Origin of the sequence: Kocuria sp. CPCC 205231 (genome assembly GCF_040980965.1) — a bacterium.
GTDB classification, from domain to species: Bacteria; Actinomycetota; Actinomycetes; order Actinomycetales; family Micrococcaceae; genus Kocuria; species Kocuria rosea.
On sequence record NZ_JAVKPP010000003.1, the window covers coordinates 111274 to 167848 of the forward strand.

General features: G+C 72.4%; 54 protein-coding genes and 3 tRNA genes (2 of these 57 running past the window's edge). 14 read left to right on the top strand and 43 right to left on the bottom strand.

Annotated features, from left to right (window positions below):
- The 5 genes in view from rplB to rpsJ are tightly spaced (at most 30 nt apart) and all read right to left on the bottom strand, a layout consistent with a single transcriptional unit that may run on beyond the window.
- On the bottom strand, positions 1-485 hold the 5' portion of the coding sequence (gene rplB, locus RF640_RS03800; RefSeq protein ID WP_368826664.1) for a 50S ribosomal protein L2. It extends 355 nt beyond the left edge of the window; 485 of the gene's 840 nt are visible here — the first part of the coding sequence; the start codon lies at positions 483-485; its stop codon lies off the left edge, out of view.
- Positions 486-515: 30 nt separating this feature from the next.
- Positions 516-821, bottom strand: coding sequence for a 50S ribosomal protein L23 (gene rplW / locus RF640_RS03805; protein ID WP_017833298.1), 306 nt, complete (start codon positions 819-821; stop codon positions 516-518).
- Positions 818-1441, bottom strand: a complete 624-nt coding sequence (rplD, locus tag RF640_RS03810) for a 50S ribosomal protein L4 (protein ID WP_017833297.1) — start codon at positions 1439-1441, stop codon at positions 818-820. The genes rplW and rplD overlap by 4 nt, the downstream gene beginning before the upstream one ends.
- Before the next feature lie 7 nt (positions 1442-1448).
- Positions 1449-2105: a 50S ribosomal protein L3 gene (rplC, locus tag RF640_RS03815; RefSeq protein ID WP_017833296.1), complete on the bottom strand. Its 657-nt coding sequence runs from the start codon at positions 2103-2105 to the stop codon at positions 1449-1451.
- A gap of 16 nt (positions 2106-2121) precedes the next feature.
- The gene (rpsJ, locus tag RF640_RS03820; RefSeq protein WP_003803825.1) at positions 2122-2430 is read right to left on the bottom strand and encodes a 30S ribosomal protein S10; all 309 of its coding nucleotides are present in this window, start codon (positions 2428-2430) and stop codon (positions 2122-2124) included.
- A 491-nt stretch (positions 2431-2921) separates the two neighbouring features.
- Here rpsJ and RF640_RS03825 point away from each other — a divergent pair, with 491 nt between their 5' ends.
- Positions 2922-3305, top strand: coding sequence for a VOC family protein (locus RF640_RS03825; protein WP_017833295.1), 384 nt, complete (start codon positions 2922-2924; stop codon positions 3303-3305).
- 87 nt (positions 3306-3392) lie between these two features.
- On the opposite strand, the gene tuf is transcribed toward RF640_RS03825, so the two are convergent.
- The 26 genes from tuf to RF640_RS03955 all read right to left on the bottom strand — a co-directional run bounded on the left by tuf (position 3393) and on the right by RF640_RS03955 (position 34387).
- Positions 3393-4583: an elongation factor Tu gene (gene tuf / locus RF640_RS03830; RefSeq protein ID WP_017833294.1), complete on the bottom strand. Its 1191-nt coding sequence runs from the start codon at positions 4581-4583 to the stop codon at positions 3393-3395.
- A gap of 159 nt (positions 4584-4742) precedes the next feature.
- The gene (gene fusA, locus RF640_RS03835) at positions 4743-6857 is read right to left on the bottom strand and encodes an elongation factor G (RefSeq protein WP_031282946.1); all 2115 of its coding nucleotides are present in this window, start codon (positions 6855-6857) and stop codon (positions 4743-4745) included.
- A 69-nt stretch (positions 6858-6926) separates the two neighbouring features.
- On the bottom strand, positions 6927-7397 hold the full coding sequence (rpsG, locus tag RF640_RS03840; RefSeq protein ID WP_017833292.1) for a 30S ribosomal protein S7: 471 nt from the start codon (positions 7395-7397) through the stop codon (positions 6927-6929).
- The gene (gene rpsL, locus RF640_RS03845) at positions 7397-7771 is read right to left on the bottom strand and encodes a 30S ribosomal protein S12 (RefSeq protein ID WP_017833291.1); all 375 of its coding nucleotides are present in this window, start codon (positions 7769-7771) and stop codon (positions 7397-7399) included. The genes rpsG and rpsL overlap by 1 nt, the downstream gene beginning before the upstream one ends.
- Before the next feature lie 313 nt (positions 7772-8084).
- Positions 8085-8897 carry an IclR family transcriptional regulator gene (locus RF640_RS03850; protein ID WP_035924877.1) on the bottom strand — a complete coding sequence of 271 codons (813 nt, stop codon included), beginning with the start codon at positions 8895-8897 and terminating at the stop codon, positions 8085-8087.
- A gap of 76 nt (positions 8898-8973) precedes the next feature.
- Complete coding sequence (locus RF640_RS03855; protein WP_095650585.1) at positions 8974-9651, bottom strand: 3-oxoacid CoA-transferase subunit B; 678 nt, start codon at positions 9649-9651, stop codon at positions 8974-8976.
- 1 nt (position 9652) lies between these two features.
- Complete coding sequence (locus tag RF640_RS03860) at positions 9653-10345, bottom strand: 3-oxoacid CoA-transferase subunit A (protein ID WP_017833288.1); 693 nt, start codon at positions 10343-10345, stop codon at positions 9653-9655.
- A gap of 50 nt (positions 10346-10395) precedes the next feature.
- Entirely contained in the window at positions 10396-11589 is a 1194-nt protein-coding gene (locus RF640_RS03865; RefSeq protein ID WP_017833287.1) for a thiolase family protein, read from the bottom strand.
- A 71-nt stretch (positions 11590-11660) separates the two neighbouring features.
- Positions 11661-12086, bottom strand: coding sequence for a 4-carboxymuconolactone decarboxylase (gene pcaC / locus RF640_RS03870; protein WP_035924888.1), 426 nt, complete (start codon positions 12084-12086; stop codon positions 11661-11663).
- Positions 12083-12916: an alpha/beta fold hydrolase gene (locus tag RF640_RS03875; protein WP_368826669.1), complete on the bottom strand. Its 834-nt coding sequence runs from the start codon at positions 12914-12916 to the stop codon at positions 12083-12085. Before RF640_RS03875 ends, pcaC begins: the two co-directional genes overlap by 4 nt.
- Positions 12913-14358, bottom strand: a complete 1446-nt coding sequence (locus RF640_RS03880) for a lyase family protein (protein WP_368826671.1) — start codon at positions 14356-14358, stop codon at positions 12913-12915. Before RF640_RS03880 ends, RF640_RS03875 begins: the two co-directional genes overlap by 4 nt.
- A 91-nt stretch (positions 14359-14449) precedes the next feature.
- The gene (gene pcaG / locus RF640_RS03885; protein WP_095650586.1) at positions 14450-15034 is read right to left on the bottom strand and encodes a protocatechuate 3,4-dioxygenase subunit alpha; all 585 of its coding nucleotides are present in this window, start codon (positions 15032-15034) and stop codon (positions 14450-14452) included.
- Complete coding sequence (pcaH, locus tag RF640_RS03890) at positions 15027-15749, bottom strand: protocatechuate 3,4-dioxygenase subunit beta (RefSeq protein WP_109222055.1); 723 nt, start codon at positions 15747-15749, stop codon at positions 15027-15029. Before pcaH ends, pcaG begins: the two co-directional genes overlap by 8 nt.
- 257 nt (positions 15750-16006) lie before the next feature.
- Positions 16007-17206 (bottom strand): 4-hydroxybenzoate 3-monooxygenase, encoded by a 1200-nt coding sequence (locus tag RF640_RS03895; protein WP_368826673.1) that lies wholly within the window; start codon positions 17204-17206, stop codon positions 16007-16009.
- A 135-nt stretch (positions 17207-17341) separates the two neighbouring features.
- Positions 17342-18106, bottom strand: coding sequence for an IclR family transcriptional regulator (locus tag RF640_RS03900; RefSeq protein ID WP_017833280.1), 765 nt, complete (start codon positions 18104-18106; stop codon positions 17342-17344).
- A 149-nt stretch (positions 18107-18255) separates the two neighbouring features.
- Positions 18256-22140, bottom strand: a complete 3885-nt coding sequence (locus RF640_RS03905; protein ID WP_031282944.1) for a DNA-directed RNA polymerase subunit beta' — start codon at positions 22138-22140, stop codon at positions 18256-18258.
- 61 nt (positions 22141-22201) lie between these two features.
- Positions 22202-25711, bottom strand: a complete 3510-nt coding sequence (gene rpoB, locus RF640_RS03910) for a DNA-directed RNA polymerase subunit beta (protein WP_017833278.1) — start codon at positions 25709-25711, stop codon at positions 22202-22204.
- A gap of 276 nt (positions 25712-25987) precedes the next feature.
- Positions 25988-28822 (bottom strand): aminomethyl-transferring glycine dehydrogenase, encoded by a 2835-nt coding sequence (gene gcvP, locus RF640_RS03915; protein ID WP_368826676.1) that lies wholly within the window; start codon positions 28820-28822, stop codon positions 25988-25990.
- Between the two features lie 198 nt (positions 28823-29020).
- The gene (rplL, locus tag RF640_RS03920; RefSeq protein WP_017833276.1) at positions 29021-29404 is read right to left on the bottom strand and encodes a 50S ribosomal protein L7/L12; all 384 of its coding nucleotides are present in this window, start codon (positions 29402-29404) and stop codon (positions 29021-29023) included.
- 98 nt (positions 29405-29502) lie between these two features.
- A complete protein-coding gene (gene rplJ / locus RF640_RS03925; RefSeq protein WP_058872511.1) occupies positions 29503-30027 on the bottom strand; it encodes a 50S ribosomal protein L10 in 525 nt (174 codons plus the stop codon).
- 299 nt (positions 30028-30326) lie between these two features.
- On the bottom strand, positions 30327-31478 hold the full coding sequence (locus RF640_RS03930; RefSeq protein ID WP_035924897.1) for a GNAT family N-acetyltransferase: 1152 nt from the start codon (positions 31476-31478) through the stop codon (positions 30327-30329).
- Positions 31479-31623: 145 nt separating this feature from the next.
- The gene (gene rplA / locus RF640_RS03935; protein WP_017833273.1) at positions 31624-32331 is read right to left on the bottom strand and encodes a 50S ribosomal protein L1; all 708 of its coding nucleotides are present in this window, start codon (positions 32329-32331) and stop codon (positions 31624-31626) included.
- 89 nt (positions 32332-32420) lie between these two features.
- Positions 32421-32852, bottom strand: coding sequence for a 50S ribosomal protein L11 (rplK, locus tag RF640_RS03940; protein ID WP_017833272.1), 432 nt, complete (start codon positions 32850-32852; stop codon positions 32421-32423).
- Positions 32853-32998: 146 nt separating this feature from the next.
- The gene (nusG, locus tag RF640_RS03945; protein ID WP_017833271.1) at positions 32999-33847 is read right to left on the bottom strand and encodes a transcription termination/antitermination protein NusG; all 849 of its coding nucleotides are present in this window, start codon (positions 33845-33847) and stop codon (positions 32999-33001) included.
- A gap of 84 nt (positions 33848-33931) precedes the next feature.
- The gene (gene secE, locus RF640_RS03950; protein WP_017833270.1) at positions 33932-34204 is read right to left on the bottom strand and encodes a preprotein translocase subunit SecE; all 273 of its coding nucleotides are present in this window, start codon (positions 34202-34204) and stop codon (positions 33932-33934) included.
- A gap of 110 nt (positions 34205-34314) precedes the next feature.
- Positions 34315-34387 (bottom strand) — tRNA-Trp (locus RF640_RS03955).
- A 283-nt stretch (positions 34388-34670) separates the two neighbouring features.
- On the opposite strand from RF640_RS03955, the gene RF640_RS03960 reads away from it, so the two are divergent.
- Together RF640_RS03960 and RF640_RS03965 are read left to right on the top strand one after the other, a co-directional pair.
- Positions 34671-35876: a pyridoxal phosphate-dependent aminotransferase gene (locus tag RF640_RS03960; RefSeq protein WP_144836158.1), complete on the top strand. Its 1206-nt coding sequence runs from the start codon at positions 34671-34673 to the stop codon at positions 35874-35876.
- Positions 35873-36220 (top strand): hypothetical protein, encoded by a 348-nt coding sequence (locus tag RF640_RS03965; protein ID WP_017834232.1) that lies wholly within the window; start codon positions 35873-35875, stop codon positions 36218-36220. Before RF640_RS03960 ends, RF640_RS03965 begins: the two co-directional genes overlap by 4 nt.
- Positions 36221-36304: 84 nt before the next feature.
- On the opposite strand, the gene ppk2 is transcribed toward RF640_RS03965, so the two are convergent.
- The gene (gene ppk2, locus RF640_RS03970; protein ID WP_035924909.1) at positions 36305-37216 is read right to left on the bottom strand and encodes a polyphosphate kinase 2; all 912 of its coding nucleotides are present in this window, start codon (positions 37214-37216) and stop codon (positions 36305-36307) included.
- Between the two features lie 189 nt (positions 37217-37405).
- Here ppk2 and RF640_RS03975 point away from each other — a divergent pair, with 189 nt between their 5' ends.
- Positions 37406-38437 carry a 6-phosphofructokinase gene (locus RF640_RS03975; RefSeq protein ID WP_017834233.1) on the top strand — a complete coding sequence of 344 codons (1032 nt, stop codon included), beginning with the start codon at positions 37406-37408 and terminating at the stop codon, positions 38435-38437.
- 95 nt (positions 38438-38532) lie between these two features.
- On the opposite strand, the gene RF640_RS03980 is transcribed toward RF640_RS03975, so the two are convergent.
- From RF640_RS03980 to RF640_RS03990, 3 genes are all read right to left on the bottom strand, one after another.
- Positions 38533-39630: a folate-binding protein YgfZ gene (locus RF640_RS03980; protein ID WP_109222006.1), complete on the bottom strand. Its 1098-nt coding sequence runs from the start codon at positions 39628-39630 to the stop codon at positions 38533-38535.
- Entirely contained in the window at positions 39627-40226 is a 600-nt protein-coding gene (locus RF640_RS03985) for an FABP family protein (protein WP_017834235.1), read from the bottom strand. Before RF640_RS03985 ends, RF640_RS03980 begins: the two co-directional genes overlap by 4 nt.
- 116 nt (positions 40227-40342) lie before the next feature.
- Positions 40343-40948, bottom strand: coding sequence for a hypothetical protein (locus tag RF640_RS03990; RefSeq protein WP_031283389.1), 606 nt, complete (start codon positions 40946-40948; stop codon positions 40343-40345).
- Positions 40949-41190: 242 nt separating this feature from the next.
- On the opposite strand from RF640_RS03990, the gene RF640_RS03995 reads away from it, so the two are divergent.
- The 9 genes from RF640_RS03995 (at position 41191) to RF640_RS04035 (ending at position 49857) form a co-directional block, all read left to right on the top strand.
- A complete protein-coding gene (locus RF640_RS03995) occupies positions 41191-41874 on the top strand; it encodes a response regulator transcription factor (RefSeq protein ID WP_017834238.1) in 684 nt (227 codons plus the stop codon).
- 51 nt (positions 41875-41925) lie between these two features.
- On the top strand, positions 41926-42858 hold the full coding sequence (mshD, locus tag RF640_RS04000) for a mycothiol synthase (RefSeq protein ID WP_017834239.1): 933 nt from the start codon (positions 41926-41928) through the stop codon (positions 42856-42858).
- 61 nt (positions 42859-42919) lie between these two features.
- Positions 42920-45199 carry an RNA degradosome polyphosphate kinase gene (locus RF640_RS04005; RefSeq protein ID WP_109222005.1) on the top strand — a complete coding sequence of 760 codons (2280 nt, stop codon included), beginning with the start codon at positions 42920-42922 and terminating at the stop codon, positions 45197-45199.
- A 108-nt stretch (positions 45200-45307) separates the two neighbouring features.
- On the top strand, positions 45308-46333 hold the full coding sequence (locus RF640_RS04010; protein ID WP_017834241.1) for an NUDIX hydrolase: 1026 nt from the start codon (positions 45308-45310) through the stop codon (positions 46331-46333).
- Positions 46334-46462: 129 nt separating this feature from the next.
- The gene (locus tag RF640_RS04015) at positions 46463-47305 is read left to right on the top strand and encodes a thymidylate synthase (protein ID WP_017834242.1); all 843 of its coding nucleotides are present in this window, start codon (positions 46463-46465) and stop codon (positions 47303-47305) included.
- Positions 47302-47901, top strand: a complete 600-nt coding sequence (locus RF640_RS04020; RefSeq protein WP_368826683.1) for a dihydrofolate reductase — start codon at positions 47302-47304, stop codon at positions 47899-47901. The genes RF640_RS04015 and RF640_RS04020 overlap by 4 nt, the downstream gene beginning before the upstream one ends.
- Before the next feature lie 26 nt (positions 47902-47927).
- Positions 47928-48320, top strand: a complete 393-nt coding sequence (locus RF640_RS04025) for a GNAT family N-acetyltransferase (RefSeq protein WP_017834244.1) — start codon at positions 47928-47930, stop codon at positions 48318-48320.
- Between the two features lie 10 nt (positions 48321-48330).
- Positions 48331-49473, top strand: coding sequence for an aspartate-semialdehyde dehydrogenase (gene asd, locus RF640_RS04030; protein ID WP_031283394.1), 1143 nt, complete (start codon positions 48331-48333; stop codon positions 49471-49473).
- A gap of 3 nt (positions 49474-49476) precedes the next feature.
- A complete protein-coding gene (locus RF640_RS04035) occupies positions 49477-49857 on the top strand; it encodes a GntR family transcriptional regulator (RefSeq protein WP_017834246.1) in 381 nt (126 codons plus the stop codon).
- Between the two features lie 95 nt (positions 49858-49952).
- Here RF640_RS04035 and RF640_RS04040 read toward each other — a convergent pair whose 3' ends face one another.
- Genes RF640_RS04040 through RF640_RS04055 form a run of 4 tightly spaced genes read right to left on the bottom strand, consistent with a single transcriptional unit; the run spans position 49953 to position 52449 of the window.
- Positions 49953-50348 (bottom strand): TIGR02611 family protein, encoded by a 396-nt coding sequence (locus RF640_RS04040; RefSeq protein ID WP_035924921.1) that lies wholly within the window; start codon positions 50346-50348, stop codon positions 49953-49955.
- A 10-nt stretch (positions 50349-50358) separates the two neighbouring features.
- Positions 50359-51474, bottom strand: a complete 1116-nt coding sequence (locus RF640_RS04045; RefSeq protein WP_017834248.1) for a UDP-N-acetylmuramate dehydrogenase — start codon at positions 51472-51474, stop codon at positions 50359-50361.
- Between the two features lie 43 nt (positions 51475-51517).
- The gene (locus RF640_RS04050; protein WP_031283397.1) at positions 51518-51997 is read right to left on the bottom strand and encodes a MaoC family dehydratase; all 480 of its coding nucleotides are present in this window, start codon (positions 51995-51997) and stop codon (positions 51518-51520) included.
- A 2-nt stretch (positions 51998-51999) separates the two neighbouring features.
- Entirely contained in the window at positions 52000-52449 is a 450-nt protein-coding gene (locus RF640_RS04055) for a MaoC family dehydratase N-terminal domain-containing protein (protein ID WP_035924924.1), read from the bottom strand.
- Between the two features lie 110 nt (positions 52450-52559).
- On the opposite strand from RF640_RS04055, the gene RF640_RS04060 reads away from it, so the two are divergent.
- Positions 52560-53705, top strand: coding sequence for a calcium/sodium antiporter (locus RF640_RS04060; RefSeq protein ID WP_017834251.1), 1146 nt, complete (start codon positions 52560-52562; stop codon positions 53703-53705).
- Between the two features lie 116 nt (positions 53706-53821).
- Here RF640_RS04060 and RF640_RS04065 read toward each other — a convergent pair.
- The 4 genes from RF640_RS04065 to RF640_RS04080 form a co-directional block, all read right to left on the bottom strand.
- Positions 53822-53895, bottom strand: a tRNA-Met gene (locus RF640_RS04065).
- A gap of 61 nt (positions 53896-53956) precedes the next feature.
- Positions 53957-54028 (bottom strand) — tRNA-Thr (locus RF640_RS04070).
- A gap of 182 nt (positions 54029-54210) precedes the next feature.
- Positions 54211-54651 carry a hypothetical protein gene (locus tag RF640_RS04075; protein WP_368826688.1) on the bottom strand — a complete coding sequence of 147 codons (441 nt, stop codon included), beginning with the start codon at positions 54649-54651 and terminating at the stop codon, positions 54211-54213.
- Positions 54652-54705: 54 nt separating this feature from the next.
- A protein-coding gene (locus tag RF640_RS04080) for a phosphotransferase (protein WP_368826690.1) crosses the window boundary here: on the bottom strand, positions 54706-56575 show its 3' portion. The gene runs 668 nt beyond the window's last position; the window shows 1870 of its 2538 coding nt (coding positions 669-2538); its start codon lies off the right edge, out of view; its stop codon occupies positions 54706-54708.

Consider the following 56575-nt stretch of genomic DNA (forward strand, 5'->3'; position numbering starts at 1 on the left):
GACGCGCCGGCGGAGCGGGCGAGCTTGGCGCCGCCGCCCGGACGGAGCTCGACGGCGTGGATCACGGTGCCGACGGGGATGTTGCGCAGCGGCAGGTTGTTGCCGGGCTTGATGTCGGCGCCGAGGCCCGACTCGACGACGTCGCCCTGGGACAGCTTGTTCGGCGCGATGATGTAGCGCTTGGAGCCGTCCACGAAGTGCAGCAGCGCGATGCGCGCCGTGCGGTTCGGGTCGTACTCGATGTGCGCGACCTTGGCGTCGACGCCGTCCTTGTCGTGGCGACGGAAGTCGATGACGCGGTACTGGCGCTTGTGCCCGCCACCCTTGTGCCGGGTGGTGATGCGGCCGGTGTTGTTCCGCCCGCCCTTCTTGGGCAGCGGCCGGACCAGCGACTTCTCGGGGGTCGTGCGCGTGATTTCTGCGAAGTCGGCAACGGAGGAGCCGCGACGGCCCGGGGTTGTCGGCTTGTGCTTACGGATAGCCATGTGTCAGTTCCTCGTTAAAGTGGTCTCCGCTCAGGCGAGCGGACCGCCGAAGATGTCGATGGTGCCTTCCTTGAGGGTCACAACGGCACGCTTGGTGCCCTTGCGCTGACCCCAGCCGAAGCGCGTGCGCTTCCGCTTCCCGGCACGGTTGATGGTGTTCACGGACTCGACCTTGACGCCGAAGATCTGCTCGACGGCGTACTTGATCTGGGTCTTGTTCGAGTCGGGCGCCACGAAGAACGTGTAGCGGCCCTCGTCGATGAGCCCGTAGGACTTCTCGGAGACGACCGGCGCGATGATGACGTCCCGGGGGTCCTTGATGGTGGTCGCGCTCACTTGGCGTCCTCCTGCTTCTTCTTGCTGGCGGCCGCCACGAAGGACTCGAACGCGTCCTTGGTGAAGACCACGTCGTCGGAGACCAGCACGTCGTACGTGTTGAGCTGGTCCGCGTAGAGGGTGTGCACGTCGTCGAGGTTGCGCACCGACAGCGCGGCCACGTCGTCCGAGCGGTGCAGGACGACCAGCAGGTTCTTGCGGTCGGAGAGCCCGCGCAGCGTCGCCTGGGCGGCCTTCGTGTTGGGGACGGTGCCCTCGACGAGTGCCTCCACGACGTGGATGCGGTTGTTGCGCGCCCGGTCCGAGAGGGCTCCGCGCAGGGCGGCGGCCTTCATCTTCTTGGGGGTGCGCTGGCTGTAGTCGCGCGGGGTCGGGCCGTGCACCACGCCGCCGCCGGTCATGTGCGGAGCGCGGATCGAGCCCTGGCGCGCGCGGCCGGTGCCCTTCTGCTTGAAGGGCTTGCGGCCGGCGCCGGAGACCTCGGCGCGGTTCTTGGTCTTGTGCGTGCCCTGGCGGGCCGCGGCCAGCTGAGCGACGACGACCTGGTGCAGCAGGGGCACGTTGGTCTGGACGTCGAAGATCTCGGCGGGCAGGTCGACGTTGACGGTCTGAGTTGCCATGGTCTGATCAGGCTCCCTTCACTGCGGTGCGGACGAGGACGACCGAACCCTTGGGGCCCGGCAGGGCGCCCTTGATGAGCAGCAGGGAGTTCTCGGCGTCCACGGCGTGAACGGTGAGGTTCTGCGTCGTGTGACGGACGGCGCCCATGCGGCCCGCCATGCGCATGCCCTTGAACACGCGAGCGGGGTAGGACGCGCCGCCGATGGATCCCGGCTTGCGGTGGTTCTTGTGGGCACCGTGGGAGGCGCCGACGCCGGAGAAGCCGTGACGCTTCATCACACCGGCCGTGCCCTTGCCCTTGGTCTTGCCGATCACGTCGACCTTCTGGCCGGCCTCGAAGAGCTCGACGGAGAGCTCCTGGCCCAGCTCGTAGGTGTCGGCGTCGGCCGTGCGCAGCTCCACGACGTGGCGGCGCGGCGTGACGCCGGCCTTCTCGAAGTGGCCGGCCAGCGGCTGGGTGACCTTGCGGGGGTCGATCGCACCGAACCCGATCTGGACGGCCGAGTAGCCGTCACGGTCCTGGTTGCGCAGCTGGGTCACGACGTTGGAGTCCGCCTTGACGACGGTCACCGGCACGAACTTCCCGTTCTCGTCCCAGACCTGGGTCATGCCGAGCTTCGTGCCCAGCAGGCCCTTCACCTGGCGTTCGAAAGTGGTAGTCATTGGGATGCGATCCTCTTTACAGCTTGATTTCGATGTTCACGTCAGCCGGCAGGTCGAGGCGCATGAGCGAGTCGACGGCCTTCGGCGTGGGGTCGATGATGTCGATCAGCCGCTTGTGCGTGCGCATCTCGAAGTGCTCACGGCTGTCCTTGTACTTGTGCGGCGAGCGGATGACGCAGTACACGTTCTTCTCCGTGGGCAGCGGCACGGGGCCGACCACCGTGGCGCCTGCGCGCGTCACCGTCTCAACGATCTTCCGGGCCGAGACGTCGATGACCTCGTGGTCATAAGACTTCAGCCGGATGCGGATTTTCTGTCCCGCCATGGCGTCGTGACTCTCTTTCTTGAACGATCTTCCCTGTGACGGAGCCGAGGGCTCCTTGTGCATGACGCCACCTGGTGGGCGCCCCTCCACGCAGACTGAATCCGGAAGGATCCGGGTTCCTCACCCTGCTGGAGCTCCGACCCCCGAACTCGGGCGTGTCGTCCCGTGCTGGCACGGGGGCACACCGATTCCGTTTCTCGGGGCGGGCTGTATGTGGTCCGTGCGTGGCAGCTTCCAGGAGCTGCTGACCCCGGTTCTGCTTCGGAACCCGATGGTGTCCTGGGGTCTGCCGGTTCGAACCGTTGGGAGCACGCGTCGGCGCTTGAACAACGTCCTCCATCCTGCCAGAGATGGCAGACCGGTGCAAACGCACGGCCGGGGGCAGGCCGTGCGCAACCGTGCCGGAACCGTGAGCCGACCGCGACCGGCGCCGGCACCCGCGGTCGTATCCTGGCCTCGTCCGCACCCCGACGTCCCAGGAGATGGGTCCCATGCTGTCCACCGCGAGACTGGTCGCGATCGTCCCCGTCCGGGAGCTCGACCGCGCCCGCCGGTTCTACCAGGAGACGCTGGGGCTCTCCCCCGCCCACGCCCCCGAGCCGGACAGCGTCCTGTTCAGCGAGGACGGGCACACCGGCCTGCAGCTGCTGCTGCGCCCGGACGCGCCGGCGTCCGGGCTGACGCAGGTCAGCTTCGAGGTCCCCGACGTCGAGGCCGCGGTCCGGGAGCTCGAGGGCCGGGGCGTGCGCTTCGAGGACTACGACCTGCCCGGCCTGCGCACCGTCGACCACGTCCTCACCGCCGACGGGATGCGCGCGGCGTGGTTCACCGACTCCGAGGGCAACGTCCTGTGCCTGCACCAGCTCACCGGCTGAACCCCGTCGTGGTTGCCCCGGAACGCACGGAACCCCCCGCCGCTGCAGGAGCGACGGGGGGTTCTGCGCAGATCGGCAGTCCGGGGACTACTTGATGATCTTGGTGACGCGGCCGGAGCCCACGGTGCGGCCACCCTCACGGATGGCGAAGCCGAGGCCCTCCTCCATGGCGATCGGCTGGATCAGCGCGACCGTCATCTCGGTGTTGTCGCCGGGCATGACCATCTCGGTGCCCTCGGGCAGCGTGATGACGCCGGTGACGTCGGTGGTCCGGAAGTAGAACTGCGGACGGTAGTTCGAGTAGAACGGGTTGTGACGCCCGCCCTCCTCCTTGGAGAGGATGTAGACGTTGGCCTCGAAGTCGGTGTGCGGGGTGATGGAACCCGGCTTGCACACGACCTGGCCGCGCTCGACGTCGTCACGCTTGAGACCGCGCAGCAGCAGGCCGCAGTTCTCGCCCGCCATGGCCTCGTCCATCTGCTTGTGGAACATCTCGATGCCGGTGACCGTGGTCTTCTGGACCGGACGGATGCCGACGATCTCGACCTCGGAGTTGATCGGCAGCGTGCCGCGCTCGGCACGGCCGGTCACCACGGTGCCGCGACCGGTGATGGTGAAAACGTCCTCGATGGGCATGAGGAACGGCTTGTCCATCTCACGGATGGGGTCGGGCACGTTCTCGTCGACGGCCTCCATGAGCTCCTCGACCTTGGCGACCCACTCGGGGTCGCCCTCGAGGGCCTTCAGCGCCGAGACGCGGACGACCGGCGCGTTGTCGCCGTCGAAGCCCTGGTCGGAGAGGAGCTCGCGCACCTCCATCTCGACGAGGTCCAGCAGCTCCTCGTCGTCGACCATGTCGGACTTGTTCAGGGCCACCAGCAGGTAGGGCACGCCCACCTGGCGGGCGAGCAGCACGTGCTCGCGGGTCTGGGCCATGGGGCCGTCCGTGGCGGCGACCACGAGGATGGCGCCGTCCATCTGCGCCGCACCGGTGATCATGTTCTTGACGTAGTCCGCGTGACCCGGGGCGTCGACGTGCGCGTAGTGGCGCTTCTCCGTCTGGTACTCGATGTGCGCGATGTTGATGGTGATGCCGCGCTGCTTCTCCTCCGGAGCGGAGTCGATGGCACCGAAGTCGCGCTGCTCGTTCAGGTCCGGGTACTTGTCGGCCAGGACCTTGGAGATGGCAGCCGTGAGCGTCGTCTTGCCGTGGTCGACGTGGCCGATGGTGCCGATGTTGACGTGCGGCTTGGTGCGCTCGAACTTGGCCTTCGCCATGGTTGTTCCTCCTAGAACATTTGTCGAAACTTGCTCAGCACTACCCCACCGCGTGTTTCCGGGGGGAGCTTGAGGCGCTCAGCAGTACTGAAACCTCTGCAAGTCTACTTTGGCTGTGCGTGATTGATGAAATTCCCGGCCGGGGCCGAGGGGTGGTGCCTACTCGCCGCGGTTCTTCTGGACGATCTCCTCGGCGACGGCCTTGGGGACCTCCGAGTAGCTGTCGAACCGCATCGAGTACACGGCGCGGCCCTGGGTCTTGGACCGGAGGTCGCCGATGTAGCCGAACATCTCGGACAGCGGGACGAGGGCGTTGACCAGCTTGATGCCGCTCACGTCCTCCATCGACTGGATCTGGCCGCGGCGGGAGTTCAGGTCGCCGATGACCTCGCCCATGTACTCCTCGGGGGTGCGCACCTCGACCGCCATGAGCGGCTCGAGGAGGACGGGCTGCGCCTTGCGGGCACCCTCCTTGAACACCATCGAGCCGGCGATCTTGAACGCCATCTCGGAGGAGTCGACGTCGTGGTAGGCGCCGTCGAGCAGGGTGGCCTTGACGCCCACGACCGGGTACCCGGCGAGGACGCCGAGACGCATGGCGTCCTGGATGCCGGCGTCCACGGAAGGGATGTACTCGCGCGGGACGCGGCCGCCGGTGACCTTGTTGTCGAACTCGTAGAGCTCCTCGGCGTCCAGCGGGATCGGCTCGAACGCCATCTGCACCTTGGCGAACTGGCCGGAGCCGCCGGTCTGCTTCTTGTGCGTGTAGTCGATCTTCTCGACGGCCTTCTTGATCGTCTCGCGGTAGGCCACCTGCGGCTTGCCGACGTTCGCCTCGACCTTGAACTCGCGCTTCATGCGGTCCACCAGGATGTCCAGGTGGAGCTCGCCCATGCCGCCGATCTCGGTCTGGCCGGTCTCCTCGTTGAGGGACACGGTGAACGTGGGGTCCTCGGCGGAGAGCTTCTGGATCGCGATGGAGAGCTTCTCCTGGTCGCCCTTGGTCTTCGGCTCGATGGCCACCGAGATGACCGGGGCCGGGAAGGACATGGACTCGAGCACGATCGGCTTCTGCAGGTCGCACAGGGTGTCGCCCGTGGTGGTGTCCTTGAGCCCGATCGCGGCGTAGATGTGCCCGGCCTGGACGGTGTCGACCGGGTTCTCCTTGTTGGAGTGCATCTGGAACAGCTTGCCGATGCGCTCCTTCTTGCCCTTGGTGGAGTTGAGCACCTGGTCGCCGTTGGACGCCTTGCCGGAGTACACGCGGATGTAGGTCAGCTGCCCGTAGAACGGGTGGTTGGCCACCTTGAAGGCGAGCGCGGAGAACGGCGCGGTCGAGTCGACCGGGCGGGAGAGGATCTCCTCCTCGTTGTTCAGCGCGTGGCCCTCGACGTTCGGGACGTCCAGCGGGGACGGCAGGAAGTCGATGACGGCGTCGAGCATCGGCTGCACGCCGCGGTTCTTGAACGCGGAGCCGCACAGCACGGGGTACGCCTGCGAGGTGATGGTGAGCTTCCGGATGCCGGCCTTGAGCTCCTCGAGGGTGAGCTCCTCGCCGCCCAGGTACTTCTCCATGAGCTCGTCGTCGGCCTCGGCGACGGACTCCACCAGCTGGTTGCGGTACTCCTCGGCCCGCTCCTGCAGGTCGGCGGGGATCTCCTCGATCTCGTACTTGGCGCCGAGGGAGACGTCGCCCTTGGAGTCGCCCGGCCAGACGAAGGCCTTCATGGTGAGCAGGTCGACCACGCCGGTGAACTCGGACTCGGAGCCGATCGGCAGCTGCATGACCAGCGGCTTCGCGCCGAGGCGGTTGATGATGGTGTCGACGGTGAAGTAGAAGTCGGCGCCCAGCTTGTCCATCTTGTTGACGAAGCAGATGCGGGGGACGTCGTACTTGTCGGCCTGGCGCCAGACCGTCTCCGACTGGGGCTCGACGCCCTCCTTGCCGTCGAAGACCGCCACGGCGCCGTCGAGCACGCGCAGGGAGCGCTCGACCTCGACCGTGAAGTCCACGTGGCCCGGGGTGTCGATGATGTTGATCTGGTTGTCGTGCCAGTAGCAGGTCGTCGCGGCGGACGTGATCGTGATGCCGCGCTCCTGCTCCTGCGCCATCCAGTCCATGGTGGAGGCACCATCGTGGGTCTCGCCGATCTTGTGGGAGATACCGGTGTAGAACAGGATGCGTTCGGTGGTGGTGGTCTTCCCGGCATCGATGTGCGCCATGATGCCGATGTTGCGGACCTTCTTGAGGTCGGTAAGCACGTCAAGTGCCACGGTGGTTCCCTTTCGGAGATGGTGCCGGCGGCCTGTCGGCCCGGGTGGGGCCGACAGGCCTGGAAGATTCTACCAGCGGTAGTGGGCGAAGGCCTTGTTGGACTCCGCCATCTTGTGGGTGTCCTCCCGGCGCTTCACGGCGGCACCGAGACCGTTGGACGCGTCCAGGATCTCGTTCTGCAGACGCTCGGTCATGGTGTTCTCACGGCGGATCTTCGAGTAGCCGACGAGCCAGCGCAGGGACAGCGCCTGGGCGCGGCCCGGCTTGACCTCGACGGGCACCTGGTAGGTGGCGCCGCCGACGCGGCGGGACTTCACCTCGAGGGCCGGCTTGACGTTCTCCAGGGCCTTCTTGAGGGTGGCGACGGGGTCGGCACCGGACTTGGCGCGGACACCCTCGAGGGCACCGTAGACGATGCGCTCGGCGGTGGACTTCTTGCCGTCCTGGAGGACCTTGTTGATCAGCTGCGTGACGACCGGGGAGCTGTAGACCGGGTCGACGACGAGCGGGCGCTTGGGAGCGGGACCCTTACGAGGCATTACTTCTTCTCCTTCTTGGCGCCGTAACGGGAACGGGCCTGCTGGCGGCCCTTGACACCCTGGGTGTCGAGCGCGCCGCGGACGATCTTGTAGCGGACACCGGGGAGGTCCTTCACGCGACCGCCGCGGACGAGCACGATGGAGTGCTCCTGCAGGTTGTGGCCCTCACCGGGGATGTAGGCCGTGACCTCCACGCCGCCGTTGAGCTTCACGCGGGCGACCTTGCGCAGCGCGGAGTTCGGCTTCTTGGGGGTGGTGGTGTAGACGCGGGTGCACACGCCGCGCTTCATGGGGCTGCCCTTGAGTGCGGGCGCCTTGGTCTTGACGACCTTCGGGGTCCGGCCCTTGCGGACCAGCTGCTGGATTGTAGGCACAGTGTCTCCTGATCGGACGGGACGCGTCAGCGGCCCGCTGGGTGTTCGGCTCCCCCGCGACCGGCCGGGGCCGGGAGCGGGTGCGGCGCCTGTCGTGGGCCCGGCGGGCGGGCACCACGGTCGCCGCGCCGAAGGTAGCTGGGCAGACGAAAAGGATGGCATTTCGGTACACAACGCGTACCGGAGGACCGAGTCCGTTCTGCCATGATTTCTTCGGCCTCCAGGGGCGCGGGCGCCGAGGGATGACCGTTCAATTCCTCGACAGCCTATCAGACCCCGGCCGGGGCGGGGAAGCGGGGCCGGGCCGGCCCGCTCAGCGCCCGGTCGCGGCGAGGTCGGCGGAGATCCTCCGGGCGCACTCGAGCAGGGGCGGCACGACGTCGTCCACGGGGTCACCGGCGCTGGCGCCGGGCATCCCCACGCGCATGGAGACGTTCACGGCCGCGACCACGCGCCCGGTGCCGTCGGTGACGGGGGCGGCGACCGAGCGCAGCCCGACCTCGAGCTCCTGGTCGACGAGCGCCCAGCCCTGGGCGCGGACCCGGCGCAGGTCGGCCTCGAGGGCCGCGCGGTCGGTGAGGGTGTGCTCGGTCAGGCGCTCGATCCGCGCCGTGCGGAAGTACTCGTCGAGCTCCTCCGGGTCCAGCCCGGCCAGCAGCACCCGGCCCATGGACGTGGCGTGGGCGGGGAACCGGGTGCCCACGGCGATCGCCACGGTCATGATCCGGTGCGTGGAGACGCGGGCGACGTAGACGATGTCGGCGCCGTCCAGCACCGAGGCGGACGTGGACTCCTCGACCTGCGCCGAGAGGGTCTCGAGGTGCGGGGCGGCCAGGGCGGGCAGCGGCTGCGAGGAGAGGTAGGAGTAGCCGAGCTGGAGGACCACGGGGGTGAGCTCGAAGAGCCGCCCGTCGGTCCGGACGTAGCCCAGCTCCTCGAGCGTGAGCAGGAACCGGCGCGCGGTGGCGCGGGTCAGCCCGGTGCGCCGGGCCACGTCGCTGAGGGTCATCCGGGGGTGCCGGGCGTCGAAGGCCGTGATCACGCCGAGCCCGCGCGCCAGGGACTGCACGAACTGTCCGGGGGTGCCCCGCTCCCCCGCCGGGACGGTCGGGTCCTGCTCGGTCATCGGTGGCCTCCTGCGGGCCTCGTCCGGGGTGCGGCGGCCGGTGCCGGCCCGCCGCGCCCCGTGAGCGGTGCTGGGCTCAGCGGGCGGGCCGCAGCGGGACGTCGACGATCTGCTGGAGCTCCTCGAAGCTCGTGCCGAAGGTCTCGCGCACCGTCACGCCGTCCTCCTCGAGGAGGAACACGGCCTGGTCGGTGTAGATCCGGGAGACGCAGCCGACGCCGGTGAGCGGCATGGTGCACTGCTCCACGAGCTTGGACCGGCCCTTCTTGGTCAGCAGGGACATCATCACGAAGGTCATCTTCGCACCCGTGGCCAGGTCCATGGCCCCGCCCACGGCGGGGATCGCGTCCGGGCTGCCGGTGTGCCAGTTGGCGAGGTTGCCCGTCCGGTCCACCTGGAAGGCGCCGAGCACGCAGTAGTCCAGGTGCCCGCCGCGCATCATGGCGAAGGAGTCCGCGTGGTGGAAGTAGGAGCAGCCCGGCGTCTCGACCACGGGGATCTTGCCGGCGTTGATGAGGTCGGCGTCGACCTCGTCGCCGTGGGCCTCGGGGCCCATGCCGAGCATCCCGTTCTCGGTGTGCAGGGTGACGTCGTCCTCGGCGCTCAGGTAGTTGGAGACCAGGGTGGGCTGGCCGATGCCGAGGTTGACGTAGGAGCCGGCGGGGATGTCGCGGGCCACCACGCGGGCCAGCTCCTCCGGGGCGAGGGGCGTCTCGGAGGTCCTGGGCACGGTGTCCACGGTGTTCTCGCTCATCTCAGATGTCCTCTCGGGGGTCGGTCTGGGCGGGTGCGTCGATCCGCACGACGGTGTCCACGTAGATGCCGGGGGTCACGACGGCCTCGGGGTCCAGCCCGCCGCGCTCCACGAGCTCCGCGACCTGCACGATGGAGGTGGCGGCGGCGGCGGCCATGATCGGGCCGAAGTTGCGGGCCGTCTTGCGGTAGACGAGGTTGCCGGCCCGGTCGGCGACGTGCGCCTTGGTCAGCGAGAAGTCGGCCTTGATGGGGTGCTCGAGCACGTAGTGGCGGCCGTCGATCTCACGGACCTCCTTGCCCTCCGCGAGCAGGGTGCCGTAGCCGGTGGGGGTGAAGAACCCCCCGATGCCGGCGCCGGCGGCGCGGATCCGCTCGGCGAGGTTGCCCTGGGGGACGACCTCGAGCTCGATCTGCCCGGCGCGGTACTTCTCGTCGAAGTGCCAGGAGTCGGACTGGCGCGGGAAGGAGCAGATGATCCTCCGCACGCGGCCGAGCTGGATCAGCCGGGCCAGGCCCACGTCGCCGTTGCCGGCGTTGTTGTTCACGACCGTCAGGTCGGTGGCCCCGTGCTCGATGAGCGCGTCGATCAGCTCGACGGGCTGGCCGGCCACGCCGAAGCCGCCGATCATGACGACGGCGCCGTCGTGGATCGGGGCCACGGCCTGCGCGCAGCTCTCTGCGATGTTCAGCATGCGTTGTGCCTTCCTTCGGTGGTCTTCTCCGCCCGGGTCCCGCGCGGGTCTCAGGCGTTCTGGTTCTCGAGCACGACGGCGAGGCCCTGGCCCACGCCGATGCAGATGGCCGCCACGCCCCAGCGGGCCCCGGAGGCCTGCAGGGACTTCGCGAGCGTGCCGAGGATGCGGGTGCCCGACGCCCCGAGGGGGTGGCCGATGGCGATGGCGCCGCCGTGCCGGTTGACGATCGCGGGGTCGATCCCCCACGCATCGACGCAGGCGAGGGACTGGGCCGCGAAGGCCTCGTTGAGCTCGACGGCGGCGACGTCCTCCCACGTGATCCCGGCGCGGCGCAGCGCCAGGTTCGCGGCCTCGACCGGGGCGAAGCCGAAGAACTGCGGCTCGTTGGCCGCGGCGGCCCGCCCGGCGATGCGGGCGAGGGGCTGCAGGCCGGTCAGCTCGGCGGCCTTCTCGGAGCCCAGCAGCGCCGCGGAGGCGCCGTCGTTGAGGGGCGAGGCGTTGCCGGCGGTGACGGTGCCGCCCTGGTCCGCGGGGCGGAAGACGGTCTTGAGCCCGCCCAGCTTCTCGACCGTCGAGGACGCACGGACGGACTCGTCCCGGGTCAGCTCGGTGCCGGGGACCGGGACGGTGAGGTCGTCGTAGAAGCCCTCGTCCCACGCCTGCTGGGTGAGCTGGTGGGAGCGGAACGCGAACTCGTCCATCCGCTCGCGGGTGATGCCGTGGCGCTCGGCGAGCTGCTCGGTGGCCTCGCCCAGGGACACGGTCCACTCCGGGTTCATCGCCGGGTTCACGAGGCGCCAGCCCAGCGTGGTGGAGGCGAGGGTCAGGTCGCCGGCCGGGTAGGGCTTCTCCGTCTTCGGGAGCACCCAGGGGGCCCGGCTCATGGACTCGACGCCGCCGACGAGCATCAGGTCGGCCTCGCCCGCGTTGATCTGCCGGGACGCGATGATCGCGGCGTCCAGGGACGACCCGCACAGGCGGTTGACGGTGGTGCCGGGGAGCTCGACGGGCAGGCCGGCCAGCAGCGTGCCCATGCGGGCGACGTTGCGGTTCTCCTCGCCGGCGCCGTTGGCGTTGCCGAGGATCACCTCGTCGATCGCGGCGGGGTCCAGCGCGGACGCGCGCCGGACCTGCTCGCCGATCACCAGGGCGGCCAGGTCGTCGGGGCGCACGCCCGCCAGGGCGCCGCCGAAGCGGCCGAAGGGGGTCCGCACGGCGTCGTAGATGTAGGCCTCGGTCATGGTGTTCCTCACTTGCGTCGTTGCACGTCGGTCACGGGGTGCCGGAATGGGGTGGTCGGAGGGCCGGCAGGTCAGGGGGCCGGGGGCGCCGCGGAGTCCTCGGCGTCGAGGGCGTCGAGGACCTGCTTGGCGTGCTTGAAGGCGTTGTTGGCGGAGGGCACGGAGAGGTAGATCGCCGACTGGAGCAGGATCTCCTTGATCTCGTCCCGCTCCAGGCCGTTGCGCAGGGCGGCGCGCACGTGCATCTCGAACTCCTCCCAGTGCCCGGCGGCGATCAGCGCGGTCAGGGTCACGGCGCTGCGCATCCGCCGGTCCAGTCCCGGCCGGGTCCAGATCTCGCCCCACGCGTAGCGGGAGATGAAGTCCTGGAACTCGGCGGTGAAGGCGTCCTTGCCGGCCTCGGCGCGGTCCACGTGGGCGTCGGAGAGCACCTCGCGGCGCACGGCCATGCCGTCCGCGTGGGCCTCCTGCTCGGTGCGCCGGGGGTTGCCGCTCATGCTCGTGCTCCTTCGTGGTGGGGTGGGTGGGCGCCGATGTGCTCCTCCAGCAGGCGTGCCACGTCCTGCGGGGCCTCGGCGGGCACGAGGTGGCCCGCGCCCTCGACGACCACGAGGCGGCCGCCGGTCGCCCCGGCCAGCTCCGCCACGGCGTCGGGCGGCGTGGCGGCGTCCTGCGCGCCGACCACGGCGAGCACGGGGACGTCGACGGCGCCGAGGCGCCCGGTCGCGTCGAAGCCCGCGAGGGCCTCGCAGGCCCGGGCGTAGGAGAACCGGTCCGCGTCCTGGAGGGCGTGCAGCAGCCCGGTGGTCGTGACCGCGTCCCGCTCGATGAAGCCCGGGGCGAACCACCGCTGCGCGGAGCCGACGATCTGGGTGGGGGTGCCGGCGGCGGCCACGAGCCGGGCGCGCTCGGACCACGCGGCGGGCTCCCCCACCCGGGCGGCGGTGCCCACCAGCACGGCCGCCGCCGGCCGGTGCGGCGCGTCGAGCAGCAGGTGGAGGCCGACGCAGCCGCCGAGGGAGGTGCCCGCGTAGTAGAACGGACCTCCGGTTTCGAGGCCGGCGGCCTCCTGGTACCGGTCCACGGCGTCGAGCACGCCCCGGGCCAGCTCGGCGGTGCCGAACGGCTCGTCGGCGGGCGCGGAGCCGCCGTGGCCGGGGAGGTCCCAGCCGACCACGCGCAGGTCGGCCTCCAGCAGGTGCGCCGCGGCGGACCACAGCGAGGCGGCGGAGGTGCCGAGCCCCGGGCCCAGCACCAGCAGGGGCGCCCGCGGCGACGGGGCCCGGCGGGTCGAGAACTCGACGAGGGTGAGGACGGGGACGGTCATGCGGATGCTCCTGGGCTGGTCCGGGTGCTGGACGGACGGTCGTTCGCGGACCGGCGGTGCTGCGCGAGCACGCGGTCGATCAGCAGGTCGTTGGCCCCGAGGTACCCGGCGGGGTCGAGCAGCCCGGCCACGACGTCCCGGTCCACGGGGGTGCCGTCGGCCAGGGCGGTGCCGGCGGCGAGGCCCACGAGGGCGTCGAGCATGCCCGGTCCGTCGGTCGCGTGCTCGCGCACGACCTCCTGCACGCGCTGCCGCCCCGTGGCGCCGTCGGCGGCGGGCGGCAGCAGGGGCGCGAGCTCCGCGCTGATCCGCTCGGCGAGCACGGCGGGACCCGACGCGTCCAGGTTGGCCCGCATCCGGGCGCTCTGCACGGTGAGCCCGGCCGTGAGCTCGGCCGCGTGCGACGACGCCGCGACGGCGAGCCGGGCGAGCTCCCGCAGTGCCGGCCACTCCGTGTGCCAGGCGCCGTCGGGGCGCTCGTCGACGAACTGGGCGGCGGCGACGTGGAGCTGGGCCACGAGCTGCGGCGCCGTCAGGGCGGTGCGCTTGAGCAGCACGGACAGCACCGGGTTCTGCTTCTGCGGCATCGCCGAGGACACGCCGCGCCCTTCGACGGCCGGTTCCCGCAGCTCGCCGAGCTCGGGGCGGGAGAGCAGCAGGACGTCGTTGGCGATCCGGCCGAGGGCCGCGCAGACCGCCGCGAAGGTCTCGCCGGTGCGCAGCACCGGTCGCCTGGTGGCGTGCCACACGTGCGGCGGCAGGCTCAGGCCGAGCTCGTCGGCCCAGCGGCGGGCGAGCTCGAGGGCCTGCTCGGCGGCGTCGGGGGCGCCCGGGAAGAGCGCGAGGCTGCCGGCGAGGGTGCCGGCGGCGCCGCCGCAGGACACCGGGAGCCGGGCGAGCCCGGCGAGGTCCGCCTCGAGGTCCTGCAGCCCGGCCAGCCAGCCGGCGGCCTTGAGCCCGAAGGTGGTCGGCAGCGCGTGCTGGGTCAGGGTGCGGGCGGCCTGGACGGTGCCGCGGTGGACGTCCGCCAGCCGGGCCAGGGCGTCGGCCGTCTCGGACAGTCGCTCAGCGAGGGGGACGGCGGCGCGCCGGGCCAGCAGCATCATGGCGGTGTCCATGACGTCCTGGCTGGTCAGGCCGCGGTGCACGAAGCGCACGGCGCCGGGGTCGAGCTGCCCCAGCCGGCGCCGGTAGTCGGCGAGGAGCGGGATGACGGGGTTGCCGCCGCCCTCGGCGCGCCGGGCGATGTCCCCGGCGTCGTAGTCGGCGGCGCGGGCGGCCGCACGCGCGGACGCCGCGGCGGCGCGCGGGGCGAGCCCGGCGTCCGCCTGCGCGGCGACCCAGGCGGCCTCGACGTCGAGCAGCGCCTGGAGCACCGCGGTGTCGTCCGTGTGCGCGTCACCCCGGTGGGCTCCGGGGCGGAGCAGCCCGGCGTCGGTCATGCGCGTCCTCCTTCGGTGGTCGTCGGGTCGTCCGTGGCGGGGTGGTGCCGTGCGGGGGCCCCCGGGCGGCCGGGGCCCGCGCACGGAACGGTCACACCTGGAGGTTCGGGTAGGTGAGGAAGACGGTCTCGCCCTCGCCCTGGAGCCGAAGGTCGAAGCGCAGGGAGCCGTCGGCCTCCCGCTCGGCGACCAGGGTGCGGCGGCGGTCCTCGGGCAGGGAGCGCAGCAGCGGGTCGTTCGCGAGGGCCTCGGTGTCCTCCGGCAGGTAGATGCGGGTGAACAGCCGGTTCGTCACGCCCCGGGCGAAGACGGTCAGCGTGATGAACGGCGCCTTGCCGGGCTCGGTCGGCCCCGGGTCAACGGTGGTGAAGGTGTAGTGACCCTCGTTGTCGACGGACGCGCGGCCGAAGCCGGTGAAGGTGTAGCCGTCGCGCACGAGCGAGCCGGTCGCGGTGGGGACGTCGCCGTTGCCGTCGGCCTGCCAGATCTCGAGCATGGCGTCCGGCACGAGGTCGCCGTGGCCGTCGGTCACCGTGCCGTGCAGGCGCACCGCCTGCGGGTGCCCGAGCGGGACGAGCAGCTCGCCCTTGTCGTAGGGCAGCGCGTAGCCGAAGAACGGCCCGATGGTCTGGCCGGGGGTGGCCGGGAGTGCGGGGGTCGCGGGGGTCTCAGACATTGGAGTCGCCTTCCGTCCAGGTGCGGTTCGAGCCGCTGAGCACGATGTCCCAGGTGTAGCCGAGCAGCCACTCGTGCTCGGACGCCTCGTGGTCGTAGTCGGCCACGAGCCGGCGGCGGGCCTCGGGGTCCACGATCGACTGGAAGATCGGGTCCAGCGCGAACAGCGGGTCCGAGGGGAAGTACATCTGGGTGATCATCCGCTGGGTGAAGTCCGTGCCGAACAGGGAGAAGTGCACGTGCGCGGGCCGCCAGGCGTTGTGGTGGTTCTTCCAGGGGTACGGCCCGGGCTTGATGGTGACGAACTCGTAGGATCCGTCGTCGCCGGTCAGGCAGCGCCCCACGCCGGTGAAGTTCGGGTCGATGGGAGCCGGGTGCTGGTCCCGCTTGTGGATGTACCGCCCGGCCGCGTTGGCCTGCCAGATCTCCACGAGCTGGCGGCGCACGGGCCGGCCGTCGCCGTCGAGGACCCGGCCGCGGATCTTGATCCGCTCGCCGATGGGCTCCCCGCCCGACTGGATGGTCAGGTCCGACTCGAGCCGGTGCACGTCCCGCTCGCCGAAGGCGGGCGCGTGCAGCTCGATGGTCTCCGGGTCCGCGTGGTGCAGGTCCTTGGTGGGGTGCCGCAGGATCGAGCTGCGGTAGGGCGCGTAGTCCAGCCGCGGCTGCGTCTCGGTGCGGCCGGACGCGCTGTAGTCGGCGCTGATGCCGGCCATCTCGCGGTCGAGGTCGGCCTGCGTGTCCGCCGCGTCGTCGGGGCCCTTCGGGGTGAGGTGCACGAAGGACTCCTCCGGCCCCTGGTCCTGGTCGGTCATGGTTCAGCTCCTTTGTTGCGAGGTGGCTGCCGCACCGGCGGGCGTGGTGCCCGCGGCGAACTCTCCGAGGCTAGCGCATTCGGTGCAGCATTCGCACATGTGTTCACTGTGCGGACTTATTGTGGGGTCACAGTGGGGAGGTCCGGCGGGGCCGGGGGTCAGCGGTCGTCGGGCCAGCCGGTGTAGGACTCCGCGAAGTAGGCGGCGCCGCGCTCGGAGCCGGTGATCGCCTTGAACTCGCCGCGCCGGCGCTTCTGGTTGAAGGGGTTCTCCCCCGGCTGGGTGTGCATGAGGTGGGTGGCCCAGTAGGAGAAGTTCTGCGCCTTCCACACCCGCTCCAGCGCCGTGGCCGAGTACCCGGCCAGCCCGGTGCCGTCGCCCGTGCGGAAGAACTCGACGATCGCCGGGGCGAGCACGCGGACGTCGCAGAACGCGAGGTTCAGGCCCTTGGCGCCGGTCGGGGGGACGGTGTGGCCGGCGTCGCCGACGAGGAACAGGTTGCCGTGGCGCAGGGGCTCGCAGACGTAGGAGCGGAACTTCAGCACGGTCTTGTCGAAGATGGGGCCCTCCTGGAGCCGGAGCCCGTCGGGGCCCTCGACCCGGCGCTGGAGCTCGGCCCAGATCCGCTCGTCGCCCCAGTCGTCGACGTCCTCCTCCGGGTCGCACTGGAAGTACATCCGCTGGACGGTCCCGCTGCGCTGGGAGATGAGGGCGAAGCCGTGCTCGGAGTTCGAGTAGATGAGCTCCGGGGCGCTCGGCGGGGCCTCGGCGAGGATGCCGAACCAGGCGAAGGGGTACTCGATGAAGTTGTCGGTGCGCTCCTGCTCCGGGATGGCGCGGCGGCAGATGCTCTGCGAGCCGTCGGCGCCCACGAGGATCTCGCAGCGGACCTCGAAGTCCTCGCCCGCGGCGTCGGTGAAGCGGATGCCCGGCCGGTCGGTGGTCAGGTCGACCACCTCGGTTTCCGTGACGGACCAGCGGACGTCGCCGCCGTCGCGCTCCCGGGCGTCGGCCAGGTCCAGGAACACCTCGTTCTGCGGGTAGAGCCACACGGACTCGCCGACGAGCTCCTTGAAGTCGATCCGGTGGCTCTCCCCCTCGAAGCGCAGCACGGTGCCCTCGTGCTCGTGGCCCTCCGTGAGCACCCGCCCGTCGACGCAGGAGTCGGTCAGCATCCGCACCGTGGGCGCCTCGAGGATGCCCGCCCGGTGGGTGGCGTGGATGGTGTCTTTGTCGCGCTTCTCGACCACGATGCTGTCGATGCCGGCGCGGCCGAGCAGGTGGGCCAGCATCAGCCCGGCGGGGCCGCCGCCCACGATGCCGACCTGCGTGCTGAGAACGGTGCGCTGTGCGCTCATGAGTGCTCCTGGTGATACGACGGGAATCGTGTCCAGTGTCTCAGCGGCCTGTGGGCGGCACCACAGTCGTCCCGTTGAACGGGATGCTGGAGGCGACGGGCGCGGTGTGCCCGGGAGCCGGTGCCGCGGCCCGTCTCAGCGGGGGGCGTCCCGCAGGGTCCGGCGGATGCCGTGCGCCGCGGTGTGCAGCGCCTGGACGATCGCCCCGGCCCGCGCGGCCGGGTCGCCCGCCGGGGTGATGACGCCCAGGCCCGCCACCACCTGGTCGCCGCGCCCCCGCACGGGGACGGCGATCCCCGCCGTGCCGGCCTCGAGATAGCCGGTCTGCAGGGCGTGGCCCGCGCCGCGGATCCGCTCGAGCTCCGCGGCCAGCACCGCGGGCTCGGTCGGCGAGAGCTCGGTGAACGCGGTGAGGGGCCCCTGCAGGTACTCCTCCTGGTAGTCCTGGGGGGCGTGCGCCAGCAGCACGAGGCCCGTGGCCGACAGGTGCAGGGGCAGCCGGCCGGCCACCTCCGACCGGACGGGCACCGCCCGGGGGTGGGAGAGCCGCTCCACGAGCAGCACCTCGCGGCCCTCCACGATGCCGAGCTGCACGTGCTGGCGCAGCACCGCGTGGATGTCGCCCATGAAGGGGCGGGCGGCGCGCGCCAGGCCGAGCTCGCGCGAGGAGCGGTTGACCAGCTCCCACAGCCGGGTGCCGACCACGTAGTGCCCGCCCTCCACCCGCTCGAGCCAGCCCTGGCGGGCCATGTCCCGGGCGAGCCGGTGCGCGGTGGCGGTGGGCAGCCCGGTGAGGGCCGCGATCCGGCCCCCGGTCAGCCGCGAGTCCTCCGCCGTGAACGCCGCGAGGATCCGGTCCGCCCGCTCGAGCACGGACTCCCCGGTGGGTGAGTTCGCCATGGTGACTCCTGGGGCTCCTTCCTGGTCCGCGGCCCGGCCCCGTGACCGGCCGCGGGACGGGGGCAGCCCCGCCCCGGAAGACGCTACTTCCGGAACGGGGCTGCCGTGGTGACCACGAGGGTGATCACGTCCTGCGCGGGACGCCGACCTCAGTTGGAGCCGAAGTCGTAGTCCTCCAGCGGGATCGCCTGGAACTCGGCGGGCGAGGAGTTCTCCTCCGCGTAGCTGAAGTCCGAGAATGAGCCCGGCTCCGTGAACAGCGAGGCCTTCGCCTCGTCCGTCGGCTCCACGTCGATGTTGTTGTACCGCGCGAGCCCGGTGCCGGCCGGGATCAGCTTGCCGATGATCACGTTCTCCTTGAGGCCCACCAGCGGGTCGGACTTGCCCTCCATGGCCGCCTGCGTGAGCACGCGGGTGGTCTCCTGGAAGGACGCGGCCGACAGCCACGAGTCGGTGGCCAGCGAGGCCTTGGTGATGCCCATCAGCTCCGGGCGGCCGGCGGCCGGCCGGCTGCTCTCGGCCACGGCCTTGCGGTTGGCCTCCAGGAAGCGCACGTTCTCGACGAGCTCGCCCGGCAGCAGGTCCGTCTCGCCCGACTCGATGATCGTCACGCGGCGCAGCATCTGCCGCACGATGACCTCGACGTGCTTGTCGTGGATGCCCACGCCCTGGGAGCGGTACACGCGCTGCACCTCGTCCACGAGGTGCTTCTGCGCCTGCCGCGGACCGCGGATGCGCAGCACCTCCTTGGGGTCGACGGCGCCCGAGACCAGCTGCTGGCCGACCTCGACGTGGTCGCCCTCGGTCACGAGCAGCTTGGCGCGGCGCAGCACCGGGTACCCGATCGCCTCGTCCCCGTTGTCCGGGGTCACGACGAGCTTCAGGGCCTTCTCGGTGTCCTCGATGCTGACCCGCCCGGCGACCTCCGAGATCGGCGCGACGCCCTTGGGCGTACGGGCCTCGAAGAGCTCCTGGATACGGGGCAGACCCTGGGTGATGTCGCCGTCCGAGGACGCCACACCACCGGTGTGGAAGGTGCGCATCGTGAGCTGCGTGCCCGGCTCGCCGATGGACTGCGCGGCGATGATGCCGACGGCCTCGCCGATGTCCACCAGCTGGTTGGACGCCAGCGAGCGGCCGTAGCAGGCCGCGCAGACGCCCACCGCGGACTCGCAGGTCAGCACGGAGCGCACGCGCACCGTGTCGGCCCCGCCCGCGAAGAGGGCGCTGATGAGCCCGTCGGAGAGGTCCGTGCCGGCCTCGGCCAGGATCTCGCCGTTGGCGTCCACGACGTCCACCGCGAGCACCCGGCCGTGCACCGTGTTCTCGATGTCCTCGTGCAGCACGCGGGACCCGCTCTCCTGCACGTCGGCGAGCGGCAGGTTCAGGCCGCGCTCCGTCATGCAGTCCGCCTCCCGCACGATGACGTCCTGGGAGACGTCGACGAGACGACGGGTCAGGTAGCCCGAGTTCGCCGTGCGCAGCGCGGTGTCGGCCAGGCCCTTGCGGGCACCGTGGGTCGCGATGAAGTACTCCAGCACCGACAGGCCCTCGCGGTACGAGGACTTGATCGGGCGGGGCATGATCTCGCCCTTGGGGTTGGACACGAGCCCGCGGATGCCGGCGATCTGGCGGACCTGCATCCAGTTGCCTCGGGCGCCGGAGGACACCATGCGGTTGATGGTGTTCAGCGGCGACAGGTTCGCCTGCATGGCCTGGGCGACCTCGTCCGTGGCCTTGGTCCAGATGTCGATGAGCTCCGAGCGGCGCTCGTCGTCGTCGATCAGACCACGGTCGTACTGGCCCTGGATCTTCGCGGCCTGCGCCTCGTAGCCCTCCATGATGGCGGGCTTCTCCGGCGGGGTCGCGATGTCCGAGATCGCCACGGTCACGCCCGAGCGGGCCGCCCAGTGGAACCCGGCGTCCTTGAGCTCGTCCAGCGTGTGCGCCACGGTGACCATCGGGTACCGCTCCGCGAGATCGTTGACCAGCGCGGACAGGTGCTTCTTGTCCGCGACGGCCTCGTCCCAGGGGTAGTCCTCGGGCAGCGTCTCGTTGAACAGCACGCGGCCCAGCGTGGTCTGCACCAGCACCGGCTGACCCGGCTCCCAGCCCTCGGGGGCCTCCCAGCCCTCGAACGGCACGAAGTCGTCCAGCTCGATCCGGCACAGCGCGTTGAGGTGCAGCCGGCCGGCGTCGTGGGCCATGATCGCCTCGGCCACGGAGGAGAACGAGCGGCCCTCCCCCTCCTCGCCCTCGCGGACGGTGGTGAGGTGGTACAGCCCGATGATCATGTCCTGCGAGGGCAGGGCGATCGGCTTGCCGTCCGAGGGCTTCAGGATGTTGTTCGAGGACAGCATCAGGATGCGCGCCTCGGCCTGGGCCTCCGGGGACAGGGGCAGGTGCACGGCCATCTGGTCGCCGTCGAAGTCGGCGTTGAACGCGCCGCACACGAGCGGGTGGAGCTGGATGGCCTTGCCCTCGACGAGCTGCGGCTCGAACGCCTGGATGCCCAGACGGTGCAGGGTGGGGGCACGGTTGAGCAGCACGGGGTGCTCGGTGATGACCTCCTCGAGCACGTCCCACACCTGGGGGCGGTAGCGCTCGACCATGCGCTTGGCCGACTTGATGTTCTGCGCGTGGTTGAGGTCCACCAGCCGCTTCATCACGAACGGCTTGAACAGCTCCAGCGCCATCTGCTTCGGCAGACCGCACTGGTGCAGCTTCAGCTGCGGGCCGACCACGATGACCGAGCGGCCGGAGTAGTCGACGCGCTTGCCGAGCAGGTTCTGCCGGAACCGGCCCTGCTTGCCCTTGAGCATGTCGGACAGCGACTTCAGCGCACGGTTGCCCGGCCCGGTGACCGGGCGGCCGCGGCGGCCGTTGTCGAACAGCGAGTCCACGGCCTCCTGCAGCATCCGCTTCTCGTTGTTGACGATGATCTCCGGGGCGCCCAGGTCCAGCAGGCGCTTGAGCCGGTTGTTGCGGTTGATCACGCGCCGGTAGAGGTCGTTGAGGTCCGACGTGGCGAAGCGGCCGCCGTCGAGCTGGACCATCGGGCGCAGCTCCGGCGGGATCACCGGGACGGCGTCCAGGACCATGCCCAGCGGCGAGTTGTCCGTGGTCAGGAACGCGTTGACGACCTTGAGCCGCTTCAGGGCGCGGGTCTTGCGCTGGCCCTTGCCGGTGGCGATGGTCTCCCGCAGGGACTCGGCCTCCGCCTCGAGATCGAAGGTCTCGAGGCGCTTCTTGATCGCCTCGGCGCCCATCGAGCCCTCGAAGTACATGCCGTAGCGGTCCACCATGACGCGGTAGAGCGCCTCGTCTCCCTCGAGGTCGTTGACCTTGAGGTTCTTGAAGCGGTCCCAGACCTGCTCGAGGCGGTCGATCTCCAGGTTGGCGCGCTTGCGCACGTTGGCCATCTGGCGGTCGGCGGAGTCGCGGAGCTTGCGCTTCTCCGCGGCCTTGCCGCCCTCCTCCTCGACCCGGCCGAGCTCGGTCTCGAGGTCGCGGGCGATCGCGGCGATGTCGGAGTCGCGGGTGGACTCCATCTGCGCCTTCTCCCGGTCCACGGCGGCCTGCAGGTTCGGCAGGTCGTCGTGGCGGGCGTCCTCGTCCACCGACGTGATCATGTACGCCGCGAAGTAGATGACCTTCTCCAGGTCCTTCGGGGCGAGGTCCAGCAGGTAGCCGAGCCGCGAGGGCACGCCCTTGAAGTACCAGATGTGGGTCACGGGAGCGGCGAGCTCGATGTGGCCCATGCGCTCACGGCGCACCTTGGCGCGGGTGACCTCCACGCCGCAGCGCTCGCAGATGATGCCCTTGTAGCGCACGCGCTTGTACTTGCCGCAGTAGCACTCCCAGTCCCGGGTGGGACCGAAGATCTTCTCGCAGAACAGGCCGTCCTTCTCGGGCTTGAGCGTGCGGTAGTTGATGGTCTCCGGCTTCTTGACCTCGCCGTAGGACCAGGTCCGGATGTCCTCCGCGGTCGCAAGACCGATCCGCATGAGGCCTAGTGAAGATTCGTTGGACATGAGGGTCCTTTATCTCTTTCTCTGGAAAAGTTGACGTCTCGTCGGGGTGGACCGAGCGGGATCAGACCTCTTCGACCGAGCTGGGCTCGGAGTGCGAGAGATCGATGCCCAGTTCCTCGGCCGCCCGGAAGACCTCGTCATCCGAATCGCGCATCTCGATGGTGTTGCCGTCCGCCGAGAGCACCTCGACGTTCAGGCACAGCGACTGCATCTCCTTGATGAGGACCTTGAAGGACTCGGGGACACCCGGCTCGGGGATGTTCTCGCCCTTCACGATGGCCTCGTAGACCTTCACGCGCCCGTGCACGTCGTCGGACTTGACCGTCAGCAGCTCCTGCAGCGTGTAGGCGGCGCCGTACGCCTCGAGCGCCCAGACCTCCATCTCGCCGAAGCGCTGGCCGCCGAACTGCGCCTTACCGCCCAGCGGCTGCTGGGTGATCATGGAGTACGGGCCGGTGGAGCGCGCGTGGATCTTGTCGTCCACGAGGTGGTGCAGCTTCAGGATGTACTGGTAGCCGACCGACACCGGGTCCGGGAACGGCTCGCCGGAGCGGCCGTCGAACAGCCGGGCCTTGCCGGACCGGTCGATCAGCCGCACGCCGTCGCGCGTCGGGTTGGTGTGGTCGAGGAGGTCGAAGATCTCCTCCTCGCGCGCGCCGTCGAACACCGGGGTGGCCACGTTCGTGGGGCCGGACTGCTTCGGGAAGTTCGGCAGCCGGTCGAGCCACTCGGGGTCGCCCTCGATGTTCCAGCCCTGCTTCGCGAGCCAGCCGGTGTGCACCTCGAGGACCTGCCCCAGGTTCATGCGGCCGGGCACGCCCAGCGGGTTGAGGATGATGTCCACGGGGGTCCCGTCCTCGAGGAACGGCATGTCCTCCAGGGGCAGGATCTTCGAGATGACGCCCTTGTTGCCGTGGCGGCCGGCGAGCTTGTCGCCGTCCGTGATCTTGCGCTTCTGCGCCACGTACACCCGGACCACCTGGTTGACGCCCGCGGGCAGGTCGTCGTCCTCGTCGTCGCGGTCGAAGACGCGCACGCCGATGACGGTGCCGGACTCGCCGTGGGGCACCTTCAGGGACGTGTCGCGCACCTCGCGGGACTTCTCGCCGAAGATCGCCCGCAGCAGGCGCTCCTCCGGGGTCAGCTCGGTCTCGCCCTTCGGGGTGACCTTGCCCACGAGGATGTCGCCGGCCTGGACCTCCGCGCCGATGTGGATGATGCCGCGCTCGTCGAGGGCGGACAGCACCTCCTCGGACACGTTCGGGATGTCCCGGGTGATCTCCTCGGCGCCCAGCTTCGTGTCGCGGGCGTCGATCTCGTGCTCCTCGATGTGGATCGAGGTGAGCACGTCCTCCGAGACCATGCGCTGGGAGAGGATGATCGCGTCCTCGTAGTTGAGGCCCTCCCAGGACATGTAGGCGACCAGCAGGTTCTTGCCCAGGGCCAGCTCGCCCTGGTCCGTGGAGGGGCCGTCGGCGATGACCGAGCGCTCCTCGACGCGATCGCCCTCGGAGACGATGACGCGCTGGTTGTAGGTGTTGCCCGGGTTGGAGCGCGTGAACTTGTTGATCGGGTAGACCGTGGTCGTCCCGTCGTCGTTGAGCACGCGCACGAGGTTCGCCGAGACCTCCTCGACCACGCCGGCCTTGCGGGCCAGCACGGAGTCCCCGGCGTCCAGGGCCGCGTAGCGCTCCATGCCGGTGCCCACGAGCGGGGCCTCGGACTCGAGCAGCGGCACGGCCTGGCGCTGCATGTTGGCGCCCATGAGCGCGCGGTTGGCGTCGTCGTGCTCCAGGTACGGGATGAGCGCGGTCGCCACGGACACCATCTGGCGCGGGGAGACGTCCATGAACTGCACGGCGGTCGGGTCGACCAGCACGGCCTCGCCCGAGCCGTCGGCGGCGCGCGCGAGGACGGCGTCCTCGGCGAACCGGTTGTCCGGGCCCAGCGGGGCGTTGGCCTGGGCGATCGTCACGCCGCGCTCGTCGTCGGCGGTGAGGTACTCGACCTCGTCGGTGACGAGGCCGCCGACGACCTTGCGGTACGGGGTCTCGATGAAGCCGAACGGGTTGATCCGCCCGTAGGTCGCCAGCGAGCCGATGAGGCCGATGTTGGAGCCCTCGGGGGTCTCGATCGGGCACATGCGGCCGTAGTGCGACGGGTGGACGTCACGGACCTCCATGCCGGCGCGGTCGCGGGAGAGACCGCCCGGGCCGAGCGCGGACAGGCGGCGCTTGTGGGTCAGGCCCGCGAGCGGGTTGTTCTGGTCCATGAACTGCGACAGCTGCGAGGTGCCGAAGAACTCCTTGATCGCCGCCACGACGGGACGGATGTTGATCAGGGTCTGCGGGGTGATCGCCTCGACGTCCTGGGTGGTCATGCGCTCGCGCACCACGCGCTCCATGCGGGACAGGCCCGTGCGGATCTGGTTCTCGATCAGCTCGCCCACGGCGCGGATGCGGCGGTTGCCGAAGTGGTCGATGTCGTCGACGTCCACGACGACCTCGCGGGGTTCGCCGTCGCGCACGCCCTTCATGGTGCCGCCGCCGGCGTGCAGGGTGACGAGGTAGCGGATCATCGCGACGATGTCGTCGACCGACAGCACGGAGGCGTCCTCGTCCTCGAACGCCTTGTCGAGGCCCAGCTTCCGGTTGATCTTGTACCGGCCGACCTTCGCGAGGTCGTAGCGCTTGGAGTTGAAGTACATGTTGTCGAGCAGCGCCTGCGCGGCGTCGACCGTGGGCGGCTCCCCCGGGCGCAGCTTGCGGTAGATGTCCAGCAGCGCGTCCTCGCGGGACTCGACGGTGTCCTTCTCGAGGGTCGCCCGGATGGAGTCGAACTCCCCGAACTCCTCGAGGATGCGGGACTCGCTCCAGCCCAGAGCCTTGAGCAGCACGGTGACCGACTGCTTGCGCTTGCGGTCGAGGCGCACGCCCACCTGGTCGCGCTTGTCGATCTCGAGCTCGAACCACGCGCCGCGCGAGGGGATGATCTTCGCGGAGTAGATGTCCTTGTCCGAGGTGCGGTCCTGGCCGCGCTCGAAGTAGGCGCCCGGCGAGCGGACGAGCTGGGACACGACGACACGCTCGGTGCCGTTGATGACGAAGGTGCCCTTCTCGGTCATCAGCGGGAAGTCGCCCATGAACACGGTCTGCTGCTTGATCTCGCCCGTGTTGTTGTTCATGAACTCGGCCTTGACGTACAGGGGCGCCGAGTACGTGGCGTCCCGGTCCTTGCACTCGTCCATGGTGTACTTCGGGTCGTAGAACTCCGGCTCCGAGAAGGACAGGGACATGGTGCCCTGGAAGTCCTCGATCGGGGAGATCTCCTCGAAGATGTCGGACAGCCCGGAGGTGCGGGCGATGCCCTGCTCCCCGGTCTCGATGGCCTGCTGGACCCGGGCCTGCCACCGCTCGTTGCCCACGAGACGGTCGAAGCTGTCCGTCTGGAGGGCCAGCAGGTTCGGCACGTCCAGCGGTTCATGGATCTTGGCGAAGGAGATGCGGCGCGGGATGTTCCCGTCGGCCGGTCGGTTAGCGGTTACGTTCGAATCGGTGCTCGAGGCGACCAAGATGGATTCCTTCCACAGACCTGCAGTTGAATCGCGCAGTTCCCGAATCGGGGATACGGGTGGGCGAGGGCCAGCGGACTCGAGATGCTGGTTCGCTCCCCGGGGGCGCCCACCGCTATATGAAGGCACGCAGAATGAGGGACAACGCAAAGATCCAGCATAGACGCGAAGTGCGACTCTGTCCACACGACCGGTGGACGCGGGCGTCCACCGGTCGTAGGATGGGAAATTTCGTGCTCCGGGTCTCACCGGCACCGGGGGCGCCGGGCCCGCGGGTCAGCCCGCGGCCGCGAACGCCTCGACCGGCGGGCAGCTGCAGACCAGGTTGCGGTCCCCGGCGGCGTTCTCCACCCGGCCCACGGGCGGCCAGTACTTGGCGCGGCGCAGCTCGGGCAGCGGGTAGGCGGCCCGGGACCGGGGGTAGGCCCGGTCCCACTCGTCGGCCGTGAGCACCTCCGCGGTGTGCGGCGCGCGGCGCAGGACCGAGTCCTCGAGTGCGACCTCGCCGTCGGCCACGGCGGTCATCTCCGCGTGGATCGCGCGCATCGCGGCCACGAACCGGTCGAGCTCCGCGAGGTTCTCGGACTCCGTGGGCTCCACCATGAGCGTGCCCGCCACCGGGAACGCGAGGGTGGGGGCGTGGAAGCCGTAGTCGACGAGCCGCTTGCAGACGTCCTCCGCGGTCACCCCGGAGGCCTTCGTGAGCGCGCGCAGGTCGAGGATGCACTCGTGGGCCACGAACCCGCCCGGGCCGGTGTAGAGGGTCGGGAAGACGTCGGCCAGCCGGGCGGAGACGTAGTTCGCGCTGAGGATCGCGGTGCGCGACGACGCGGTGAGCCCCTCCGCGCCGGTCATGGCGATGTACATCCAGGAGATCGGCAGCACCCCGGCCGACCCGTGGCGGGCCTGGGACACGGGGAAGGAGTCCTCCCCGCCGTCCAGGGCCGCGGGGTCCCCGGGCAGGAACGGCACGAGGTGCTCCGCCACGGCCACGGGCCCCACGCCGGGCCCCCCGCCGCCGTGCGGGATGCAGAAGGTCTTGTGCAGGTTCAGGTGGGAGACGTCTCCGCCGAAGCGGCCCGGCCGGGCGAGGCCCATGAGCGCGTTGAGGTTGGCGCCGTCCACGTAGACCTGGCCCCCCGCCGCGTGCACGGCCTCGCACACGGCCGTGATCTGCTCCTCGAACACGCCGTGCGTGGAGGGGTAGGTGACCATGATGCCCGCCAGCTCCTCCCCCACGCTCCCGATCTTCGCGGCGAGGTCGTCCAGGTCCACGGAGCCGTCCCCGGCGGTGGCCACGACCACCACCTTGAGGTCCGCGAGCACCGCGGAGGCGGCGTTGGTGCCGTGGGCCGAGGACGGGATGAGGACGGTGGTGCGCTGCCGGTCGCCCCGGGAGAGGTGGTAGCGGCGGATCGCGAGGAGCCCGGCGAGCTCGCCCTGGGAGCCGGCGTTGGGCTGGACGGAGACCGCGGCGTAGCCGGTGATCTCCGTGAGCCAGGACTCGAGCTGGGCGATGAGCTCGCGCCAGCCGAGGGTCTGGTCCTCGGGGGCGAGCGGGTGGATCGAGGCGAACTCGGGCCAGCTGATGGGCTCCATCTCCGCGGCGGCGTTGAGCTTCATGGTGCAGGAGCCGAGCGGGATCATGGTCCGGTCGAGGGCCAGGTCCTTGTCCGCGAGGGAGCGCAGCCAGCGCATCATCGCGGTCTCTGAGCGGTGCAGCGTGAACACGGGGTGGGTCAGGTAGGAGTCGGTGCGCAGCAGCTCGGCGGGCAGGTCCCAGGCCCCGCCCGCGCCCGGCGCGTCGACGGCCGCGGCGCCGAAGGCCGCGAGCACGGCGTCGACGTCGCGCTCGTCGTGGGGCTCCCCCACCGACACGGAGACGTGGTCCGCGCCGGCCCGGCGGACGTTGATCCCGCGCTCCGCGGCGGCGGCCACGACGGCGTCGGCGCGGCCGGGGACCTCGGCGAGCACGGTGTCGAAGAACCGGTCGTGGACCACGCGCACGCCGGCCGCGGCGAGCCCGGCGGCCAGGCGGGCGGCCAGCCCGTGCACGCGCTCGGCGATGGCGCGGAGCCCGTCCGCGCCGTGGTAGGCGGCGTAGGCGCCGGCCACGACGGCCAGCAGCGCCTGGGCGGTGCAGATGTTCGAGGTGGCCTTCTCGCGGCGGATGTGCTGCTCGCGGGTCTGCAGGGCCAGCCGGTAGGCGGGCCGGCCGGAGGAATCGGTGGAGACGCCCACCAGGCGGCCGGGCAGGTTCCGTTCGAGGCCCTTGCGGCAGGCGAGGAACGCGGCGTGGGGACCGCCGAAGAACAGGGGCACCCCGAAGCGCTGGGCCGAGCCCACGGCGATGTCCGCGCCCTGCTCCCCCGGGGAGCGCAGCAGGGTCAGGGCCAGCAGGTCGGTGGCCACGGCCACGAGCGCCCCCCGCGCGTGCGCCTCCTCGGCGCGCTCGGCGAGGGGGACGACCTCGCCGTCGACGCCCACCTGGGTCAGGACCACCCCGAAGAGCTCGCCCTCGGGCAGCCCCTCGGCGAGGTCGGCGACGACCAGCTCGATGCCCACGGCCCGGCAGCGCCCGCGCAGCACGGCGAGGGTCTGCGGGAGCGTCCGGGCGTCGACGACGACGCGCCGGCTCGCGGCCTTCCGGTTGGCCCGGCGCATCATGAGCACGGCCTCGGCCACCGCGGTGGCCTCGTCCAGGAGGGAGGCGTTCGCCAGGTCCAGGCCGGTGAGGTCCATGACGGCGTTCTGGAACGTGAGCAGGGCCTCGAGGCGGCCCTGCGAGATCTCGGGCTGGTAGGGGGTGTAGGAGGTGTACCAGGCGGGGTTCTCGAGGATGTTGCGGCGCAGCGCGGGCGGGGTGACGGTGTCCGCGTAGCCCTGCCCGATCATCTGGGTCATCACCCGGTTCTTCGCCGCGACCCGGCGCAGCGCCGCGAGGGCCTCGTGCTCGGACATCGGGGCGGGCAGGCCCAGCGGCTCGGAGGAGGCGATGGTCGCGGGGACGGCGCGGGCGACGAGCTCGTCGAGGTCGGCCGCGCCGACGGTCTCGAGCATGATCGCGGTCTCGGCGGCGTCCGGGCCGAGGTGGCGTGGCAGGAAGGACAAGGTGAGCTCCTCGTGGTCCGAGGCCCAGTGGGGCCCGTCCGCCCTCCCCCGCCCGGACTCTCCCGCTGCGCGTGGGCGGCCGATGTGGTCGTGCCCCCAGTCTCCCACACACCGTCCGGGCCCGGCACGGCACGAGGCCCCGGACGCCGTGCGTCCGGGGCCTCGCAGGAGCGTCCGTGAAGGGACGCGTCCGGGGTCCTACTTGAGGGTGACGGTGGCGCCGGCGCCCTCGAGGGCCTCCTTGGCCTTGTCCGCGGCCTCCTTGGTGGCGCCCTCGAGGACGGCCTTGGGGGCCGAGTCCACGAGGTCCTTGGCCTCCTTGAGGCCGAGGGAGGTCAGCGCGCGGACCTCCTTGATGACCTGGATCTTCTTCTCGCCGGCGGCCTCGAGGACGACGTCGAACTCGGTCTGCTCCTCGGCCTCCTCGGCGGCGGCGGCCGGAGCGGCGGCACCGGCGACGGCCACGGGGGCGGCGGCGGTGACGTCGAAGGTCTCCTCGAAGGCCTTCACGAACTCGGAGAGCTCGATGAGGGAGAGCTCCTTGAACGCGTCGATCAGTTCAGCGGTGGTGAGCTTGGCCATGGTTGTGGCTCCTTTTCGATGGTGTGCCCCGGCCGGGTTCGTCGGCGCGGGACGGTCTGGTTCCGTGGTGAGAATGTGCCTCGCGGCGGGGATGCTGGTCAGGCGTCCTGCTCCTCGACCTTGGCGCGCAGCGCCTCGGCCGTGCGGACGGTCTTCGACAGCGGTGCCTGGAACAGCGCCGCGGCCTGGGACAGGGACGCCTGCGCGGCACCGGCCACCTTGGCCAGCAGCACCTCGCGGGACTCGAGGTCCGCGAGCTGCTTGATCTCCGCGTCGCTCAGGGCCTTGCCCTCGAGGTAACCGCCCTTGACGACGAGCTGCGGGTTCGCCTTGGCGAAGTCACGCAGGCTCTTGGCGGCCTCGACGGGGTCCCCCGAGATGAAGGCGATCGCGCTCGGGCCGGCGAGCTGGCCGTCGAACGCGTCGATCCCCAGCTCCTTGGCCGCGATCGCGGTCAGCGTGTTCTTCACCACGGCGTATTCGGCGTTCTCACCGAGCGAGCGGCGCAGCTCCTTGAGCTGGGCCACGGTGAGGCCGCGGTACTCAGTCAGGACAGCGGCGTCCGAGTTGGAGAACATCTCCTTCAACTCGGCGACCGCGGCTGCCTTTTCCGGGTTCGCCATGGTACTCCTTCCGGTCTTCGATGCCGGTCGCTGCCGCAAGGGCCCGGGCACAGAAAAAGCCCCGCGCAGATGCCCGGGGCTCGGCGTCGCACCCCGTGCAGGACGGGACGTGCTCGCTGTGCTGGTTCACCTGCGCTGGCGGTTCCTGGCGGAACTCTTACGGCTGTCCTCCCGCTTCGTGCGCTCCGAAACGGGGCGCACGGGGCAGGGGGACCACGACCGGCGGTCTTTGGTGTCTCCCAGGGTACCGGAGGCCCCCGACGCGGCCAAATCGGCTCCGGGACGGTCCGGGACCCGGCTCAGGCGGAGGGGAAGTCGCGGGCCCACACGCCGCTGCGCCCGGCCACGCGGAAGCCCAGCCGGGCGTTGACCCGGCTCATCCGGTCGTCGCCGCTGTGGCTCCAGGAGTAGACGGTGCGCACGCTCGGGGCCAGCCGCTCGAGCTGCTGCAGGTTGGCCAGCTTCAGCCGGGTGGCGAGCCACCGGCGGCGGTGCTCGCGCAGGACCACGGTCTCGTCCTGCATCCCGATCGGCGGCTCCTCCCCCGCCAGGACGATCTCGGTCATCCCGACGAGGCGTCCGGTGGGCTCGTGCTCGGCGACGGCCACGAGCGAGAGGTTGCCCGCCTCGGCGCGCAGCTGCTCGGTGCGCCGCACGCGCTCGGCGTCCCAGGGCTCGGGCTCGGCGGCGGCCACGGGGGCCAGGAACGAGTCGGTCGCCATGCGCGAGTGCAGGGCGGCGAGCTCGTCGAGCCGGTCCTCGGGGGCCGGGCCGCTCCAGACGTGGATCCGGTATGGCTCCTGCGCCGGCGAGGCCGCGACCTCGTCCAGCAGGGCCGCGACGCGCTCGGGCGGCAGGGGGACGTCCAGCACCCCGAAGTCGCTGACCGACTCGAGCCGGTAGCCGGCGCTGAGGGCGAAGCGGGTCTGCCGGTTGGACACGGGCAGCCGGCCCGAGCCGTCGGCGGCGTCCACCCACTCGACCATCCCGGGCGTGACCAGCGGGAAGACCCCGGTGACGCTGCCGTCGCCCTGGATCTCCTCGGGGCCGGGGTGCTCGGTCTGGATCCGCAGGTGCCGGCGGGATTCGCCCACGGCGAGCTGCTCGGCGGCGGCCAGCAGCTCGCTGCCGGTGCCCTGCGAGGTGACGTCGGGGTCCACGTCGACGGTGATGTGGGCGGAGTCGGTGAGCGTGACCAGGGGCATCCGCACCTCGGCCCGTCCCGCGAGCCGGTCCCCGGCCCACGCCAGCAGGACGACCACGCGCTCGAAGGGGTCCAGCAGGTCCCGGTAGAGCTCCTGGGCGTCACCGGTGAGGTCCGAGATCCCCCACACGTGCTGCCGGGACCGGCGCACGAGCTCCGCGACGCGCCCCAGCAGCTCCTGCGCGGCGTCGTCGAACTCGTCGGGGATGCGCATCTGCTCGATGCGCACCGGGGGGTGCTCGCTCACGTGGGGGGTCTCCGTTCCGTGGGCGCCGGCGGACGCCCGCCGGCTGCTGGGTCGTGGGAGGAATGGTCCCGTCGGACGGGAAGGGGCCCGGCCGCATCGGCCGGGCCCCCACCCGTCGGAGCCCCGCGGGCTCCGGTGCACGGCGTCAGGCGCCGACGACGACCTCGGTGGCGTTCGGGTCGACCGGGATGCCCGGTCCGAACGTGGTCGAGACGGTCGCCTTCGTGATGTAGCGGCCCTTCGACGCGGAGGGCTTCAGGCGCAGGATCTCCTCGAGGGCGGCGCCGTAGTTCTCCGCCAGCTTCTCGAGCTCGAAGGACGTCTTGCCCACGATGAAGTGCAGGTTCGAGTGCTTGTCGACGCGGAAGTCGATCTTGCCGCCCTTGATGTCGTTGACGGCCTTGGTCACGTCCATGGTGACGGTGCCGGTCTTGGGGTTCGGCATCAGGTTGCGGGGGCCGAGGACCTTGCCCAGCCGGCCGACCTTGCCCATCATGTCCGGGGTGGCCACGGCGGCGTCGAAGTCGGTCCAGCCGCCCTGGATGCGGGCGATCAGGTCGTCGGAGCCGACGTAGTCCGCTCCGGCCTCCTCCGCGGCGGCGGCCTTGTCGCCGGTCGCGAAGACGACGACGCGGGCGGTCTTGCCGGTGCCGTTGGGCAGGTTCACGGTGCCGCGGACCATCTGGTCGGCCTTGCGGGGGTCGACACCGAGGCGGAGGACGACCTCCACGGTGGAGTCGGTCTTCGCGGTGTCGAGCTCCTTGGCCAGGGCCACGGCCTCGGCCGGGGCGTACAGCGTGCCCGCGTCGATCTTGGCGGCGGCCGCCTGGTATGCCTTGCTGCGCTTTGCCATCTGCTTCTTCTCCTTGTGCAGTTGTGGTCTGCGGGCCGCGCTCGGCCCTGCCACGTCAATAACGGTGGGTGGTGATCAGCCGAGGCTGGTCACTCGACCTCGATGCCCATGGAGCGGGCGGTGCCGGCGATGATTTTCGCGGCGGCGTCGATGTCGTTGGCGTTGAGGTCTTCCTTCTTGGTCTCGGCGATCTCGCGGACCTGGTCCATGCTGAGCTTGCCGACCTTCTGGGTGTGCGGGACACCCGAGCCCTTGGCGACGCCGGCGGCCTTCTTGATCAGCTGCGCGGCGGGCGGGGTCTTCGTGACGAAGGTGAACGAGCGGTCCTCGTAGACCGTGATCTCCACGGGCACGATGTTGCCGCGCTGGGACTCCGTGGCCGCGTTGTAGGCCTTGCAGAATTCCATGATGTTGACGCCGTGCTGACCGAGGGCCGGACCCACGGGAGGAGCCGGGTTGGCGGCGCCTGCCTGGATCTGCAGCTTGATCAGGCCGGAGACCTTCTTCTTCTTGGGAGCCATGTGCTGGTCCTTCTTCTGCTGGACGTACCGGCGCACAGGAGCGTACGACGGCGGGTGGCCGCCGTGGCGCGGCGGCCGGGCGGCCCGGCGGCGAAGCATGCACCGCGGGGCCGGGAACTGGGGCGGGCCGGAGCGGCCCGCGGGGCTCAGATCTTGGAGACCTGATTGAAGCCGAGGGTGACGGGGGTCTCGCGCTCGAAGATCGACACGAGGACGACCAGCTGCTGGGACTCCACCTTGATCTCGGAGATCGTGGCGGGGAGGGTCTCGAAGGGGCCCTCCTTGACGATGACGGACTCGCCGACCTCGAAGTCGACGTCGATCTGCGGCTGCGCGCTGGGCTGGGCGGAGGACTCGGCCCCCGCGCCCTGCGGCGCCTCGAAGACCGGGTTGAGCATCTCGAAGACCTCGTCGAGGCGCAGCGGCACCGGGTTGTAGGCGTCCTGGCCGACGAAGCCGGTGACGCCCGGGGTGTGGCGGACCGCGCCCCAGGAGGCGTCGGTGAGGTTCATGCGCACCAGCACGTAGCCCGGGATCCGCACCCGGCGCACGATCTTGCGCTGGGCGTTCTTGATCTCGACGACCTCCTCCATCGGCACCTCGATCTGGAAGATGTCGTCCTCCATGTTGAGGGACTGGATGCGGGTCTCGAGGTTCGTCTTCACGCGGTTCTCGTAGCCGGCGTAGGTGTGGATGACGTACCAGTCACCCTCCTGGCGGCGCAGCTTCGACTTGAACTCCTCGACGGGGTCCACGGCGGGCGCCTCGTCCTCGGCCGCGGGGGCCTCCTCGTCGGCCGGGGCCTCCGCCTCGAGCGGGGCCTCCTCGTCGGCGGGCGCGGCGGGAGCCTCGTCGGCGACCGGGGCGTGCTCCGGGTCGTGGGCGGCCGCGAAGTCGTCCTCCTGCACGGAGGTCTCGGCCTCCGGCAGCTCCGGAGCCTGCTGGTCGACCTCGGCCGGTGCCTCGGTGCCGTTTTCGAGCTCGTGCTCGGTCACTGGATCTCCCTCAAAGTTCTTTCGTGGATGTCGTGCTCTGCTGGGTCACGGTGGCCGGCCGCGCCGGTCCGTGCGCCGCCCGGATCAGCCGGCGGCGTCCCCCTGCCCGAAGATCCACAGGGCGGCCTGGCCGAACGCCAGGTCCAGGACCGAGATGAGCACCATCATGAACGCGACGAACACGAGGACGACCAGGACGTAGTTGACCAGTTCGCGCCGGGTGGGGGTGACCACCTTCCGGAGCTCGCCGACGACCTGGCGCAGGAACAGGAACAGGCGCCCGAAGACGCCGCGGGGGCTCTCCGCGCCCTGCTCCGGGGGCTGGCCCGACGCGCGGCCGGCGGTGGTCTGCGACATCGGCTCTCCCTGTGTGGACTCGTGCGTGCCGCGCAGTGCTGCCGGCCCGCCGTCGCCGCGGCGGCTCCCGGCACCCCCGTGGGGGTGCCGGAGACCACCCCGGACTGGAGCAGGGCAGACAGGACTCGAACCTGCAACCTGCGGTTTTGGAGACCGCTGCGCTACCAATTGCGCCACTGCCCTACGTGCCTCGCGGCCTCGGCCGGCGTGGGGACGCCGGTCTCGATCGCTCGGACCCGGTCACCGACTCTACCATCCGGTCCCGCCGTGACGGCGCGGCCGAGCAGGCGCCGATGACACCAGTCGTCCATCCTAGGCGACCCGGGCGGCGGGGTGCAATCCGGGCGGGCGCGGCCGCCGGGGCGCCGGGCCCGCGGTGCGGACGCCCGAGTAGCATGGGGGCGTCCGCACCGCCGTCCCCGCACCCGGCGGAGACCGCCCGTTCCCCTCCAGGAGGCCCCCGGTCATGACCACGTCCCGCATCTCCCGGCGCGTCGGCGCCATCGCAGAGTCCGCGACGCTCGCCGTGGACGCGAAGGCGAAGGCCCTCAAGGCCGCCGGCCGGCCCGTGATCGGCTTCGGCGCCGGGGAGCCCGACTTCCCGACCCCCCAGTACATCGTGGACGCCGCCGCGGCCGCCCTGCAGGACCCGGCGAACTTCCGGTACACGCCGGCCGCGGGCCTGCCCGAGCTGCGCAGGGCGGTGGCCGAGCAGACCGCCCGGGACGACGGCTACGCGGTGGAGCCCTCCCAGGTGCTCGTCACCAACGGCGGCAAGCAGGCCGTGTTCCAGGCCTTCGCGACGGTCGTGGACGAGGGCGACGACGTCCTGCTGCCCGCCCCGTACTGGACCACCTACCCCGAGGCCATCAAGCTCGCCGGGGGCAACCCGGTCGAGGTCTTCGCCGGACCGGAGCTCGGCTACAAGGTCACCCCCGAGCTGCTCGAGGCGGCGTGGACCGAGCGCACCAAGGCCCTGCTGTTCTGCTCGCCGTCGAACCCCACGGGCGCCGTGTACTCCCCCGAGGAGACCGCGGCCGTGGGCCGCTGGGCGGCGGAGAAGGGGATCTTCGTGCTGACCGACGAGATCTACCAGCACCTCACCTACGACGGCGTGCCGTTCACCTCGATCGCCGCCGCCGTGCCGGAGCTGGGCGAGAACGTGGTCGTCCTCAACGGCGTGGCCAAGACGTACGCGATGACCGGCTGGCGGGTGGGCTGGATGATCGGTGCCCCCGACGTCATCAAGGCGGCCACGAACCTGCAGTCCCACCTGACCTCCAACGTCAACAACGTGGCCCAGCGGGCCGCGCTGGCGGCCGTGTCCGGCCCGCTCGACGAGGCCCACCGGATGCGGGAGGCCTTCGACCGCCGCCGCCGGGTCATGGTCGAGGCCCTCAACGCCATCGACGGCGTGGAGTGCCCCACCCCGACCGGCGCGTTCTACGCCTACGCGGACGTGCGGGGCCTGCTCGGCCGGCGCTTCGGCGACGCGACGCCGCAGACCTCCGCCGAGCTGGCCGAGCTGATCCTGGAGCAGGCGGAGGTGGCCGTGGTGCCCGGCGAGGCGTTCGGCCCCTCCGGCTTCCTGCGCCTGTCCTACGCCCTCGGCGACGACGACCTCGCGGAGGGCCTGCGCCGGCTCCAGGAGTACCTGGGCGGCGCCGCGTGAGCGCCGCGACGGACGCCCGGGACACCGCCGTGGCCGCGGCGGAGCAGGTGCCCGCGGCGGCGCTCGTGAGCGCCGGGCTGATCGGCGGGTACGCCACCGCCCGGGCGACCGGCGTCCGCCCCCTGGGCGGGGCGGTGCTGGCCGCGGCCGGCGCGGCGGCCGCCCACACGTGGTGGCACCGCGGCGGGCCGGGCACCACGGCGGCGCTCGGCGCGCTCTACGTCCTGGGCTTCGGGCTCTCCCACCCGCTGGCCCGGCGGATCGGGGCCTGGCCGTCGGTCCTGGCCGTGACCGCCGTCAACGCCGCCGCCAACACCGTCCTGGTGGACCGCCCCGGCCGCTGAGCCGCGACCGCCGCGCACCGGCGCCGCCCGCCCCCGGAAGGGGACGGGCGGCGCCGTCGTCGTCCCGCGTCCCCGGGCCGCACCTCAGTCGCCGACGGCCTCCAGGCCGCGGCGCACGATCAGCGGGTCGGGGGGATAGACCACGTCCGGGTCCTTGTCCTCGTAGTCGAACTGGTCCAGGAAGAAGCGCATCGCGTTGAGCCGGGCGCGCTTCTTGTCGTTGGACTTCACCGTGATCCACGGGGCGTGGTCGGTGTCCGTGCGCAGGAACATCTCCTCCTTCGCCTCGGTGTAGTCCTCCCACCGGTCCAGGGACGCCAGGTCCATGGGCGAGAGCTTCCACCGGCGCACGGGGTCGATCTGGCGGATCGCGAACCGGGTGCGCTGCTCGTGCTGGGTCACGGAGAACCAGAACTTGGTGAGGTGGATGCCGGAGTCCACGAGCATCTTCTCGAAGACGGGCGCCTGGGCCATGAACTGCTCGTACTGCGGGTCCGTGCAGAAGCCCATGACGCGCTCGACGTTGGCGCGGTTGTACCAGGAGCGGTCGAACATCACGATCTCCCCCGCCGTGGGCAGGTGCTGGATGTAGCGCTGGAAGTACCACTGGCCCCGCTCCCGGTCCGAGGGCTTCGTCAGGGCCACCACCCGGGCGGCGCGCGGGTTGAGGTGCTCGGTGAACCGCTTGATCGTCCCGCCCTTGCCGGCGGCGTCCCGGCCCTCGAACACGATGACGTGCTGGAGGTCGTGGTCCTGGCCCCAGTACTGGAACTTCAGCAGCTCGATCTGCAGCTGGTACTTCTCGAGCTCGTACTCCTCGCGCGACAGCCGCTCGTCGTACGGGTAGTCCTCCCGCCAGGTCTCCACGGCCGATCCCCCGGGATCGATGAGATCCGGGTCCGGGGACTGCCCGTCCCGCACCGTGTACCCCTGGTCGACTAGCTTGTCGATGAACTCCCGCAGGTTCTCCCGGGCCGGTTCCTTGTCCGTGTTCAACGCCACCCCTCCTTCCGGGCCCGTCGGGGCCCCCTTCCCGGAAGTCTAGGCCGCAGGCCGGCGGGCGGCGCCGGGGGCCAACACGGCCGGGCCCGGCCCTGCCGCCCGGGCCCGGACTCACTAGACTGGGCGTGCCGGCGCACGTCCGGCCGCCACGCACGCCCCGCCCACCCGGAGGAGACTGTACGAATGAAGATCGGACTGCTGACCAGCGGCGGGGACTGCCCCGGACTCAACGCGGTGATCCGCGGCGCCGTGCTGCACGGGATCAAGACCTACGGCCACGAGTTCGTGGGCTTCCGCGACGGCTGGCGCGGGGTGCTCGAGGGCGACATCATGGACCTGCCCCGCACCCGGGTCCGCGGCCTCGCCCGGGAGGGCGGGACCATCCTCGGCACCTCCCGCACGAACCCCTACTCCGGGCCCGGAGGCGGGCCGGAGAACATCGGGGTGATGCTCGAGCGCCACGCGGTGGACGCGATCGTGGCCATCGGCGGGGAGGGCACCCTGGCCGGCGCCAAGCGCCTGGCCGACGCCGGGCTGCCCGTGGTGGGGGTGCCCAAGACCATCGACAACGACCTGCAGGCCACGGACTACACCTTCGGCTTCGACACGGCCGTGTCCATCGCCACCGACGCCATGGACCGGCTGCGCACCACCGGGGAGTCCCACCACCGGTGCATGGTCGCCGAGGTCATGGGCCGCCACGTCGGGTGGATCGCGCTGCACTCGGGCATGTCCGCCGGCGCGCACGCGGTGCTGATCCCGGAGCAGAAGGTCTCCATGGACCAGGTCTGCGCTTGGGTGCAGGAGGTCTACGACCGCGGCCGCTCCCCGCTGGTGGTCGTCGCGGAGGGGTTCATCCCCGAGGACCGGGAGGACGTGCTCGCAGGGAAGGGCACCGAGGCCGACGGCCGTCCGCGCCTGGGCGGGATCGGGGAGTACGTCACGCAGGAGATCGAGCGCCTCACCGGCATCGAGACCCGCAACACCACGCTCGGGCACATCCAGCGCGGGGGCGCCCCCACGGGCTTCGACCGCGTGCTCGCCACCCGCTTCGGGATGTCCGTGGTCGACCTCGTGCACGAGAAGCAGTGGGGGCGGATGGTCGCCATCCGCGGCACCGACATGGTCCGCGTCGACTTCGCCGAGGCCCTCGAGGGGCTCAAGACCGTTCCCCAGGACCGCTGGGACGAGGCCCGCGTCCTCTTCGGCCGCTGAGGCGGGCGGCGGCCCCGGTCGGTCAGGCCTGCGGGTCCGCGCCGCCCGGGGCCCGGGGCGGACGTCGGTGACGGGAGTCCCGGGGTCCGGCGAGGTCAGGGGCGGGGCCCGCGGAGGAAGCCCGTCTGCCGGCCGACCACCTGCCCGGCGTCCGGCGGCACGACGACCTGCTGCGCCGCGGCCCACCGCTGCTCGCCGTCGGTGACGACGAGCTCGGCGGCGGGATCGACGGTGCGCTTGAGCACGGCCAGGGCGATGGGACCCTGCTCGTGGTGGAGCTGCACGGAGGTGACGCGCCCCACCGTGCGCTCCCCCGCGACCACCTCGGCCCCGGCGGCGGGCAGCGTGTGCTCCGACCCGTCGAGGTCGAGCAGCACCAGCCGGCGGGGCGGGTGCCCGAGGTTGTGCACCCGTGCGACGGTCTCCTGGCCCTTGTAGCAGCCCTTGGCCAGGTGCACGGCGGTGCGCAGGAGGTCGAGCTCGTGCGGGATCGTCCGTTCGTCCGTCTCGGCGCCCAGGCGGGGGCGCCACGCGGCGATCCGCAGCGCCTCGGCGGCCCACGCGCCGGCGAGGGGGAGGTCGAGGGTCAGGGCGTCGAGCTCGTCGCGGGGCACGAGGTGCTCCCACCAGGTGCGCTCCTCGCCGGGGTGGGGCCCGTCGAGGACGGCGTAGCTCCACCCGCCGGGGGCGACGTGGGGCCAGGGGTCCCGCCACACGACCGTGGCGGGCAGGCCGGGCACGGGGCCCGTGGCGCCGAGCACGGCCCACTGCCCGGTGCGGTCCTCGATCTCGACGCGCAGCGCGAAGCGCATGCGCTCGAGCCACGCCACCAGGGCCGCGGTCTCGTCGGCCTCGGTGATCAGCCAGGTGCTGGTGCCGTCGTCCACCACGTGGGGGGCGTGCTCGATCCGCCCCTGCACGGACAGGAAGAGGGTCTCGGTGCTGCGCCCGGGCTCGAGCCCGGTGAGCACCTGGGAGGAGAGGGTGGTGAGCCAGCTGAGCCGGTCGGGCCCGGTGACGGTCACGACGCCCTTGTGGGAGAGGTCCACCACGGTGCCGGGGGTGCGCACGAGGGAGCGCTGCTCGCGCAGCGGGTCGCCGTAGTGGGCGGCCACCCCGCGGTCCAGGCCCTCGGCCTCGACGGCGCCCGGCCGGTGGAGCAGGGGGGAACGGTGCTCGGTCACGGAACTCAGCCGATCTTCCGCAGCTGCGCGGAGGCGTGGGTGGTCAGGGGCTCGCCGAGCGCGGCCATGTCCCAGGCCCAGAACAGGTCGCCGTGGACCAGGCCGTACATGCGGGTCGAGGAGCTGTACTCCTTGGCCCCGCGGGCGCGGATCACGGCGTCGGTGGCGAGGTCGATCCGCGGGCCCTTGATCTGCCCGGCGTAGAGCTCGGCGACGCCGCCGGGGTGGGTCAGGGTCACGAGGACGTCGAAGCCGCCGTCCGCGTTGCGCATCCGCTCCACGTCCTCGGCGCCCTGGAGCACGGGCACGAGGTCCGGCGGGAGCATCCCGGGGCCCACGTCGCCGTCCTCGAGGGTGCGGTCGAGCTGCCAGAAGCCCTGTTCCACGGTGGCCGGGCGCATCGGCTGCCCCTCGTCGTCGAGGAGTGTGGTCTGCGCCCGGTAGTCGAGGAACGGCAGCCCGTTCTGCTCGAAGGTCACGCGCTGCCGGAACGGCCGCTGCTCGACCTCGCCGTAGCCCATGAAGCCGTCGCCCTCCCAGGTGCCCAGCAGCCAGGCGAAGGGGACGAGCTCGGGCAGCAGATCCGAAGGGATCTCGATCGGCACGGGACTAGTGCTGTCCCTTGAACAGTCCGAGGACCACCTTCAGGGAGATCCCGGCGATGAACAGGCCAGAGATGCCGAGCAGGGCGAGGTAGAAGATTTCGAGTGCAAGCATGGCCCTAAACTACCACGGTGCTCACCAGCCGGGCAGTGAACACGGCCCCCACCCCGAGGAACGCCACGGGGGTCACGCCGAGGGCCACGACGCCCCGCTTGGGCGAGCTCTTCGGGGCCGCCGCGATGACGCGCCCGCCCACGAGGGCCACCAGCGCGGCCAGGACGGCGCCGACCACCACGAGCAGGGCGGGGTCCGGGCCCGTGGCCCGGTAGTCGCCGGCCAGGGCGATCCAGCCGGAGGAGCTGACCGCCGCCAGCACGCCCGCCGTGGAGGCGATCGCGGACTCGAGCCGGTGCTCGGCGCCCTCGCCGCGCACCAGCTCCGCCGCGAACACCGTCATGAGGGCCACGCCGACGACGGCGGGCAGCCACACGAGCTGCTGGCCGGGCAGGAACTGCACGAGCAGGGCCGCGGCGACGCCGGCGGCGGTCATGATCACGTTGTGGCGGTGCCTCGCCGCGATGCCGGTGGCCGCCGGCCAGCCGAAGCCGATGACCACGGACATGCCCAGCGCCAGCACCAGCGGCGCGGGCCCGGCGACCGCGACCGCCACGAGGGCCGCCACCAGCACGGCCACGCTGCACGCGGCGATCATGGCGTATCTCATGGTGATCGGGTTCCTGCACTGTCGGGGGTCGGGACCTGCGCCCGGGCGGACACGAGCAACGATAGCGGCTCGCCGCGGAGCGCGGGCGGAGCGCCGGGACCGGGTGCAGGACCGGGAACCGGGCGCGGGGTGCGGGCGGGCACGGGCCGCGGGACGCTCCGGACCGGCGGGGTCGCGGAGCCGGTCGCCCGCCCGGACCTATACTGACAGCTCAGTCCGTACGCCAGAGTGGAGAAGCACGAGTGTTCCAGATCCTGATGCTGACCGACGCGGACGGACCTTCGGCATCGGTGCTCCCGGCCCTCGACCTGCTCAACCACAAGGTCTCGGTCGCCCCGACGCGGACCGTGTCCGGCAGCCTCGACGGCCGGTCCCCGGACGTGGTCCTGCTGGACGGGCGCACCGACCTGATCACCGCCCGCAACCTCGCGCAGCTGCTCACGGCCAAGGGTCTGGCCGCGCCGCTGCTGATGGTTCTCACCGAGGGCGGGATGGCGGCCGTGGCCGCGAACTGGATGGTCGACGACGTCGTGCTCGACACCGCCGGCCCCGCGGAGGTCGAGGCGCGGCTGCGCCTGGCCTCCTCCCGCACGGCCGAGGTCCCCGAGGACGACACCCGCATCCGCGCGGGCTCCGTGGTCATCGACGACGCCGCCTACTCCGCGCACGTCAACGGCCAGCCCCTGAACCTCACCTACAAGGAGTTCGAGCTGCTGAAGTACCTGGCCCAGCACTCGGGGCGGGTCTTCACCCGCGCCCAGCTGCTCAGCGAGGTCTGGGGCTACGACTACTACGGCGGCACCCGCACCGTGGACGTGCACGTGCGGCGCCTGCGCGCCAAGCTGGGTGCGGACCACGAGCACCTGATCACCACGGTGCGTAACGTGGGCTACAGCTTCGCCACGACGCGGGCCCGGGAGGGCTGAGCACCTCCCGACCCGGTCCGTGCGCCCCATCCCGTTCCGCAGGAGGTCCCCATGTCCCGTTCCGTGCCGTACGACCTCGACCGCCCGGACGTCCCGCCGGCCGAGGAGATCGTGGCGCTCGCGTCCCGCGCCGCGGCCGCGGACGGCGACCCGCCGTTCTCCGACCAGACCCTGGTGGACCTGCGCTCGGCGCGCGACGGCCGGGTCCGCACCGTCCTGGCGCGCTCGCGCGAGGGGGAGCTCCTCGGCGCCGCCGTGCGCGTGCCCGAGCCCGACGGCGCCCACCTCGTGGAGCTCGTGGTCGGCCCCTCCCACCGCGGCGCCGGGATCGGCGCGGCGCTGGCCGGCGCCGTGGCCGCCGGGACCACCGGCACGGTGCGCGCCTGGGCGCACGGCGGGCACCCCGCCGCCGCCGCGCTCGCCGCCCGGCACGGCCTGGCCCCCGTGCGGGACCTGCATCGGCTGCTGCGCCCCCTGCGCGGCGCGGCGGACCTGCCCCTCCCGGAGGCGATGCCCGAGGGCTTCCGCCTGCGGGCGTTCGAGCCCGGCCGCGACGAGCAGGAGTGGCTGCGGGTCAACGCGGCCGCCTTCGCCGAGCACCCGGAGCAGGGCAGGATGACCCTCGACGACCTCCGGCAGCGGGAGGCCGAGCCGTGGTTCGACGCCGCCGGCTTCCTGCTCGCCGTCCGGGAGGACGAGCCCGGGACCGTGGCCGGCTTCCACTGGACCAAGGTCCACGCCGCCGACGCCGAGCGCGGTCCCCTCGGCGAGGTGTACGCCGTGGGCGTGGCCCCCGGGCACCAGGGCACGGGGCTGGGCCGGGCGCTGACCGCCGCCGGCGTCAACCACCTCGCCCGGCAGGGGCTCGACGAGGTCATGCTCTACGTGGACGGGGACAACGCCGCCGCGATGCGGCTGTACGAGGCGCTGGGGTTCCGGCCCTGGCACCTCGACGTGATGTACGCCGGCACCCTCCCCGGCTGACCCGCCACCCGATCCTCCCGCGCCCGGACCGCCGGGGCGGGCACGACGAGACAGGACCGTGATGACCACCCACCAGCAGGACAGCCCGCAGTCCGCGCCGGCCCCGAGCGCCCCCGGGGCCCCGGCCGCCGGGTCCGGCACCGCACCCCCCGGGGGCCCCGACGAGCTCCCCGACTCCGCCCGGAGCCACGGGGACCGGGACCGGATCGACGACCCCGTGCCCGCGGCCCGGCAGGTGCTGGAGGGCCGGCACGGGCCCGAGCGCTTCCTGGACCGCGAGGCCAGCTGGGTGGCGTTCAACTCCCGGGTCCTGGAGCTCGCGGAGGACCCGGACCTCTTCCTCCTGGAGCGGGTGCACTTCCTGTCCATCGTGGCCTCCAACCTGGACGAGTTCTTCATGGTCCGGGTGGCCGGGCTCAAGCGGCGCATCGCCACGGGCATCGCCCGGCCGGCCGCCTCCGGGCACTCCCCCGCGGAGCAGATGGCCACCATCGCCGCGCGCGCCCACGAGCTGCAGGAGCGGCACGCGCGGGCCTTCCACGACCTGGTGCGGCCCGAGCTGACCCGGCAGAACATCCACCTGGTCGGCTGGGAGGACCTGGACGCCGCCACCCGGGAGCGGCTCACCGGGGACTTCCACCGGCAGGTGTTCCCCATCCTCACGCCGCTGGCCGTGGACCCGGCCCACCCGTTCCCCTACATCTCCGGGCTGAGCCTCAACCTGGCCGTGATGGTCCGCAACCCGCAGTCGGGCAAGCGGCTGTTCGCCCGCGTGAAGGTCCCGGACCAGCTGCCCCGGCTGCTGTCGGTGGACGGGTCCCGGGCCTCGCGCCTGCCGAACGGCCAGGCCCGGTTCATCCCGCTCGAGGACGTCATCGCCCAGCACCTGGACGACCTGTTCCCCGGGATGGAGGTCGAGGAGCACCAGGTGTTCCGCGTGACCCGCAACGAGGACCTGGAGGTCGAGGAGGACGACGCCGAGAACCTCCTGCAGGCCCTGGAGAAGGAGCTGCTGCGCCGCCGCTTCGGTCCCGCGGTGCGCCTGGAGGTCACGGACAGCATCAGCACGGAGGTGCTCGAGCTGCTCGTCTCCGAGCTGGGCATCGACGAGTCCGAGATCTACCGGCTGCCCGCCCCGCTGGACCTGCGCGGGCTGGGGGTCATCGCCGGCATCGACCGCCCGGAGCTGCACTACGCCCGCCACGTGGCCCACACCTCCCGCTACCTCAACGCCGCGGAGACCGCCAAGGCGGCGGACGTCTTCGCCGCGACCCGGGCCCGGGACGTGCTGCTGCACCACCCCTACGACTCGTTCGCCACGAGCGTCCAGGCCTTCCTGGAGCAGGCCGCCGCGGACCCGAAGGTCCAGGCCATCAAGCAGACCCTGTACCGGACCTCGGGCGACTCCCCCATCGTGGACGCGCTCATCGACGCCGCCGAGGCCGGCAAGCAGGTGCTGGCGCTGGTGGAGATCAAGGCCCGCTTCGACGAGCAGGCCAACATCTCCTGGGCCCGCAAGCTCGAGCAGGCCGGGGTGCACGTGGTCTACGGCATCGTGGGGCTGAAGACCCACTGCAAGCTCTCCCTCGTGGTCCGCCAGGAGGAGCACGGGCTGCGCCGGTACGTGCACATCGGCACCGGCAACTACCATCCCTCCACCGCGCGCTTCTACGAGGACCTGGGGCTGCTCACGTGCGACCCGGAGGTCGGGGAGGACGTCTCCCGGCTCTTCAACCAGCTTTCCGGCTACGCGCCCAAGACCACCTTCCAGCGCCTGCTCGTGGCGCCCCGCTCCGTGCGCTCCGGGCTCGTCGACCTCGTGGAGGCCGAGATCCGCCACCACCGGGCCGGCCGCCCGGCCCGGATCCAGGTCAAGTGCAACTCGATCGTGGACGAGGCCGTGATCGACGCCCTCTACCGGGCCTCGCAGGCCGGGGTGCCCGTGGACGTGGTGGTCCGCGGGATCTGCGCCCTGCGCCCCGGGGTGCCGGGGCTGAGCGAGAACATCCGGGTCCGTTCGGTGCTGGGCCGGTTCCTGGAGCACTCCCGGGTCTTCGCGTTCTGCAACGCCGGCGAGCCCCTCGTCTACATCGGCTCGGCGGACATGATGCACCGCAACCTCGACCGCCGGGTGGAGACCCTGGTGCGGATCACGGACCCCCAGCAGGCGGCCGCGCTCGTGCGGCTGCTGGCCCGCTACGTCTCGGACGCCACGGCCAGCTGGCACCTGGACGCCGAGGGCGTGTGGACCCGCCACCACCGGGACGCCGAGGGGAACCCGCTCGTGGACGTCCAGGAGCACCTGCTGCGCAGCCGGGCCCTCGGCCGGCCGACGATCTAGTCGGCGGTGGAACGGGTCAGCGGTAGCATCGTGGGGGTGCCGCCCGACGGTCCGGACCGCGGGCCCCGGCACGCCCGTGCACCACGGACAGGGGACGAAAGAGGGGCCATGCCCAGGACCGCAGAGAAGACCACCGAGCAGCGCCCGGCCGAGAGCCCCGGCCGGGCGGGCGGCAGGACCGGCACGAGCGGCGCGGCCGGGAGCGGGCGGCCCGCCGACGTGCTCGCGGCCGGGTGCCTGTGCTGGCGCCGGACGGGCGGCGGGCTCGAGGTGCTGGTCATCCATCGGCCGCGCTACGACGACTGGTCCTTCCCCAAGGGCAAGCAGGACGACGGCGAGACGCTGCCCGAGACCGCCCACCGGGAGGTCAGCGAGGAGATCGGCCTGCTGCCGCGCCTGGGCGTGCCCCTGCCCACGATCCGCTACGACGTCAAGGACGGGTGCAAGGACGTGCACTACTGGGCCGCGGAGTTCGGCCCCGGCGCACGGCCCGAGCCCGATGGCAAGGAGGTGGACGCCGTCCGCTGGGTCTCGCCCGAGGACGCGCACCGGATGCTGACCAACCCCTCCGACCGGGAGCCGCTGGCGGCCCTGGTGGACCTGCACGAGCGCGGGGACCTCGCCACGCGCCCGGCGATCGTGGTGCGCCACGCCAAGGCGAAGCCGCGCTCGGCCTGGTCCCGGGCCGAGGGCGACCGGCCGCTGGCCGCGACCGGCAAGCGCCAGGCCCTCGCCGTGACCCGGCTGCTCCGGGCGTGGTCCCCCGAGCGGGTCCTCACGTCCCCCTGGCTGCGCTGCCTGTCCACCGTGGTGCCGTACGCGCGCAAGGCCGGGGTCTCCGTGCGGGAGCGCCCGCAGCTCACGGAGGCCTCGCACAAGCGCCACCCCAAGAAGGCGGCCGCCGTGGCCCAGACCATGTTCGACAAGGACACGCCGGTGGCGCTGTGCACGCACCGCCCGGTGCTGCCCACGGTCCTCAAGGTCATCGCCCGGCACGCGAGCCCAGAGCTCGCCGCGCAGCTGCCGGCCAAGGACCCGTACCTCTCCCCCGGCGAGATGATCGTGCTGCAGGTCTCCCGCCGGCACCGCCGGCGGGTGGTCTCCGTGGAGCTCGTGAAGCCCTTCGACGACTGACCCCCGGCCCGGCGCCGCAGGACCCGCGGCGCACCGTCCCGCAACCGCCGGGACCGCAGCGCACCACCCGCCACGAGCCACCCGCCACGGACCGCCCGGCCCGCCCCGACTTCCCCCGAGGAGACCCGCATGACCGCCCCCGACCCCGTGCCCGCCCCGGTGCCGACGCCCTACGAGGACCTCCTGCGCGAGGTCCTGGAGCAGGGGGTGCACAAGTCCGACCGCACGGGCACCGGGACGCGCAGCGTCTTCGGGCGCCAGATCCGCTTCGACCTGGCGGAGTCCTTCCCGCTGCTGACCACCAAGCGGGTGCACTTCCGGTCGGTGGCCCTCGAGCTGCTGTGGTTCCTGCGCGGGGACTCGAACGTGCGGTGGCTGCAGGAGCGCGGTGTGACCATCTGGGACGAGTGGGCGGACCGGGACGGGGAGCTCGGACCCGTCTACGGCGTGCAGTGGAGGTCCTGGCCCACCCCCGGCGGCGGGTCGATCGACCAGATCGCCAAGGTCGTGGAGCAGATCCGCACGAACCCCGACTCCCGGCGCCACGTGGTGACCGCGTGGAACCCCGCCGAGGTGGACGAGATGGCCCTGCCGCCGTGCCACGCCCTGTTCCAGTTCTACGTCGAGCCCAGGAAGGACGGGCCGGGGCGGCTGTCCTGCCAGCTCTACCAGCGCTCCGCGGACATGTTCCTGGGCGTGCCCTTCAACATCGCCTCCTACGCGCTGCTCACCGTCATGATCGCCCAGCAGACCGGCCTGGAGCCCGGGGAGTTCGTCTGGACCGGCGGGGACTGCCACGTCTACGACAACCACGTGGCGCAGGTCCGCGAGCAGCTCTCCCGGGACCCCTACCCCTATCCGCAGCTGCGGCTCGCCCGGCGGCCCGCCACCGTCTTCGACTACGAGCTCGAGGACTTCGAGGTCCTCGACTACCGCCACCACCCCGCGATCAAGGCCCCGGTGGCCGTATGACCGCCGGGACGACCGGGGCGATCGGGGCGATCTGGGCGCAGACCGCCGACGGCGTCATCGGCCGCGCCGGGGCGATGCCCTGGTCGCTGCCGGAGGACATGGCGTTCTTCCGGCGCACGACGACCGGCCACCCCGTGATCATGGGCCGGCGCACGTGGGAGTCCTTCCCGGAGCGCTTCCGGCCCCTGCCCGGACGGACCAACATCGTCATCACCTCCTCCCCCGGCCGGGTGGCCCGGGGCGAGGATCCCGGCGCGGTGCTGACGGCACCCTCGTACGCCGAGGCCGTGCGCCTGGCCCGGACGAGCCCCGGCGCGGAGCGCATCTGGGTGATCGGCGGCGGCGAGGTCTACCGGCAGGCCCTGGCCGACGCCGAGCACCCCGTGACGGAGGCGCTCGTGACCGTCATCGACCTCGACGCGGACGGGGACACACACGCCCCGGTGCTCGACGACGGGTGGGCCACGGAGCCGGTCCTCGGCCAGTCGGTGTCCCGCACGGGCCTGGGCTACCGGATCGAGCGGCGCACGCGCGGCCGGCGGGGACCGGGCGGAGGGACGCCCGGTTCCGGTAGCCCGGCGGCTCCGGTAGCGTGAGCTGCACCACGACCAGGAGGAACACCGTGACCGACCGGCACCCCGACCCCGCGATCCGGGACGACGAGCAGCTGCGCGTCGTGAAGAACACGGACCTCGACCGCTATGAGCTGTGGCGGGGGGAGCAGTTCATCGGCTTCGAGGGCTTCCAGGACCACGAGGACGGCACGGTCGAGCTCCAGCACACCATCATCGGCGAGCAGTTCGGCCGGCAGGGCTACGCGCGCACCCTCGTCACGCTCCTGCTGGACGGCTTCCGGGAGCAGGGCGTCGCGGTGCGCCCCACGTGCACCTACGTCCAGGACTACCTCCACCGCTTCCCGCAGTACGGGGACCTGGTGGTGCCCGGCCTCGAGCTCCCGCCGGCGCAGAAGGTGAAGGAGAAGCGCCGGCGCTGGGCCCTGCACCGCGCCCACTAGACTGGGGGCCATGACTTTTAGCTCGGGTGATTCGGTAGGGTTCGTCGGCTGGCGGGGCATGGTGGGTTCCGTGCTCATGCAGCGCATGCAGGAGGAGGGGGACTTCGGGGGCATCACCCCGGTGTTCTTCTCCACCTCCAGCGCCGGCCGGCCCGCCCCGTCCTTCGCCGGGGACGCCGGCACGCTGCAGGACGCCTACGACCTCGAGACCCTGGCGAAGCTCCCGATCGTCGTCACCGCCCAGGGCGGGGACTACACCAAGGACGTGCACGGGAGGTTGCGCGCCGCCGGCTGGGACGGTCTGTGGATCGACGCGGCGTCGACCCTGCGGATGAACGACGACGCGATCATCGTCCTGGACCCCGTCAACCGGGACGTCATCGACCGCGGTCTCGCGAGCGGCGTCAAGGACTTCGTGGGCGGCAACTGCACGGTCTCCTGCCTGCTCGTGGGTCTCGGCGGGCTGTTCCGCAACGACCTCGTGGAGTGGGCCACGTCGATGACCTACCAGGCCGCCTCCGGCGGCGGGGCCCGGCACATGCGCGAGGTGCTGGCGCAGTTCGGCGCCCTCCACGGCGTCGTCGCGGACGAGCTGGCCGATCCCGCCTCGGCGATCCTGGACATCGACCGCAAGGTGCTCGCCGCCCAGCGCGGCGACGCCCTCGACACCTCGATGTTCGGCGCGCCCCTGTCCGGCTCCCTCATCCCCTGGATCGACGCCGACCTCGGCAACGGACAGTCCCGCGAGGAGTGGAAGTCCGCGGCCGAGACCAACAAGATCCTCGGCCGCACGGACCGGTACGCCCAGGACTGGGTGCCCATGGACGGGCTGTGCGTGCGGATCGCCACGATGCGCTCGCACTCCCAGGCCCTCACGATCAAGCTGCGGGAGGACCTGCCCGTGGACGAGATCGAGCGGATCGTCGACGCCGACAACGAGTGGGCCACCGTGGTGCCCAACACCAAGGAGGACTCGATGCGGGACCTCACCCCCGTGGCGACCTCCGGCACCCTGGACATCCCCGTGGGCCGGATCCGCAAGCTCGCCATGGGGCCGGGCTACATCAGCGCCTTCACGATCGGCGACCAGCTGCTGTGGGGCGCGGCCGAGCCGCTGCGCCGCATGCTGCGCATCGCCACCGGCACCCTGTAGCCGGTGGAGGAGATCTCGATCCCGCCGGGGCTGTCGCTCGACGCGGGCGACGACCGCCCGCCCTCCGAGCAGCTCAGGCACCGCGTCCAGCAGGGCCGCGCGGACGGCACCCTGCCGGCGGGCACCCGGCTCCCACCGGTGCGCCGGCTCGCCGAGGCGCTCGGCCTCGCGGCCGGGACCGTGGCCAAGGCCTACCGCGAGCTCGAGGCCGCCGGCGTGATCGAGACCCGGGGCCGCCGGGGTAGCTTCGTGCGCGCCGCCGACCGGACCGAGGACCTGGCGGTGCAGGCCGCCCGGCGCTTCGCCGACGAGATCGCGGACCTCGGGATCCCGGCCGAGCACGCGCTGGAGCTGGTGGCCGCGCAGCTCGGCCGCTCCCGCTGACCGGGAGGGCCCGTCCGGAGGCGTCATCGCGCGCACCGGCGCGGGCCCGTGCGACCGCGGCCGCGGGGGGCTCCCCGGCAGGAGGCCGTCCCGGCTCAGGCTCCCGGGGACCGCAGGTGCCGGGGGCCCGGCACGAGGTTGCCCGTCCCGGCGAGGGCCCGGCGGTGCCGCCCCTCGGCGGTGCGCGCCAGCCACCACCGCCAGCCGCGCATCACCTGGCCCTTCGCCCACTGGTTGAGCCGGTGCGCCCAGTGGAACTCGGTGCCCCAGATGCCGAGCCCCAGGAAGATGGCGAGCCACCCCGGGCCGGGCGTCACGAGCATGATCAGGCCCGCCAGCACGAAGACGCCCCCGAGGACCGTCACGAGCGTCCGGTAGGCCACGAACAGCAGGGGGTGGCCGCGGGACCAGCGGCGCAGCCGGCCGAGGGCTTGCCGCACACGGCTGTCGGAGCTCTCCCCCTGGGCGATCTCCTCCTCGAGGCTGCTCACGGCCGCCGCCTCAGACCGCCGTGCCCACGATGACGGGCTCGGCGACGAGGTCCACCCCGTAGACGGACGCGACGCCGTCGCGCACCGTCCGGGCCAGCGCCATGAGGTCCTGGGCGGAGGCGCCGCCGCGGTTGGTGAGGGCGAGCGTGTGCTTGGTGGACAGCGAGGCGCGGCCCCCGGCGACGGCGGCGCCGTCGAGGTCCAGGAGCTCGTTGCGGGTCCCGGGCAGGCCGAAGCCCTTGCCGAAGCCGGCGTGGTCGATGAGCCACGCGGCGGAGAGCTTGACCCGGTCCTCGAGCGGGCGCCCCGCGGCGTCCACCACGGGGAAGCGGGGGGCGTCGGCGGGCAGCCGCTCCCCCAGGGCGTCGGCCGGGAGGATGGGGTTCGTGAAGAAGGACCCGGTGCTGTAGGTGTCGCGGTCCTCCGGGTCGAGGACCATGCCCTTGCCCGCGCGCAGGGCCAGGACCGTCTCCCGCACCCGCTCCAGCGGGGCGCGCTCCCCCACCTGGACGCCGAGCCGGCGGGCGAGCTCGCCGTAGCGCACCGGGGCGCTCTCAGTACCGCGCTCGAGCCGGAACCGCACGGCGAGCACCACGTGGCGCGGGGAGCCGGCCACCGTGCTGCGCTTGAGGGCCGAGTCCCGGTAGGAGAACGCCAGGTCGGCCGGGGCGAAGTCCCGCACGCGCCGCTCCCGGCGGTCCCAGACCCGCACCAGCTCGACGGTCTGGGCCACCTCCTGGCCGTAGGCCCCCACGTTCTGCACCGGGGTGGCACCCGTGGTGCCGGGGATCCCGGCCAGGGCCTCGATGCCGACCAGCCCCTCGGCCACGGCCTGCGCCACGAGCTCGTCCCACGGGTGGCCGGCCTGGACCTCGAGGAGGGCGCCGGCGGGATCCTCGGCGAGGACCTCGACGCCGCGCGAGAGCACGTGCACCACGGTGCCCGCGAACCCGGCGTCGGCCGCGATGAGGTTGGAGCCGCCGCCCACCACGAGCACGTCCCGCCCGGCGGCGTCGGCCGCCGCCACGGCGTCGACGACCGCCTGCTCGGACTCCGCCCGCACGTAGTCGCGGGCGGGCCCGCCCACGGCGGCGGTCGTGAGGTCTGCGATGCGAGGGGACGTCATGGCGACCACCCTATCGGGCGGCCCGCGGTGCCCCGGCCCGGACTCACGCCAGCCGCACCACGGCCTGGGCCTTGACCAGCACCTTCAGCGCCGCGGCGGTCGCCGGGTCGGCTCCCTCCGCGGAGAGGTCGGGGGCGGTCACGGTGAGGTCGACGCGCACGGTGCGGGCGGCGTCGTCGAGGGCGCCGATCTTCCCGGACACCGTGAGGGCCGTGGAGGCCTCGACCGCGGTCCCGAACCGGTTGGGGACGACCACCGGCTTGGTGAAGCGCGTCTGGTAGTCGACCACGGCGCCGGGGTCACCGGCCCAGTCGGTCACGAGCTGCACGGCCGCGCCCATCGTGAGCATCCCGTGGGCGATGACGTCGGGCAGGTCCACGGAGCGGGCGAACTCCTCGTTCCAGTGGATGGGGTTGAGGTCCCCGGAGGCCCCCGCGTACCGGACCAGGTCCGCGCGGGAGAGCTCGATCCGGCGCTGCCCGATCTCCTGGCCCTTCTCGAGGCTGTCGAAGGCGATGCTCACGGTCACTGGTCCTCTCCGCGCACGAGCAGGGACGAGACGGTGGTGGCGACGTGCTCGCCGTCCGCGGCGCGGATCTCGGCGCGGGACGTCACCATCGCCCCGGAGCCCATGGCCCGGACCTGGTCGACGTGCAGCTCGGCCACGAGCTCGTCCCCGGCGACGATCGGGCGGTGGTGGGTGAAGCGCTGGTCGGCGTGGACCACGCGGGAGAAGTCGATGCCGGCCTCGGGGTCGGCGATCAGGGCGGCGTCGGCGCGCTGGGCCACCACGATGGCGAAGGTGGGGGGCGCCACGAGGTCGGGGTGGCCGAGGGACCGGGCCGCCTCGACGTCGTGGTGGGCGGGGTGGGCGGCCTGGACGGCGCGGGCGAAGTCGCGGATCGCCTCCCGTCCGACGCTGTAGGGCTCGGCCGGCGGGTAGGTCCGCCCGACGAGATCGGGGTTCACGGGCATGGCAGCTCCTCGCTGGACGGGCCGCGCGCGGGCGGCGGGACCCGTCCAGTCTACGGCGGCGCGCCCCGCCCCGCCGGGCGCCGCCGTCCGGGGCACGTATACTCCTGCCCATGGATCTCCTGGACGTCGGCCGGATCGTCGCAGGGCTGGCGCTGCTGGTTCTCGGCGGAGAACTCCTGGTGCGGGGGGCGTCCGCGCTCGCCCGGCGGGTGGGGATCTCCTCCCTCGTGGTCGGGCTCACCGTGGTCTCGGCCGCCACGTCGGCGCCGGAGCTCGCCGTCACCGTCGGCGCCGTGCTGCGCGACGAGCCGGGCCTGGCCGTCGGGAACGTGGTCGGCAGCAACATCGTCAACGTCCTGCTCATCCTCGGGCTCTCCGCCCTCGTCGTTCCCCTGGCGGTGAAGCAGCGGCTGGTGCGCTTCGACCTCCCCTGGATGGTCGTGCTGTCGATCGGGCTGCTGCTCGTGTCCCTCGACGGGCGGATCGGCGCGGTGGACGGAGTGGTCCTTCTCGCCGCCGTGGTGCTGCACACGGTGCTGACCGTCGTGATCGGCCGGCGCGGTGCCCCCGTCCCCGCGGCGGCGCCGTCCGGGGACCGCGGAGCCGGCGGCGGCACCGGCGGTGCCGAGGACGTCAGGACCGAGGAGGAGCCGCCCCCGGCCTCGGTCCCCCGGTCCGTGCTGCTCGTGGTGCTGGGGATCGCCCTGCTGGTCGCCGGCGCGACCCTGCTCGTCGAGGGGGCGGTGAGTATCGCCACGTCGCTGGGGGTCAGCAGCCTGGTGGTCGGGCTGACCGTGGTGGCCGTCGGGACATCGCTGCCCGAGCTGGCGACCTCCGTCATCGCGGTGCGCCGCGGTGAGCGCGACCTGGCCGTGGGCAACGTGGTGGGCAGCAACATCTTCAACATCGGGGTGGTGCTCGGCCTGCCGGCGCTGATCTCCCCCGGGGGCATCCCGGTGTCCGGTGCCGCGGTGGCCCTCGACATCCCGGTGATGCTGGCCGCCGCGGTCGCCCTGCTCCCCATCGCGTTCACCGGGTTCGCGGTGGCCCGCTGGGAGGGCGCCCTGTTCGTGGCCCTGTACGCCGCCTACACCGGCTACGTGGTGCTCGCGGCCACCGAGCACGACGCCCTGGAGGGGTTCTCGTGGACCATGGCGTGGTTCGTCCTGCCGCTGGTCGCGCTGACGCTCGCCGTCTTCACCGCCTACGAGATCGGCCTGCACCGTGGCCGCCGGGATCCGCTGCGCTCGCCGTGACCGGTCCGCCCGGACCTGCGTCGGGTCCTGGACGGGGTGCCGGATCGAGGGGCCGGTGCCGGGCCGGCCCGGGGACGACAAAAGCCCGTGACCGGAGGGTCACGGGCTTTTCGCCGTAGCGGTGGACGGGCTCGATCCGTCGACCTCACGATTATGAGTCGTGCGCTCTAACCAGCTGAGCTACACCGCCAGAGGGATGGGACACCGCGGCTGACGGCCTTGACGGCCGGGCCACGGGATCTCATCACGAGAGCCCCGACCGGGAATCGATCCCGGGACCTCCATCTTACCAAGATGGCGCTCTACCACTGAGCTATCGGGGCAACGACGAAGACTCTACCAGCACGTTTCGGGAGAACCAAAATCGCCGGCCACCCCTCTCCAGCACCTCCGGAGCCGTCCTGCCGGCCCTGGATCGGACAGGGTTCTCCGGCCCGTCGGCGCCGTCCCGCCCGCCCGGGCCGGGGCGCCCCGACACGGCCGGCAGGCGCCCCGGACCCGGCGCTCAGTCGTCCACGTCGTCGTCCCGGTCGTCGTCCCGGTCGTCGTCCCAGTCGTCGTCGAGCGGGGCGGGCTGCACGGGCAGCGGGACTTGGGCCGGGGGTGCGGGGACGGCCGGCGGGGCAGGATCGGGGGCGGCCGGCAGGGCGGGCGGGGCCGGCGGCGGCTCGACCGGAGGGAGCGGCACCGCGGAGCCCCCCGCGTCCCCGCGGTCCTGTCCCGGGGCGTCTCCCCCGTCCTGCGCGGGGCCGGTGGGGGACGGCGACGACGACGGGTCCCCGGCCGGCGGCGCCGTGCCGGCCGACGGTCCCGGACCGGGGCTGCCGCTCACGGAGACGCCGCCGCGCACGACCTCCACGCGGTCCGTGCCGCTCGCCGCGTTCCACAGCAGGAGCGCCAGGCCCGCGACGACCAGGAGGGAGACTGCCGACCAGAGGATCCTCATGCCCACCAGTGTCCAGGAACCGGTTGAGGGGGGCATGAGAACATGAGAGCCCTCTCAGGAACGCAGCCCGTCGAGCAGGTCCTGCGCCACAGCGCGCCACCGCGGGCGGAACGCGTAGACGCAGGCGAGCCGCAGCCGGGTCGCCTCGGCGTGCACGGCGAGACGGCCGGGGTCGGCGCCCAGCACCCGGGCCACCGCGGTCACGGCCTCCTGTCCCGCCGCCCGGAGCGCAGGCTCGAGCAGGCCCTGCGCCGCGCGCAGCTCCAGGTGCACGGAGAGGTTCGCGAGGTCGAGCTCGGGCTCGCCGAGGGCCGCGGTGTCGAAGTCCAGGAGCCCCAGCCGTGCGCCGTCGAAGAGCAGCTGCTGGTCGTGCAGGTCCCGGTGCAGCACGACCCGGCCCCGCCGGTCGGCGGGCAGGGCCGAGAGCTCCGCCCCGATCCGCCGTGCCCGTGCGGCGACCGCCCCCGGCGGGGCCTCGAGCAGACCCGGGAACGCCTCGAGCCGGCCGGCCCAGCGGGCCAGCGTGCGGGCCTCGTCCTCGGCCGTGTGCGCGGGCAGCGGCTCCGTGCCCGGCGCGGCGGTGGCCAGGGCCGGCCAGCACCGCGCCCACTCCGCCCAGGCGGCACGGTAGGCGTCGTTCCGTCCCGCGGCCCCCAGCTCGTGCAGGCTCCGGCCGGGCAGGACGGAGAACTCGACCCGGTCCTCGGCCCGGGCCAGGACGGCGGGCACGGCGAAGCCCGCCGCCGTGCCCAGCCCGTGGAGCCGGTCGGACAGCTCGGCGACCCGGGCGGCCCGGCCGCGGGCCAGGAACTTGACGAAGCGGTCCGGGGTGCCGACCACCGCCCGCCGGCGGTGCCGGTGCACGACCACCCGGCCGCCGGCCGCGGCCGCCGCGGCGAGTCCGGGGAGGCGGGGGTCCTCGCCGTGGGGCAGGACGCGGACGGCCCACGGCCGCCCCGCGCCGGGGGCCGCCTCGCCCGCGCGAACGCGTCCGTGCTCGTCCTCGAGCTCGAGCACGAGCCGGGTGCCGTCCGCCGGCCAGGCGCGGCGCACCCGCAGCGGCCGCCCGTCGGCGTCCGGCACGGTCTCCGGCACGCGCACGGGGCGGGTCCGCGGGACGTGCCCACTGCCGGAGTCCACGACGTGCACCGGATCCCCGCCGGCGGGCACGGGGCCCGCGGGCACACGGTCGGCGGGCACGGCGCCGCGCGGCACGGACGGCGGGGCGCCCGGCGCGGACGGCACGGGCTCCGGCGCGAGTGTGGGGGTCACCGGCGCCCGCTGCACCTGATCCACCAGCCGCTGCGCGAGCTCGATCCGCCGGTCCGTGCGCTCCCGCCAGTCGGCGGCGGCCGAGCGGAAGGGCTCCATGCTCCGGGCGAGGACGTGGAACGCGGCCCAGGCCAGGATCTCGGACCATGGCGGCAGCGCCGCCCCGGACCCGTACCCGCGCAGCAGGGCGCCCGTCAGGGACAGCTCCTCGGCTGCGGCGGGGGGCTGTTCGGCGCCCGGGCCGAGGAGCTCCACGGCGAGGAAGCTGCCGAGGTCGTCGGCCGCCGTGCCGGTGCGGACCCGGTCGAGGTCGGCGAGCCGGAGCTCCGGCGCCCCCGGGCCCCCGTCGCCGCGCACGAGCACCTGGTCCGCGGAGAAGTCCCCGTGCAGCATCCGCACGGGGGTCCCGGTGCGGTCCGCCAGGGCCTCGGCCACGACCCGGCCGGTCCGGGCGCAGCGGACGCCCGACCGCCGGTCGAGGGCGGACAGGTCGGCGGCCAGCGAGCGCAGCTTCCGGCCCGCGTCCAGGGGGGCGCCGACCCGTGCGGGGCCGAGGAGCGCCGGTCCGCGCTCGTGCAGCTGCGCCAGTGCCGTGCCCGCGGCGGCGGCGGCCTGGAGCACGGGCCCTCCGGGTCCGGTGCCGGGGCCTGGG

Bases quoted from the DNA above. Each gene is read 5' to 3' on its own strand.
- rplD (WP_017833297.1), bottom strand. From the start codon at position 1,441: ATGGCAACTCAGACCGTCAACGTCGACCTGCCCGCCGAGATCTTCGAC.
- rplC (WP_017833296.1), bottom strand. From the start codon at position 2,105: ATGACTACCACTTTCGAACGCCAGGTGAAGGGCCTGCTGGGCACGAAG.
- rpsJ (WP_003803825.1), bottom strand. From the start codon at position 2,430: ATGGCGGGACAGAAAATCCGCATCCGGCTGAAGTCTTATGACCACGAG.
- RF640_RS03825 (WP_017833295.1), top strand. From the start codon at position 2,922: ATGCTGTCCACCGCGAGACTGGTCGCGATCGTCCCCGTCCGGGAGCTC.
- tuf (WP_017833294.1), bottom strand. From the start codon at position 4,583: ATGGCGAAGGCCAAGTTCGAGCGCACCAAGCCGCACGTCAACATCGGC.
- rpsG (WP_017833292.1), bottom strand. From the start codon at position 7,397: ATGCCTCGTAAGGGTCCCGCTCCCAAGCGCCCGCTCGTCGTCGACCCG.
- RF640_RS03850 (WP_035924877.1), bottom strand. From the start codon at position 8,897: ATGACCGAGCAGGACCCGACCGTCCCGGCGGGGGAGCGGGGCACCCCC.
- RF640_RS03855 (WP_095650585.1), bottom strand. From the start codon at position 9,651: ATGAGCGAGAACACCGTGGACACCGTGCCCAGGACCTCCGAGACGCCC.
- RF640_RS03860 (WP_017833288.1), bottom strand. From the start codon at position 10,345: ATGCTGAACATCGCAGAGAGCTGCGCGCAGGCCGTGGCCCCGATCCAC.
- RF640_RS03865 (WP_017833287.1), bottom strand. From the start codon at position 11,589: ATGACCGAGGCCTACATCTACGACGCCGTGCGGACCCCCTTCGGCCGC.
- pcaC (WP_035924888.1), bottom strand. From the start codon at position 12,086: ATGAGCGGCAACCCCCGGCGCACCGAGCAGGAGGCCCACGCGGACGGC.
- RF640_RS03875 (WP_368826669.1), bottom strand. From the start codon at position 12,916: ATGACCGTCCCCGTCCTCACCCTCGTCGAGTTCTCGACCCGCCGGGCC.
- RF640_RS03880 (WP_368826671.1), bottom strand. From the start codon at position 14,358: ATGACCGACGCCGGGCTGCTCCGCCCCGGAGCCCACCGGGGTGACGCG.
- pcaG (WP_095650586.1), bottom strand. From the start codon at position 15,034: ATGTCTGAGACCCCCGCGACCCCCGCACTCCCGGCCACCCCCGGCCAG.
- pcaH (WP_109222055.1), bottom strand. From the start codon at position 15,749: ATGGCCGGCATCAGCGCCGACTACAGCGCGTCCGGCCGCACCGAGACG.
- RF640_RS03895 (WP_368826673.1), bottom strand. From the start codon at position 17,206: ATGAGCGCACAGCGCACCGTTCTCAGCACGCAGGTCGGCATCGTGGGC.
- RF640_RS03900 (WP_017833280.1), bottom strand. From the start codon at position 18,106: ATGGCGAACTCACCCACCGGGGAGTCCGTGCTCGAGCGGGCGGACCGG.
- RF640_RS03905 (WP_031282944.1), bottom strand. From the start codon at position 22,140: ATGTCCAACGAATCTTCACTAGGCCTCATGCGGATCGGTCTTGCGACC.
- rplL (WP_017833276.1), bottom strand. From the start codon at position 29,404: ATGGCCAAGCTCACCACCGCTGAACTGATCGACGCGTTCAAGGAGCTC.
- rplJ (WP_058872511.1), bottom strand. From the start codon at position 30,027: ATGGCGAACCCGGAAAAGGCAGCCGCGGTCGCCGAGTTGAAGGAGATG.
- rplA (WP_017833273.1), bottom strand. From the start codon at position 32,331: ATGGCAAAGCGCAGCAAGGCATACCAGGCGGCCGCCGCCAAGATCGAC.
- rplK (WP_017833272.1), bottom strand. From the start codon at position 32,852: ATGGCTCCCAAGAAGAAGAAGGTCTCCGGCCTGATCAAGCTGCAGATC.
- secE (WP_017833270.1), bottom strand. From the start codon at position 34,204: ATGTCGCAGACCACCGCCGGCCGCGCGTCGGGCCAGCCCCCGGAGCAG.
- RF640_RS03960 (WP_144836158.1), top strand. From the start codon at position 34,671: ATGACCACGTCCCGCATCTCCCGGCGCGTCGGCGCCATCGCAGAGTCC.
- RF640_RS03975 (WP_017834233.1), top strand. From the start codon at position 37,406: ATGAAGATCGGACTGCTGACCAGCGGCGGGGACTGCCCCGGACTCAAC.
- RF640_RS03990 (WP_031283389.1), bottom strand. From the start codon at position 40,948: ATGAGATACGCCATGATCGCCGCGTGCAGCGTGGCCGTGCTGGTGGCG.
- mshD (WP_017834239.1), top strand. From the start codon at position 41,926: ATGTCCCGTTCCGTGCCGTACGACCTCGACCGCCCGGACGTCCCGCCG.
- RF640_RS04005 (WP_109222005.1), top strand. From the start codon at position 42,920: ATGACCACCCACCAGCAGGACAGCCCGCAGTCCGCGCCGGCCCCGAGC.
- RF640_RS04010 (WP_017834241.1), top strand. From the start codon at position 45,308: ATGCCCAGGACCGCAGAGAAGACCACCGAGCAGCGCCCGGCCGAGAGC.
- RF640_RS04015 (WP_017834242.1), top strand. From the start codon at position 46,463: ATGACCGCCCCCGACCCCGTGCCCGCCCCGGTGCCGACGCCCTACGAG.
- RF640_RS04020 (WP_368826683.1), top strand. From the start codon at position 47,302: ATGACCGCCGGGACGACCGGGGCGATCGGGGCGATCTGGGCGCAGACC.
- asd (WP_031283394.1), top strand. From the start codon at position 48,331: ATGACTTTTAGCTCGGGTGATTCGGTAGGGTTCGTCGGCTGGCGGGGC.
- RF640_RS04045 (WP_017834248.1), bottom strand. From the start codon at position 51,474: ATGACGTCCCCTCGCATCGCAGACCTCACGACCGCCGCCGTGGGCGGG.
- RF640_RS04055 (WP_035924924.1), bottom strand. From the start codon at position 52,449: ATGCCCGTGAACCCCGATCTCGTCGGGCGGACCTACCCGCCGGCCGAG.
- RF640_RS04060 (WP_017834251.1), top strand. From the start codon at position 52,560: ATGGATCTCCTGGACGTCGGCCGGATCGTCGCAGGGCTGGCGCTGCTG.
- RF640_RS04075 (WP_368826688.1), bottom strand. From the start codon at position 54,651: ATGAGGATCCTCTGGTCGGCAGTCTCCCTCCTGGTCGTCGCGGGCCTG.